Origin of the sequence: Sporosarcina luteola, from assembly GCF_023715585.1 — a bacterium.
Classification (GTDB): domain Bacteria; phylum Bacillota; class Bacilli; order Bacillales_A; family Planococcaceae; genus Sporosarcina; species Sporosarcina luteola_D.
In genome coordinates, this window is the sequence record NZ_JAMBOK010000001.1 from 1 (window position 1) to 57,671 (window position 57,671).

Below are 57,671 nucleotides of genomic sequence, written 5' to 3' on the forward strand. Positions count from 1 at the left end.
AAGATGAGATTTCCCATTACGCAAGTAAGTAAGATCCCTCAAAGAAGATGAGGTGGATAGGTCCGGGGTGGAAGCGTGGCGACACGTGCAGCTGACGGATACTAATCGATCGAGGACTTAACCTTAAAGTTATTTAAGTACGGTTGAACTTGAAGTTGGGCGAAAATGTCTGTTTTATCCGGTTTTGAACGAATAAGCATCGTTCAAATAAGTTTTTTAAAAAAAGACTTGTAAATCTCGTCAGAGTTGGTATAATCAATATTGTCTTCATTGAAAGGCGATAAAGTCTGGTGACGATGGCGAAGAGGTCACACCCGTTCCCATACCGAACACGGAAGTTAAGCTCTTCAGCGCCGATGGTAGTAGGGGGCTTCCCCCTGTGAGAGTAGGACGTCGCCAGGCCAACTAAATCATTACATAGTAAGCAGACAACGATACAAAATGTACAAGCTACATAACTGATCGAACAAAGCTGACATAGTAGTGAGAAGTTGATTGCAAACTTTACGGTTTTGAAGTAAGAGTTGCAACATGGAGGATTAGCTCAGCTGGGAGAGCACCTGCCTTACAAGCAGGGGGTCGGCGGTTCGAACCCGTCATCCTCCACCATATATTACAAAATAATCAATTGCCGGTGTAGCTCAGTTGGTAGAGCAACTGACTTGTAATCAGTAGGTCGTGGGTTCGACTCCTATCGCCGGCACCATCTTTTGAGCCATTAGCTCAGTCGGTAGAGCATCTGACTTTTAATCAGAGGGTCGCAGGTTCGAATCCTGCATGGCTCACCATTTCTTGACTTCTTGTCTTGAACTGAATATGCGGGTGTGGTGGAACTGGCAGACACGCTAGACTTAGGATCTAGTGCCGTAAGGCGTGGGGGTTCGACTCCCTTCACCCGCACTTTCAATGCGGAAGTAGTTCAGTGGTAGAATACGACCTTGCCAAGGTCGGGGTCGCGGGTTCGAATCCCGTCTTCCGCTCCAAATCATTTGCCGGGGTGGCGGAACTGGCAGACGCACAGGACTTAAAATCCTGCGGTAGGTGACTACCGTACCGGTTCGATTCCGGTTCTCGGCACCAAACAAATATTATATTTTGCGCCCGTAGCTCAATTGGATAGAGCATCTGACTACGGATCAGAAGGTTGTGGATTCGAATTCTTCCGGGCGCGCCATTATCTTAATGAATATCGGGAAGTAGCTCAGCTTGGTAGAGCACTTGGTTTGGGACCAAGGGGTCGCAGGTTCGAATCCTGTCTTCCCGACCACTTCTTATGGGGCCTTAGCTCAGCTGGGAGAGCGCCTGCCTTGCACGCAGGAGGTCAGCGGTTCGATCCCGCTAGGCTCCACCAAATTACTTTAATACTTTTCCTGGCGGCGTAGCTCAGCTGGCTAGAGCGTACGGTTCATACCCGTAAGGTCGGGGGTTCGATCCCCTCTGCCGCCATCCTAAAGGACCTTTAGCTCAGTTGGTTAGAGCAGACGGCTCATAACCGTCCGGTCGCAGGTTCGAGTCCTGCAAGGTCCACCACTATTTGAATAGTCATCACGGAGGAATACCCAAGCCTGGCTGAAGGGATCGGTCTTGAAAACCGACAGGGGTGTTAAAGCCCGCGGGGGTTCGAATCCCTCTTCCTCCGCCATATATCTTAAAAGCAGCAATAGTGGTTGCCTAGGACAACTGAATACGAGATGTAAATTATTATTATCGCGGGGTGGAGCAGTGGCAGCTCGTCGGGCTCATAACCCGAAGGTCGCAGGTTCAAATCCTGCCCCCGCAACCAAATGGTCCCGTGGTGTAGCGGTTAACATGCCTGCCTGTCACGCAGGAGATCGCCGGTTCGATCCCGGTCGGGACCGCCATTTTCTTTTATTACATATCAGTTACGATTTGATGATTGCAGATTTCTAAGTGACTCAGAAATTATTAGCTATCCAAGTCAAATGTGGCTCAGTAGCTCAGTCGGTAGAGCAAAGGACTGAAAATCCTTGTGTCGGCGGTTCGATTCCGTCCTGAGCCACCATTCTTTGCGGGTGTAGTTTAGTGGTAAAACCTCAGCCTTCCAAGCTGATGATGAGGGTTCGATTCCCTTCACCCGCTCCATGGGCCTATAGCTCAGCTGGTTAGAGCGCACGCCTGATAAGCGTGAGGTCGGTGGTTCGAGTCCACTTAGGCCCATCATATTCCGCAGTAGCTCAGTGGTAGAGCAATCGGCTGTTAACCGATCGGTCGTAGGTTCGAGTCCTACCTGCGGAGCCAATTTTATACGGGGAAGTACTCAAGTGGCTCAAGAGGCGCCCCTGCTAAGGGCGTAGATCGCGAAAGCGGTGCGAGGGTTCGAATCCCTCCTTCTCCGCCATATCTTAATGGCCCCTTGGTCAAGCGGTTAAGACACCGCCCTTTCACGGCGGTAACACGGGTTCGAATCCCGTAGGGGTCATACTAGTAAGCAAGTGTAGAAAGAGAGAAATTCTCTTATACACTTGCTTTTTATTTTGATTAGAAATACATGCATAGGCGAGAAGCGCATAAATGTTCAGAGGTGCGCATACATGCTGTCATAAATCATAAACGCTAAATATGACGCGTATCCGCAGTTACAGACGCATAAACTTCCGCATAACCTTCGTAAATGTACACTAGCATGATTTATGCGTGCTTCTCTGCAATTATGCGGCATTATCTAGGTTTTTGCGTATGTAATTCGATTTATGCGCAAGCTTACGACAGTATGCGCTATTCCAAGCGTTTATGCGTTAGTATTCGATTTTATGAGCATTTCCGAATGCATAGGCCGAGAAAACTCTAAAAAGGACTGTAGCAGGCAGTCGATGATCACCGACACCTGCTACAGTCCTTGTTTTCTTATTTATCGCCTGTGTAGCTGTCTCTAAGATGATAGGGGATGTCTCCGAGAGGTGATTCCAACCCTTCTTCATCTAATTCGCCCTCATATTCCTCTGATATCTCCGACCTTACAAATCCTCTTGTTTCGCCTGTGATATCTGTACTGATGAATTCCTCCACTTCTTCCACCGCGCCGTCCAATATTTCATCATCATAAAGAGTATTATAGTCATCATGATCTCCTATAAAATCGGAAGGTGTTTCTGAAGTTCCCGATTTAGCGATTTCTTGAAAGCTGTCTTCACTGTCTCTTTCATTGCTTTCCCTTCCAGTGCGGTCTCTTCTATCTGCAAAGGTGTTAGGATTGGCCATGATCAAAATATCCTCTTCCGATGGTCGATCGTTCGGAATATCCCTCTCAGGCGTATGATCTATACAGTAAGTCGTATAGGGAAGTGCCTCCAGCCGTTCAAAGGGTATTTCATTATTACAGACTTCGCAATATCCGTAAGTGCCATTGGTTAAAGCATTCAAAGCATTCTCCACTTTATCTGATTCGTCTCCTGCATGAACATGTAGGGCTAGGTCCTTTTCTCTTTCAAAAAGTTCAGTTCCCATGTCTCCCGGGTGATTATCATAAGTTGATAATTCCCCGACTTCCTCGCGAGCAGAATCTCTAATGTCGGTTGTACTCTCGGTTTTCTGCAATTGGGATTTCATTTCAAGCAAACTTTCTTTGAGTTCCGCTTTCTGTTCATTCGTTAACATGATCAGCACATCCTTTTATGTTAGTTGCATTAGTATGGTCAGAGCCCGATGACTTCATAGCAATGAAGCATTGTACCTTCTCAATTCCTTTTGAATCGATGAACTAAACATGGAAGACAAATACAGACAAAAAAAAGACTTGCCAAATAACTGTGCAAGTCCATCAAAGTACTTATAAATAATGTCCAATTAGAATGCCGATACCTAATAATAAACCGAATAATGTATTTGTGACGGCTGTGTCTTTCATTGCAGGCATGACCTGTAATGGCAGCAAGTGTGTGCGGAAGGTGGCAATCGCATGTATCGGTTTACGCACACTTAGAAATACGAGCAATGCCCACGGGGTTAGATATCCTAAAGCCATAAGTATGATTATCCAGCAATAAGAGACGATAAAGAAGGAAGCAAGGATGGTAATTGCATTAGATCTTCCAACTAGAATGGCTAACGTTTTCCTACCGCCTTCTTTATCACCTTCCAGGTCACGGATGTTATTTGCCATCATGATCGCAGCGACGAGGAGCATGCTTGGAATGGAAATGAGCACTGCGTCTGTTGTTACTGCGCCAGTTTGAATATAGAAGGCAATCAGAATCAGCAGCATTCCCATGACTACGCCTGAAACAAGCTCTCCAAAAGGTGTGTATGCGATCGGCAGCGGTCCCCCGGTATACAAATAACCGATCAGCATCGAGATGCCTCCGACCAGGGCTAGCATCCAGGAAGTCTCCATGCAAATATAAATCCCTATGAGTACTGAAACTGCATATAACGCAAGTGCAATAGTTAAGACCGTTCTTGGCTGTACGCCATTCCGAACGATTGTCCCACCGATTCCAACAGAGTTTTCATTGTCCAATCCACGTTTGAAATCGTAATATTCATTAAACATATTGGTAGCCATCTGAATGAAAAGGCTGGCAATCAGCATGGCGAAAAATAACGGGAAATGGAGTTTTCCGTGAGTTAAAGCAATCATTGTTCCTAGAAAAACCGGAGCGAAAGCCGCAGTCAGCGTATGGGGTCTCGTAAGCTGCCACCAGATTCGCCATCCGGAATCAGCTTTTATAGTATGTTGCAATGTATTCTCTCCTATCCTTATGATTCCGTTATCCATTGTACTCCAAAACGGCTAAAAGAGGTATCCTTGTTTGCATTATCTATGCGAGGATGCCGATATTCCGGTATAATGGAAGTAAGAAATTCATTCTTCGATAAAAATACTAAGTGTTTCATTTCAAGATAATGGTTTGAAGATAAAGGAGAGAATATGATGGGTCACAAGATGACGGATGTTCGTGAGATGCAAAAAGTGATGATATCCCCGAGTACTCGCTTCTTCACGGAAACTGTCGAAGTCGGAAGGATAGCACCTTTGTCTTTTTTTGAAGCAGGCGCATCGCAATACAATGACAGTCGGTTCTATTGGCAAAACGCCGATAAGACATTGACGATTGTAGGGATTGGACAAGCCTATACGTTAGCAACCGGGAGAACCGTCGGCCGATATAATGACATTTCAGAGAAATGGAAACAGCTTTGCTCCATTCTCATAAAAGAGGAAAAAGATATTGATCCAGTCCTCTTTGGAGGATTTTCATTTGATGAGGAAAACAGAAAGGAATCGGAGTGGGAAGAATTCCCGTCCGGTCATTTCGTTGTGCCTTCTTTCCAATTGAAAATTGAGGAAGGAAAGACTTTCGTTTCCATCAATATGATTACGAACCGTAAAGAAGCCGCATTGGACTTTGAGAGGCTCCGGGATGAGCGCGACAAGCTGATTCATATCGCTCAGGTGGAAGAGTTTGACTTTGCGAATCAAAATAAGGTCATCGAAATGACGGAGCGGGGCAAAGATCAGTATTTGAAAGCCGTAGAAAATGCCACCGAAGCAATACAGAAAGGCAAGGCGGACAAAGTTGTCATCGCCCGTGCGCTTGAACTTCAATTTGAGCAGGAAGTAAATAGCGTCAAAGCACTGCATGCAATTACGAATGAACAGCAGGAGAGCTATCATTTCGGCCTTCAGATAGGGAAGTCGCTGTTCTTTGGTGCGACGCCTGAACGTCTAATTGAAATTAAGAATGGGAAAGCCTACTCGGCATGTGTAGCCGGATCGATCCGTCGCGGAAAATCGGCACAGGAAGATCGGCAGCTCGGTGAAGCGCTCTTGAGTGACCGAAAGAACCGGGAAGAGCATCAGCATGTCGTGAGCATGATCTCGAATATCTTTAATAAGTATTGCAGTGAAGTGCTCATTCCGAAGACGCCGAAATTGATGAAGATCAGGGATATCCAACATCTGTATACATCTGTTGAGGGGTCTCTCGGAGAGGAGAACGATATCTTCTCATTCGTAGAAGCTCTGCATCCGACGCCGGCATTGGGAGGAGTCCCGACAAATGTCGCATTGGAAATCATTCGGCACGAGGAAGAAATGGATAGAGGGTATTACGCTGCTCCTATCGGTTGGATAGATGCCGCAGGAAACGGGGAATTTGCAGTTGCCATCCGTTCCGGTTTACTCAATTCGGATCGGGCATATTTGTATGCTGGAGGAGGAATCGTTGCGGATTCCGTTCCCGAACTGGAATATGACGAGACGTGGGTGAAATTCAGACCGGTATTGAGGGCGTTAGGGGGAAAGTTGAATGGATGAACGACGAGTGTTAACAGACCACGTTTTACGATTGACAGATACGTTATTGCAGGCAGGCGTTAGAGAGGCCGTTATCAGTCCGGGTTCCCGTTCAACGCCGCTCGCTTATGCTTTTGCTGCCTCAGAAAAAATGGAGACATATATGCAAGTGGATGAGAGGTCAGCAGCGTATTTCGCACTCGGCTTAGCCAAGGCAACCGGCAGACCGGTTGTCTTACTGTGCACTTCGGGAACGGCGGCGTCAAACTATCACCCTGCCATCACTGAGGCGTTCTACGCCCGCATCCCGCTGATTGTCCTGACGGCTGACCGGCCGCATGAACTGAGGGGCGTGGGAGCCCCTCAGGCAATCGATCAATTGAACATGTACGGCAAGCATGTGAAATTCAGTGTCGACCTGCCATTGGCGGAGGACAATAAAGAGTTGGATTGGTTTTTAGAAAGGCATGTCAATCGTGCCGTTTCCGTTGCGATGACAAAACCGATGGGGCCGATCCATTTGAACATTCCATTGCGGGAGCCGTTACTGATCGATTTCGACAGAAAACCGAAGGCATCGACTTTCGTTGAAAGGATCCATGGCGATATTAACCTCACAATTAGCCAGAAACAATCACTGGCCGCTCTTTTTTCAAAGACTGAAAAAGGGCTGATCATCGCTGGGGAGTTGCCTATCGGATTTGATAAGGATGCATTCTGGAATTTTGCACGGCGATTGCAGTGGCCTGTGTTATGTGATCCTTTATCCAATTTGAGATCTGAAGTGCCTGAAGACTGCAGGCCACTTTGTATCGTCCATTATGATGCCCTGCTGAAAAGTGAAGCATTCCAGTCGGAGGCAATGCCTGACACGGTCATCCGTTTCGGAGCACAGCCGGTTTCGAAGCCATTGTCTTTATTTCTGAAGAAACACCGGCCTGAAGTGTTCGCAGCTGTGGATGAATCACCGGAATTCCGAGATTCGCTAGGTGTAGTTACGCATCACCTGCAGTCATCACCGGAGGCGATTTATGACGTGCCAGGACAGCAGGAAACGACCGTCTACAGCGAGACGTGGGCTTCGGCTGATGAATTCGCCGAGACGGCTACGAGACGGTATGAAGGCACTGCAGGAGATGAAGGTGTCATTGTGAAAACATTATTAGACATGCTTCCGGATGGCAGTGATCTAATAAGCGGCAGCAGCATGCCAATCCGAGATGTAGATACATTTTTCTGTAAGACTGAGAAAGATATTACCGTTTTTTCCAACAGGGGAACAAACGGCATTGATGGCGTTGTCTCTACGGCGTTCGGCATTGAAGCGGCACGGAAACGACCTACGTATCTGCTAATTGGCGATTTGTCCTTTTTACACGATGTAAACGGATTGATCGTATCCAGGTTCCATAAGACGAATTTGACGATTGTCATCTTGAATAACGATGGTGGAGGTATTTTTTCTTATCTTCCCCAGGCAGGCGTAACCAACCATTTTGAAGAACTATTCGGGACACCTACAGGTTTGACATTCGAACATATCGGCGCCATGTATGACACGCAGTACGCTGCCGTAAACACAATTGATGAGTTCAAGGCGGAAATACAAAAAGAAAAGACGAAAGACGTACGCATCATTGAAGTGTTCACAAGCAGGCCGGTGAATGTAAAGGCGCATCGTGCTTATTGGGCTGACATCATTGAAGGGCTTGAAGGAAATGATTGACCTTCAAGTCCCCGTACGTGGACTTTCAATCCATGTCGAGATGGAAGGGGATCCTCATCTGCCCGCAATCGTCTTTCTACACGGTTTTACAGGAACTGCCTCCACTTGGAATGAAGTTCGGAGAGAATTCATAGGGAAGTATCGGACGATTGCCATAGATTTAACAGGGCACGGAAAAACTAGCATCCCGTACAAACCCGAGCGCTATTCAATGGAGGAGCAGATTGAAGATCTGGATGCTCTTTTTGGTTATTTGAGATTGAATTCCTTTTATTTGGCAGGTTACTCGATGGGCGGACGCATTTCACTCGCGTACACAATCAAGTATCCAGAACGTGTGAAGGCTTTGATACTCGAAAGCTCGTCTCCCGGCTTGTCGGAAGAACAAGTGAGAGCCGCACGGAAGGCGGCGGACAAGTTGCTGGCAAGTAAGATAATTGAGGAAGGCATCACTTCTTTTGTCGATAAATGGGAGAATATCCCCCTGTTTGCTTCGCAAAAAAGTCTTCCTGCAGAAAAAAGGAGGACGATCAGGGAGGAAAGACTACAGCAAAACGAAATCGGATTGGCCAACAGTCTGATAGGAATCGGAACGGGAAGCCAGGAATCCTATTGGAAGGCCCTTCATTCGATGCCAAATCCTGTTTTTCTTATAACAGGTCAATTGGATGCGAAATTTGTAGCAATTGCCCGGGAAATGAACGGACTTTCTCCTACATGGCGACATGCTGTCGTTCCAGGGGCGGGACATGCAATTCACGTGGAAAAACCGCAATTGTTTGCTACAATGGTTATGGAGTATTTGCAAGATCACTAATTGGAGGAGGAAGAAAATGACACGTCAATGGGAAACGATCCGTACATATGAAGATATCAAATATGAGAAGTACAACGGCATTGCAAAAGTGACGATCAACCGTCCGGAAGTACGCAATGCATTCCGTCCTAAAACTGTAATGGAGCTGATCGATGCATTTTCTCGTGCGCGGGATGATGAAAGCATCGGCGTCATCATCTTGACTGGAGAAGGCGAGAAGGCATTTTGCTCAGGAGGCGATCAATCTGTACGCGGTCATGGAGGGTATGTCGGGGATGACGAGATTCCTCGTTTGAATGTCCTTGACCTGCAAAGATTGATTCGTGTCATTCCGAAGCCGGTAGTCGCAATGGTTGCGGGATATGCAATCGGCGGTGGCCATGTATTGCATGTCGTATGTGACTTGACGATCGCAGCGGATAATGCACGGTTCGGACAAACTGGACCGAAAGTCGGTTCATTCGATGCTGGATATGGATCGGGTTATTTGGCTCGCATCATCGGTCATAAGAAAGCAAGGGAAATCTGGTATCTATGCCGCCAATATGATGCACAACAAGCATTGGATATGGGTCTTGTCAACACAGTTGTCCCTTATGAGCAATTGGAAGATGAAACGGTTCAATGGTGTGAAGAGATGCTCGCAATGAGCCCGACTGCGCTTCGTTTCATCAAAGCGGCGATGAATGCGGATACGGACGGACTAGCTGGTCTTCAACAACTGGCTGGAGACGCAACATTGCTTTACTATACAACGGAAGAAGCGAAAGAAGGACGCGACGCATTTAAAGAGAAGCGCAAGCCTGATTTCGGCCAATTCCCGCGTTTCCCTTAATCGTGTTAGCATTGTAAATCAAATCATCCAAGCTGCCTGTTCACATAGGCAGCTTTTCTATTCGAGAAGGAGGGTGAGCATATGATTCCAAATTGGTTATTGCAGAGGGCATATTTGACGCCCGATCGGATGGCCCTGTCCTTTGGGGACGAGCAATGGACATTCCGTCAATTACTGGAAAAGGCAGATATAATTGCCCAGAAATTACGTTGGAACGGTCTTAACGAAGGGGATCGGATTGCCTTATTGGGCCGCTCGACACCCGAGATGGTTTTTATTATCCATGGCTGTCTGTTGGCAGGGCTCGAAATCGTAATGTTGAATAGCAGGCTATCCTCCAAAGAGATTTCCTGGCAATTGAATGATAGCGGTGCATCGACTTTGTTAGCCGATGATGCATTTATTGAATTGATCAAGCAGGTCGGCACTCCGAAGCTTTTATTTTCTGCAATTGGAATAAGTGAGATGCAACCTGCCACGTATACGGAAATGTGGGAACCGTCAAGGACGATTACAATCATGTATACGTCAGGGACGACAGGCTTTCCGAAAGGTGTCCGACAGACGGCCGGCAACCATACATCAAGTGCGGTGTCCTCGGTATTGAATTTAGGATTGTCAGAGGATGATATCTGGCTTTGTACGATGCCGTTGTTCCATATTAGCGGTTTCTCCATACTAGCAAGGTCCGTCATTTATGGAATGGGCGTACGGTTGTATGAAAAATTCGATGCAGCATCAATTGTAAAGGAGATTGAAAAGGGGACTGTGACAAGAATCTCCGTTGTTGCGACAGGGCTGCACAGGATTCTGGATGAATTCGAGAAAAATGGGTCGGCTGCCCACTCTTCATTTCAGTCGATGCTAGCTGGCGGTGGCCCAGTGCCGGATGATTACTTGCGTCGAGCGGTTAACCATAGGCTGCCGGTCCTACAAACTTATGGAATGACGGAAACGAGTTCCCAAACCGCAACACTTACTTCCGAGGACGCCTTACGGAAATCCGGGTCTGCGGGCAAGCCTTTATTTTTCAATCGGATCATGATCAGAGATGCCCAACAACCTGGGGAGTTTGGCGAGGTGCTCGTTATGGGGCCTCACGTTACACCGGGATATATCGGGCATGCATCCGACAGGGAGCCATTGGAGGAAGGCTGGCTGCCGACAGGGGATATCGGGTATATCGACGAGGAAGGCTACTTATTCATTGTCGATAGACGATCCGATCTGATTATTTCCGGGGGCGAAAACATATATCCCGCTGAAATAGAAAATGTACTTATGTTGCATCCTGACGTAAAAGAAGCAGGTGTGTGCGGAGTAGATCATCCTGAATGGGGCAGCGTGCCAGTCGCGTTCATTGTAGGCGGCGACGAATATCTGACAGGGGAAGATTTAGAAAAGCATTGTAAAAAACAGCTGGCCGGTTATAAAATTCCAAACGCCTTCCATTTTGTAGAAGAGCTGCCGCGCAATGCCTCGAATAAGTTACTTCGCCGTGAACTGAAAGAATGGGCTTTACGCAAATGAAAAAGCAGTGTTGGATATCCACCTAGGGATTCTAACACTGCTTTTTGCATTAGTTGCTAAGCGCTTTTTCAAGCACGTTCAAATTGCGCTCCATTAGCGTAAAGTAGGTTTCATTTTTGTTAATATCCTCCTGCGTGAGGACGCCTAAATTATGGAGCATCAAAGATTCTGCGCCGATTTCTTTTCGGATGACTTCCGTCAACTTTGAGGAAACATTCTGTTCGAATAATATATAGTTTACATTTTTCTCTTTTGCCTCTTCAACAATAGTAGCAAGCTGCTTTTGGGATGGTTCGCTTTGGGAATTCAATCCGGCAATCGCCACTTGTTGTAAACCGTATTCATCTGCAATGTAGCCGAACGCTGCATGCGATACGAAGAAGGTCTTTGACTTGGCTTTGTTGGCCATTTCCTTGAAACGCTCATCCAATTCCATCAAGTCATCTTCCAAAAGATCGAAATTCTTTTCAAAAGCCTCTTGCTGATCGGGCATAGTTGAAATGAGCGCTTCTTTTATAGAGGCAGCGAGTTCGATGCTCAACTTTGGAGAAATCCATACATGGGGATCGAATTGGCCGTGGGCATGCTGGTCATGCCCTTCTTCGTCATGCTCATCATGTCCTTCTTCCTCATGTCCTGCTTCCAGGAGATCTTCCGGAATGGCTTCCGCAGTTGCTACGAATTCCACTTTTTCGTTCTTTAATGTCTTTTGGGCATTTTCCACGAATCCTTCAAGTCCAAGTCCTATATAAAAGAACAGGTCCGCATCGGATAGCGCGATCATGTCCTTCTGTGTCGGATCGAATGAATGCTCATCCGCTCCTGCTGGGTAGATGGACGTAACATTGACAAAATCTCCGCCGATCCTCTCCGTAAAGTATTGTAGAGGATAGACAGTCGTGAATACGGTTAACTTCCCATCATTGCCGTTGTCCATCTTGCCTTTATCCTTCTTGTTCCCACAGGCACCAATGAGCAATATCATTATAAGTGCTAGAAGAACGAGCGATTTCTTTTTCATAAGTAAATCCTCCGCCAACTTAATAGTAATGATTACGATTTAACTGCTTTCTTATAATACAAGATAGCAATAGTTTTCGCAACTTAAAAGTAAAAAAACCGGCCAAGGCCGGAAAAGTTATGTTTTATTGTCATTCTTTTCGGGAACCGGATCAAAACCGCCTTCATGGAAAGGGTGGCATTTCAGAATCCTTCTCACTGCTAACATCGATCCTTTTAATGCGCCGTGTTTCTGAATAGCCTCCACTCCATAATGTGAGCAGGTTGGATAAAACCGGCATGATGGCGGAGTGAGTGGAGAGATGATTCTTTGATAAATTTTAATTATACCGATCAAGATTGTTTTCAATGTTAGGCACCCAGCTTTCTTCTGTATGTTTATTTTATTTGTTTCAGTGGTAAATTAACAGAGAGAAGCATTATGAATAAGAAATTGAAGAGGGGTTTTTTTATGTCCAAGGAATTAATGGAAGAATTAAATGTACAAGTCTCCACATGGTCAGTCGTGTATGCGAAACTGCATAATTATCATTGGTACGTAAAAGGGAAGCAGTTTTTCACGCTCCATGCAAAATTTGAGGAGCTTTACAATGAGGCGACAGCACATATGGACGAAATCGCTGAAAGGATCTTGACGCTTGGCGGAAATCCTACAGCAACATTAAAAGAACATTTGGAGCAATCGGTCGTAAAAGAGGCGAAGGGTGATGAAACAGCCGAGGATATGGTGAAAACAATCGCCGACGACTTCGATAAAATCATGAAGTCCTTGAAAAAAGGTATGGAGGCTGCGGCAAAAGACGGCGATGATATGACCGAGGATATCTTGAATGCTACGTATCAAAGCATTGAAAAGCACCAATGGATGTTGAACGCATTTCTTGGTGAAGACAATAATTGATGATTTGGTCTTGAAAGCATGAAATAGAGTGTGGTTTTCCTATTAATCTAGGGAATCCGCACTTTATTTTTGTTGACTCCTCTTATTATGTGTAAAATGGGGTACGGGAAGTTATAGGAATCATATAGGAGGCGACATCATGTCACATATCCAATTCATAAGGAATTTAATTATTGAAACGCCATCAAAGCCTGGAAATTTTGCAAAGGTAGCTTTGGCGATCGGTGAATTGAAAGGTGATATTGGAGATATCCAAACAATTAAAGTCGGAACATTATCGACAATTAGGGATGTCTCCGTTCAGTGCACGAGCGAGGAGCAGTTGGAGCAGATTGTAGCAGCAATTAATGCGATTGGAGAAGGGATTCAAGTGCATGCTGTTACGGATGATGTTTTGCATGCGCATGAAGGCGGAAAAATTGCGATGAAGAGTCGGGTGGAAGTCCGATCCTTGGGAGATCTACGAAGGATTTACACGCCAGGAGTTGCGAACGTATGCAAAGTGATTCAAAACGATCCAGTACAAGCCGAATATTTCACCGGAATCTCTAACACGGTCGCAATTGTGACGGACGGGACGGCAATTTTAGGTCTAGGCAATATTGGACCTGTCGCAGGCATGCCTGTCATGGAAGGAAAGGCGGTCCTGTTTGACCAATTCGCGGGTATAAGCGGTATTCCGATTTTGCTCAACACGAGCGATCCTGATGAGGTGGTGGAAACCGTCAAGCATATTCACCAAAGCTTCGGAGGGATTCTATTAGAGGATATCGGCTCACCGCATTGTTTTGAAATCGAAGAGCGTCTAAAAGCGGAACTGGATATTCCGGTCATGCATGACGACCAACACGGCACAGCTGTCGTCACGCTCGCTTCAGCCCTCTCGGCATGCAGGCAATCGGGAGTGGAATTGTCTCAATCCGTCGTTGGGCAAATTGGTTTGGGTGCTGCTGGCCTTGCAATCAGTAGAATGTTCATGGCATATGGCGTGAAGGACATGCGCGGTGTGGACCCAAATCCAGAGGCGGTCGACAGATTGAAACAACATGGCGGAATCGCTTTGGAATCAGTCGAAGAGATCATGCAGACTTGCGATATTGTTATTGCTACAACTGGCGTGCAAGGATTGATCAAACCTGAAATGGTCCGCAAAGGACAAATCATTTTGGCACTGTCCAATCCCAATGCGGAAATTGATCCGGAAGCGGCATTAGAGGCAGGAGCTGCATTTGCTGCGGATGGCAGGCAAGTGAATAATATTCTAGGCTTCCCTGGAATTTTCAGAGGTGCTTTGAATGCGCATGCGAAAGAAATCACATATCCGATGCTCATTGCTGCTGCGCTCGCAATTCTGGACAGTACAAAACCGGGTGATCTCGTTCCGCATCCATTGGATCCAGCAGTGCATGAAAATGTTGCTAACGCCGTGGAGCGCGTTGCGAATGAGGCAAATTTAATTTAAAGTATTGCATTGTTTATCCAAAGTGACCCATACTACGACAAAAAAGGATGGGTCACATGGAAAACGACAAAGTTAGAATGTACGTATCGATTGCTAATCAACAAATCTATCCACATAAGCATGCCTCGCCTTGGGAATACGAGGTGGAGATGAGCCGGGAGTTTCTGCCGGTTTTCCAACAACTATTTAATCAGATGGACAGACTTGAATTCCGCAACTTCTTGCGATCCCATTTGCCCTATATCCCTTACCATTATGACAGGGACAATCATGATGTCGATCGCAGGACAATGATGCTTTATGCATTGATCCATGAATTCACGGATGATGAAACGAAGAAGTTCATTGAACAGCTGCCGTATTTTACAAAAGGCAGGCCATTGATCACTTCAGCTCCCGTTCAGCCATCCAATTGAGCGCGAAAGGACGTGAAGTCAAATAGCAACTACATTTCGGGATTTGCAAGGAGCACAAGTCGAGCTGACCTTCGGCGAAAATTGCTTAGGCATGGAAGCGAGACATGTGCTCGTTGTGCTGAAGCATGAGGGGAGATGGCTCGTTACTCGCCACTCCGTCCGCGGTATCGAATTTCCCGGTGGTAAAGCGGAAGACGGAGAAACGATTTCAGAAGCCGCAATTCGAGAAACGATTGAAGAAACAGGTGTAACCATTACAGAGCTCGTCAAGTTTGCTGAATACGTCGTCATGAGCAATGTAACTTTTTGCAAAGCGGTATTTACAGGAAAAGTGTCCAGCATTGATGAAAATCCACAGTTGTATGAAACGGAAGGCGCATTGTGGATGACCGATGATGAATTGGCAAGCTGCGAAGAGTTGAGTTTCCATATGAAAGATGCCGGAATGGCAAAAATACGAAAGTGGGTGGATGCATATGTTTCCTAACGGAGCAATTTTCCACCGGAGGGAGTATCCTTCACCAAATCCGAATATCCGTCTTGAAGAAATAACGTATTGGTCGGATGGGCTGAAGGTGAAGGGGCTGCTTGCTGAACCGAAAAGTGGAGGAAATTACGAAGGGATCATCTATTTGCGCGGGGGCATGCAACATGTGGGGATGGTCCGTCCAGCCCGGATTGCCCAGTTCGCTTCACAAGGTTTTGTCGTATTTGCTCCTTATTACCGTGGCAACAGGGGCGGAGAAGGGCGTGACGAGTTCGCAGGAGACGATCGGCAAGATGCGGTCTATGCAGTTGAAGTGTTGAAGCAAAGTTCGAAGCTGAACAAGGATAGGATTCATCTTTATGCATTCTCCCGTGGCGGCATCATGGCTCTTTGGACAGCAATTTTGCGAGAAGATATCACTTCTGTTGTGACATGGGCCGGTGTCTCGGATGTCATCTTTACATATAATGAACGCGAGGATATGCGCCGGATGATGAAGCGTGTCATCGGCGGCACTCCAAATAACATGCCTGAAGCATATCGTGAACGGACGGCTTTATTCAGGGTGGATGAAATCAATGCTCCAATTTTGATTATCCACGGCATGAAGGATGAAAATGTTTCGTTTGAGCAGGCGATATTGCTTGAAGATGCTTTACGCGAGAAGGATAAGGAGTACGAGACCTGGTATTTCCCCGACTATACCCATTACTTCCCGACCGCGCATAATGCGCAGATCGTACGGGATTTATGTGATTGGATGAGACGGCAAGGGAATGAATAAAGTAAATACAAAAAAACCGTTAATGGTTATTTCAGACTGTAGACAAACATCATGAATTTTGGTGTTTGCCTCCAGTCTCTTTTCTTTTAAAATAGAGATAAAGCTACAATGTTGATTTGCGCTACGAGCGGACGCTTTCCGCGGGCACGGCTTCAGCCAATCGAACAACGAAGGGTTCGATTTGCCTTAATTTCTGCGTTCTTTGCAGAAATTAAGGCAGCCTATGCTCGCAAAAGCCGTTCTACGTAACGGCTTTCGCTCAGTCCAGGGTCTTCAGCTCGCGCTGTTCCCGCAGGAGTCGCCGCTCTCCGCTCCAATCAACGGTGTTTTCTATTTACTCAATGAGGTCAAGATGACATTCATTCAATATACCTTCGGCATCCGATCCATGCGCCAGACAATCAAGGAAATTGAAACTAATGTGGCATATCGCTGGTTCTAGGCTTCGGCTTTCATACAGAGGTTCCTCACTTCTCCGTCCGGATCATATCTTCATTGATTCGACCCATGTGAAAGCGAGTGCGAATAAGTGAAAGTTTGAGAAGAAGGTTGTTTGTAAAAGAAGAGAATAAGGAGATCAAGGAGTCGACAACAGACCCGGAAAGTGGTTATTACGTTAAAGATGAACGGACAAAGCAGTTCGCTTATTCTTTTTCACGCTGCCACGGATGAAAAAGGATAGTTCTCGCAAACATCTTTACACCGGGGAATGTCCAGGACAGCAATTTGCTTGAACCATTAGTCCAGAGAATCATCGAACAAGTGTCGTTTCCGCTCACTCATGCTTACAAAACGCCAGCCTAGCTTTTATGGAGGCTGCCCCTGTCTTAAAGGATTTCCAGTTGATTGGAGTGCGGGCGGCGACTCCTGGGGGATCAGCGAAGCGTGAAGACCCCGCAGGAGCAAAGCGACGAGGAGGCTGAGGGCAAGCCCCCCGGAAAGCGTCGCCCGGAACGGAAAACAACGTCCGTAGTCTAACGTTTGTTAATTAGTGCGTCTAATAAGACAAAAGGGATTGAAATCAATTTGATTTCAATCCCTTTTAGAGGCAACCGTAATGGTTGTTAAGCTTTGCGTTTAACAGCATCATTTGGAACGAGGAAGATAATTGATAACAATGCGATCACTGCGAAAATGACGTTGGCAATGATACCTCCAGTTGCTGCTGCATGTACACCGCTGTTTTCTGAAATGACGGCATATACAGTAGCTGAAATCGCGACTCCAAAAGCTCCACCGAGGGAACTTGCCATTTTATAAATGCCGGAAGCGGCACCTATTTTTTCATCCGGTGCATTTGAGACGGCAGTGTCGGTGGAAGGGGTCGCATAAATTCCTAATCCAAATCCAAACACAGCGAAACCTAAAAATACGATGACAGTATAGGCGAGATCCGGTAAAAACGTGAGCCCCATCACGCCAACACCAATGAGTGTAAATATAGTACCCCAAACCATTGGTTTTTTTGCGCCGACTTTTTGAAGAATCTTTTCACCGACGCGAATCATGGAAAGTACGACTACCAAATAACCGATGGAAAGCATACCCGATTGGAAGGATGTAAATCCTCGTCCTTGCTGTACATACGTATTTGCAACGACAAGCGTTCCAGCCACAGCATTGAGCAAGAAGTTTGAAATAGTTGCCCCTGTATAAGGCATGTTTTTAAATAATTTAAAATCAATTAATGCGTTCTCCTTGCCATTCTCAACTTTAATGAAAGCAAAAGCGCCAATAATTGCAACGGCTATCAAAACAATCGTAATCCAGTTAGTCCAACCAAGTTCATCACCTTGTGTGATGAAAATATTCAAAGCTAACATTGTGATGATAAATACAATCAGGCCGCTAACATCAAACTTGGAGTTACCGGTTTGTTTTGCTTTACTTTCAGGAGTGTCTTTAAGTAACCACAAGGCAAGAATTGCAAAAATGATGGAGAAAATGAAAATCCATTTCCATCCCAAATATGTTGCAACTGCTCCGCCAAATAATGAACAGACGCCAGAACCACCCCAGGAACCAATTGACCAGTAACTTAGTGCCCGTTGACGTTCTGCCCCTTCAAAATAATCTTTCATCAAGGCAATCGTTGAAGGCATAATACACGCAGCCGATAAACCTTGAATGATTCGGCCAATAATGAGTAAGAATGCCCCATTTGCAAAAACTAGACAAAGGGAACCAATGATACTTAGAATAAGACCTACATTTGTTATTTTCTTCCGCCCGACTTTATCAGCAAGGCCACCTGCCGCCACAATGAAAATTCCAGAAAAAAGTGCAGTTAAACTAATTGCAATGTTTACAGTCCCGGAGGAAATACCTAAATCGTTCTGAACTGCAGGAACAACGTTCACCATTGATTGTGCAAATAACCAGAATGTCAATACACCAAATACGATTCCTATAATCAACTTATTTGTACCTTTATAAGCAGTTGTCATATTTTACTCTCCCTCTTTGAAATCACTCAATTTATTGTCTGCAGAATTAGTGTTTCTATGCAAAATTATATTTGAGCAAACTTTATGGGAGAAAATCAATTGCATGCCGAAAGATAAAACAATCCAGGTGCAAAAATCGCACCTGGATCGTTAATTTTTCTATATTAATTAGGCGATTGGTCCGCCTTTTTCAGTAATTTCTTCAGAAACATGACCGAATTTCTTAAAGTTGTCACGGAAAAGATCCGCCAATTCTTTTGCTTTTTGATCATAAGCTAGTGGATCGCTCCATGCATTGCGAGGGTTCAATACTTCAGTCGGTACACCGGCAATGGTTTTAGGCATTGCTAGACCGAAAATTGCATTCGTCTCGAATTCTGTATTTTTCAATTCGCCAGCAAGCGCTGCGCGGACCATCGTGCGTGTATGCTTCAATGCCATACGCTGTCCTACGCCGTAAACTCCGCCAGTCCAACCTGTGTTGACGAGGAATACTTGTGCATCATGTTCATCGATTTTCTTACCTAGCATTTCTGCGTAAACCGTCGCAGGCAATGGAAGGAAAGGAGCACCAAAGCATGTAGAGAATGTTGCTTCCGGTGACGTGACGCCGCGCTCAGTTCCTGCAAGTTTCGACGTGAAACCGCTCAGGAAGTGATACATCGCTTGTTCCTTCGTCAATTTAGAGATCGGAGGCAATACACCGAATGCATCTGCAGTCAAGAAGACAATCGTCTTAGGATGTCCCGCAACTGATGGCACTGCAATATTGTCGATATAATGGATCGGATACGCTGCACGCGTATTTTCAGTCAATGAATTATCGTCATAATCCGGCTGGCGCGTCGTTTCATTCAGGACGACGTTTTCTAAGACCGAACCGAAACGGATCGCTCCGTAAATTTCTGGTTCTTTTTCTTGTGAAAGGCTAATCGTTTTCGCATAGCAGCCGCCTTCGATATTGAACACGCCATTTTCGGACCAACCGTGCTCGTCATCACCGATCAGCTTGCGGTCAGCATCTGCGGAAAGCGTCGTTTTTCCTGTGCCGGAAAGGCCGAAGAACAAAGCGACATCTCCTTCTTTGCCAACGTTAGCTGAGCAGTGCATTGGAAGGATTCCTCGCTCAGGAAGCAAGTAGTTCATGACGGAGAAAATGGATTTTTTCATTTCTCCCGCATATTCCGTACCGCCAATCAACACAATGCGCTTCTCAAGTGATACAATGATGAAGGTTTCGGATTTTGTTCCGTCCACTGTAGGATCCGCCTTGAACGTCGGAGCAGCAATAACTGTGAATTGTGCTTCATGCGTTTTCAATTCTTCTGCGGTAGGGCGGATGAAGAGATTATGGACAAACAGGTTTTGCCATGCGAATTCATTGATGACTTGGATGGATAGCTGAGAGTTCTTATCAGCTCCTGCAAAGCCTTTGAATACGAAAAGCTCTTCCTTCGCTTTTAAGTGGGTAAGAACTTTCTTATATAATGAATCAAAGATTTCAGATGAAATCGGGCGGTTCACTTTGCCCCAGTCGATTTTCTCTTTTGAAGAATCTTCTTCGACAATGTATTTGTCCTGAGGAGAACGACCAGTATACTTTCCTGTCTCGGCAGTAAGTGCGCCGTCTGCGGAAAGTTTCGCTTCTCCACGGGAAGTAGCTTTTTCAATAAGTTCCGCCACTGAAGGCTGTATGTTTACGTTGTTGCCTGAAAGTAACTCGTGTAATCCGTTTTCAATTTTAGCTGAAATCATTTTTGGTACCGTCCTTTGCATGTAATCCCATTAGATGGGTATCATCACATTTCGTAAATAGTATAACACATTTAGAATAATAATCTATACTAATGAAAAACTCAAGTACATATGTCTAAAAATGTTTGACAAAGTGCAGACTTTTTCGTAGGATTGTTTATTGAACGGATACTCTTATCCCGAGCTGGCGGAGGGACAGGCCCTATGAAGCCCGGCAACCTGCGTGGACCATTAATGGCCGCGAGAAGGTGCCAAACCTGGAGCAAGGTTAAATTCCTTGGACGATAAGAGTGAAAGGTGCTGCTTTTGAAATTATGCCTTTCCTCATGTGTATTTACGTGAGAGAAGGGTTTTTTTATTGATTCTAACAGGCCCTTAATCCTTGTGTATGTTGACGTCGACTCTCTAGGCGCTGAACTTACTGGGACAATTAGAGTACCGTATCAATATTTGCAAGACGTTAAGGAGGAAACCACAATGACAAATCGCCGATTATTCACTTCTGAATCGGTAACAGAAGGACATCCGGACAAAATGTGCGATCAGATTTCTGACGCTATTTTGGACGCTATTTTAGAGGAAGACCCGAATGCGCGTGTAGCGTGTGAAACGACAATCACGACAGGACTCGTACTCGTCATCGGGGAAATCACGACAACAACGTATGTAGACATCCCGAAGGTTGTACGGGACACGGTGAAAGAAATCGGCTATACGCGAGCGAAATTCGGATTCGACTGGGAGACGTCATCTGTATTGACATCCATTGATGAACAGTCATCGGATATCGCTGCGAGCGTCGACCAGGCACTTGAAGCACGCGAAGGAACAATGAGTGATGAAGAGCTTGAAGCTATCGGAGCGGGTGACCAAGGACTGATGTTCGGGTATGCTTGCAATGAAACGCCTGAGCTGATGCCGATGCCGATCAGTTTATCCCACAAGCTTTCACGCAGGCTTGCTGAAGTCAGGAAAGACGACACACTCGACTATTTGCGTCCTGACGGGAAAACGCAAGTGACGGTGGAATACGATGAGGATAATAAACCGGTGCGGATTGACACAATCGTTATTTCCACTCAACACCACCCTGATATCACTTTGGAGCAAATTCAAAATGACATAAAGGAACATGTTATCTATCCAGTCGTCCCTTCCGAGCTATTGGATGGAGAGACAAAATACTTCATCAACCCATCTGGCCGTTTTGTTATTGGCGGACCACAAGGGGATGCCGGCTTGACGGGTAGAAAGATCATCGTTGACACATACGGAGGCTATGCGCGTCACGGCGGCGGTGCATTTTCAGGTAAAGATGCGACAAAAGTCGACCGTTCTGCATCCTATGCTGCACGTTATGTAGCGAAGAACATCGTTGCTGCAGGTCTCGCAGATCGTTGTGAAGTCCAACTCGCCTATGCAATCGGTGTTGCAAAACCGGTTTCGATTTCAATCGATACATTTGGAACAGGCAAAGTAGAGGAAAACAAGCTTGTGGAAATCGTGCGCGAGCTGTTCGATCTACGCCCGGCAGGCATTATTAAAATGCTCGACCTACGCCGTCCAATTTACAAACAGACTGCAGCTTACGGCCATTTCGGACGTACTGACGTTGAACTCCCTTGGGAGCAGACGGACAAAGCGGCTGAATTGATTGAGAAAGCTGGAATGACTGTTTGATAATGTGAAATCAGGAAGCGTGGAAACCCCCACGCTTCCTTTTTAGTTGTGGAATGAGAAGTTTTTTGGCGAGAACGAGAACTCTTTCGAGAAGAACGAAAAGTTGCCGGGGAAAAACGAGAACTAGAGTATAGTGGATACAGAAGGGAACCTAACCAGTTTCATAGCGTTTATTATATAACTAGAATTAAGGGGCAGGGGATTCCAAAATGGCGTTTAGCTTATTATTTGTGGCTCTCATAGGTATAGTGGCATTTGTTGCGTTGGTGAGTATTATCATCTTAGTGGTGTCTAAAAATAAATAAAGGTGCCGCTCGACATCGAGCAGCACCCGCCCTATTTAATCCAGCTTCGTATGGCGACCTTACACTGTGCTCGCAATGCTTTGCTTGTGCTCGCAAAAGCTTCGCAAGTGCTCGCAACGCTTCGCTTGTGCTCGCAAAAGCCGTTCTCCGTAACGGCTTTCGCAGGCTAACCGCCACTTCGCTTTTTACTTTTGCATATCCTTGTAAATCCGTCCTTTTTCAATATAGCTGTTCAAGACCCGTTCCATATCAGCCCGGTCCTCTTCATTCAATTCGCGAACCACTTTTGCGGGTGAACCGAGAGCGAGGCAGCCCGGCGGAATTTTCTTGCCTGGCGGGACGAGGCTGCCCGCACCGATGAATGCTCCCTCACCGATTTCCGCTCCATCCAATATGATGGAGCCCATTCCGATAAGCGCGCCTTTACGGACGACACAACTATGTAAGAGTGCCTTATGGCCAACTGTCACATCGTCCTCAATTACTAACGTCTTTCCAGGGCTTTGATGCAGACAGCTTAAATCTTGGATGCTGACCCGTTCACCGATGATCGTCGGGGCGACATCTCCTCTAATGACGGTATTGAACCAGATGGAACTGTCTGCCCCGATTGTTACATCACCGGTTATCGTCACATAATCCGCAACATAGACAGATGGATCGATTTGCGGTGTCTTTCCATTGTATGAGTAAATCATGAAACGTCTCCTCTTTCCTTAAAATCATGTATAATTTATCGTAACATAAAACTTTCATTTACATAACGGGGAGGTGAGTGCCATGTGGAAATGGGAAGCGGAAGGACAGCCGAAAGCGGTTGTTGTAATTGTCCATAACGCGTACGAACATCATCGCCGGTATGCATGGCTTATTCAAAAGCTGCGAAACGGCGGTTTCCATGTCGTCACAAGTGACTTGCCAGGGCATGGTTCTGAAAGCGGAAGAAGAACCCATGATGAACCGTTTGAGTCTTATGTGGATCATGTGAAGAAAATGCTCGACATTGCGCTAGAGGATAATCTGCCGTTATTCGTGCTTGGACACGGACTTGGCGCGACGATTGTCATGCATATTCTGCAACGTGAAAAGCTTGAGTGCGCAGGCTTTGTGTTCAGTTCTCCTTGGCTCTCCTTGAAGCATCAGCCATCCAAGTTTTCAGGAGTGCTGACGAAGCTTTCAAGTTCCATGAAATTGAATCATGACATTACAATAGAATTATTGACGCAGAACAATGATATGTACATAGAGTTCCAGAACGATCAGGACTATAGCTCCGCAATCGTCGCGTCTTGGTATCGTGAGCTGCATGCTATGATGAAATCGATCATATATCATGAAGAAAGTATTTTCGATACACCTGTCCTGATTCACACGGGAGAACAAGATAAAATTACTGACACCTCGTTTGCAAAAAGATGGCTTTTGAACCAGCAGCTCTCGGAATTCCAATATAAGGAATGGAAAAGGCTGTACCATGATCTTTATCAAGAGCCCGAGCGTGAGGAAGTCTATTTGTACATTGAATCGTTTATGAACAATGTACTTCGTTCACTCGGCTATATTGTATAAATCTGAAACCATAAAGGGGAAGTGGTTAGTTTGACAATTATCGGGTTTGTAAGACATGGCGTAACTGCATGGAATAAGGAAGGAAGAGTGCAAGGCAATTCGGATGTACCTCTGGACGAAGAAGGAATCGAAATGGCGAAGCGTGTGGCCGACAGATTGTCGAATGAGCGATGGGATGTCATCTACACAAGCCATCTGATCAGGGCAAAGAAGACGGCAGAAATTATTGCGGAAAAAATGCCGGATGTCGAGCTTGTGGAAGATGCCAGACTACGGGAATTCAGCGGCGGGCTTATTGAAGGGACGACCGAGGAGGAGCGCCTCGAGAAGTGGGGTAAGGACTGGAATGAACAGGACATGGGATTTGAACCGCATGAATCCATCATTTCCCGCGGGTTGGAATCCCTTATGGACATCAAAAACAAGCATGCCGGCAAAAGGGTATTGGTCGTCAGCCATGGCGGATTGATCAAGAGGCTATTAGATGAGCTAATCACGGATACAAAATATGAAACACATCTGGACAACACCTCACTTACCATCGTCAAACTACAAGATGATAAAAATCTATGTGAGCTATTCAACTGCACCGCGCATTTGAAAAACAAAGTTGAGTCTTGATCACCGTTGATCGGGTTCTTTGAGAATAAACCATTCATACCTTCACTGGTCTAGACTATATACTATATAAATAGTGAAATCGGGGGCTTTCAAATGAAAAAAGAAACCACAACTGAAATTTTGTCTTGGATAAAAGCCATTGTAGTCGCTTGCGTACTCGTATTCGCAATCAGGCACTTCCTATTTTCACCGGTCATTGTATCCGGTCAATCGATGGAGCCGACATTTGAATCGGAAAACCGAGTCATCATTTCAAAAATCCACAAGCTTGATCATTTCGATTTGGTCGTCTTCCATGCACCGGGTTCGCAAGAGGATTATATTAAACGAGTGATCGGCTTGCCGGGTGACACGGTTGTCATGAAGGACGACAAGCTCTTCATCAACGGAAAAGAGTATGAAGAAAATTACATTCAAGAGAATAAGGAAAGACTTTTCGAGGATCAAAAATTGACGGAGGACTTTGAAGTGACTGTTCCGGACGGACAGCTTTTCGTGTTGGGCGATAATCGGAGGAACAGCACCGATAGCCGCATAATTGGCTGCATCGATCAGGATTCCGTAGTTGGCAAGGTCGGTTTCAGATTTTACCCACTCAACTCAATTGGCATCCCTAAGTAAAAGATGAGTAACACTTCCGCTTTCGGGTATTCCTATAAAGACTACCTAAAAAGGAGCGATGAAGATGTCTAAAGAAAACATGAACAAAAAAACCGGAAACAAAGACCATACGAATAGGTCCCAAATGGCAGGAACTGAGTATACCGATGAACAACGGCATACAAACGAAGTCGCCTCCACAGCCTATCAAGGCAGCAAGAAGGAAAAAGTGGATATTCAAAACGATAAACTCGAATCAGGCGGCTTTTAGTCCACAACCTCTGCGGAAAATGCAGAGGTTGTTTCTTTTTCATCTACAAAAAAATGCTCGTATGGTAAATTAAGAACATCGTAAGCAAAAGGAGCACCCACGCAATGACTGATTTTTTTACAAGGAAAAAGAATGAACTTCAAATAGAATTAAACGATGTACAGAAAAAAGCCGTGATGCAAACGGAAGGTCCACTGCTTTTATTGGCATGTCCAGGATCAGGAAAAACAACAACAATGATCATGCGGATCGGCTATTTGATCGAGGAGAAGAATGTTAACCCGAATCGCATCAAAGCGATCACATTCAGCCGGGCATCGGCACGTGACATGACAGAGCGTTTCAAACGGTTTTTCCCGCAGTATCCTCCAGTCGATTTCTCGACCATTCATAGCCTCGCATTTACAATCACCCGCACATACTTGCAAAAGACGGGCGCCGCATTCGAATTGATTGAGGGCGGCGGGAAAGAGAAACAGGCGCTTACAAAAACGGCTTTGCTGAAACGCCTCTACAAAGAAGCGCTGCGGGAAGACGGCACGGAAGAAGAATTGGCCTCGTTATCGACATTCATCAGTTATTTGAAAAACAGGATGATCCCTTTCAACGAGTGGGAGCAAGTAGAGGCACCGTTTGAGAAGGCGGGCACCATCGCATTGAGCTATGAACAATTCAAATCGAAGAAGGAAGGGCACCTCCTCCTCGATTTTGATGATATGTTGTCCATTGCAGAACAGGCGTTGCGTATGGATGAACAACTTGCGCGGCAGTTCCGCTCCCGGTATGACTATATTTTGACAGATGAAAGCCAGGACACATCGCTCGTTCAACATCGGATAGTCGAACATCTCGTTGCACACCATGGCAACCTCTGCGTCGTAGCGGACGACGATCAATCCATCTACACATGGCGCGGAGCGGACCCTGCTTATTTACTGAACTTCAAACTAGTATACCCGGATGCAAAATTACTCAGGATGGAACAGAATTACCGCTCCTCCAAAGAGATAGTTGATATAGCCGCCCAATTCATCACTCGTAATAAGCATAGATACATAAAAGAGATGCGGACGGAAAATAAAGAGTCGGGACCGATTGTCATAAAACAATTCGAAGACGCGAAACGGCTTCTGGAATATGTCACATATGAATTGTTGGATGAGCAGAATCTAGAGGAAGTGGCTATTTTATTCAGGAACAATTCTTCTTCCACTATGTATGTCAACGAACTGCATAGAAGGGGGATCCCTTTCTATATGAAAGATGCGGATGACCGATTCTTTTCCCATTGGGTTGTAGAAGATATTTTAAATTTCATGCGCCTCAGCTTTAATATGGAACGAAAGGATATCTTCGCAAAAATCGCCATGAAAATGAATTTATTCATTTCACGTGACATGCTGGCGAAGTTCATGAATCAAACGACATCTGGCAATGTTTTTGAGGCGTTCGTTCAAACAGTCCAATTGAAAGGCAGTCAAATCGAAAAATTGGATACTTGCATTGATGTCTATAAACGGATTCCTGATATGCGTCCAGTCCAAATCATCCGGATGATCCGCTATGAGCTCGAATATGAGGAAGCTTTGAAGAGCCGGGCAGCAAAATTCGGGTACCGGATCGATCATCTTCTTGGCATCCTTGATACACTCGAAGGCATCGCCTCTCAAGTGCGAACGATGGTCGAATTTGCGAATCGTTTGAAGGATTTGGAACAAGCTGTCCAACAGGCAAAATTCAATCCCCCTGAAAATGCCTTGACGTTGTCCACATTTCATAGCGCCAAAGGATTGGAATTCAAGCGCGTGTTTATGATCGATTTATTGAAAGGCATCATTCCTTCCGAAGAGGATGAATTGGACCCACAGATGCTGGAAGAGGCAAGACGATTATTTTATGTCGGGATGACACGTGCAAAGGAACGGTTGGAATTGCTTTCCTACAGGGAGGCGAACGGGAAATCGAAAGAGGATTCAAGATTTATGAATGAAGTGCGGGGAATCTTGATGAAACCCAAAGAACGGAAATCGGAGAAATTAAAAAAAGCCGATTTGTCCACGCTGCCAGATCCGGATGGAATTTATGATAGAACTGTATTATCTGTAGGTATGCACGTCATGCACCGCGTGTTTGGAAGAGGAGTCATTAAAGGAATCGGCGAGGAAAATATCCGAATTCAATTCGGAGAGACTGAAAAGCAGCTATTGCTTGAGACTATTTTATCTCGCCGTTTATTGAAAGAGGTTGAGTTATGAAACAAGCCCTTTTTGTCGGTATTGCAGGAGCAATCGGAGCGATTTGCCGAATAGGGATCGGACGCCTGCTCGAAGGGTCATCGGAGTTTCCAATTGGAACATTGACTGCCAATCTGCTAGGGACATTCATTCTTTGTCTTCTCAGTGCGGGCGTCATTCACCGGCTGACTGCTGATCAGCAACTTCAGACTGCGATAACGACTGGATTTTTAGGTTCCTTTACAACATTTTCCACGTTCAGCATGGAAACGGTAAGCCTCATTCAAAATGGTCAAATGATGCACGCTGCCTTGTATTTCGCCGTTAGTGTTATAGGGGGCCTTACTGTAGGGCTATACGGAATTCGGATAGGCAGCAGGATGGTGAGTGTATGACAGTTGTTGAAGCGATAGTCATCGGTGCGGGAGGTTTTATCGGAGCAGTACTTAGATTTTTCATTGCTGCAATGTTGAATAAAGAAGAAGGGATACCGAGAGGAACATTGGTCGTCAATATGACAGGCTCTTTGCTGATCGGTCTTATTTTCGGCTTTGAATTGCCAACGCTTTGGACAGTCTTTCTTGTATCTGGCTTGGCCGGTGCCCTTACGACTTTCTCAACGCTAATGAAAGAATTGATTCAGTTATGGAGGAGCGGCCAACGAAAGGAAACGGTTCTCTATAGTATTTGGACATTCGGGTGTGGAGCTCTTTTAGCATTTTTAGGTTTTGTCATCGGCCAATTTTGCTAATTTGCTGTTTGTTTGGAGAATCTCTTGACGGGAATAGAGTAGGAGACTACTGAAACCGAATGGAGGAAATGAAATGGATAGAAACCATTCTGTAGATGCCAACAGCAAAGATAAACAATTGGAACAATATCGATCACACGACAAAGGGAAGAAAATGACAACGAATCAAGGGTTGAGAATTTCAGAGGATGAGCACTCATTAAAAGCCGGATACCGTGGTCCGACCCTTATGGAAGACTTCCATTTCCGTGAGAAGATGACTCACTTCGACCATGAGCGAATTCCTGAGCGGGTCGTCCATGCAAGAGGGTATGCAGCCCATGGGGAGTTCGAATTATATGAGTCGATGAAAAAATATACGAAAGCAGCTTTCTTACAAGAACCAGGTTCGAAGACTCCCGTGTTTACACGGTTTTCGACTGTTGCAGGAAGCCGCGGATCCGGTGAGACGGTGCGGGACGTCCGTGGGTTCGCCGTAAAGTTTTATACGGAGGAAGGGAATTATGACCTCGTCGGCAATAATATCCCGGTGTTTTTCATCCAGGACGCCATCAAATTCCCGGATTTAATCCACGCTGTCAAACCTGAGCCGCATAATGAAATGCCGCAAGCCGCTTCCGCGCACGACACATTCTGGGATTTTGTGGCAAACAATCAGGAATCTGCACATATGATCATGTGGCATATGTCCGACCGGACGATTCCGAGAAGCTTCCGGATGATGGAAGGATTTGGTGTTCATACGTTCCGCTTCGTCAATGATGAAGGAATTGCGCATTTCGTTAAATTCCACTGGAAGCCGAAACTCGGGGTGCATTCATTGGTTTGGGATGAAGCCCAGAAGATTAACGGAAAAGATCCTGACTTCCATCGGAGAGACTTATGGGAAGCGATTGAAAGAGGCGATTTCGTCGAGTTTGAATTAGGTGTTCAGCTTATCGAAGAGAAAGACGAATTCATGTTCGACTTCGATATTTTGGATCCGACGAAAATATGGCCGGAAGAAAAAGTGCCCGTCAAAATCATCGGTAAGATGACATTGAACCGGAATGTGGATAATGTGTTCGCGGAAACCGAGCAAGTTGCATTCCATCCGGGCAATGTTGTACCGGGCATCGATTTCACGAACGATCCATTATTGCAAGGACGATTGTTCTCGTATACAGATACACAGCTGATTAGATTGGGCGGACCGAATTTCCACGAACTCCCGATCAATCGTCCGGTCTGTCCATTCCATAATAACCAACGTGATGGATACGGCAGGCAGACAATCAATGTCGGCCAAGTGAGCTACCATAAAAATTCCTTGGCGGGCAATACCCCTTCAGTATCTTCGGAAGAGGAAGGCGGCTATGCCCACTATCAAGAAAAAGTCGAAGGCCGAAAAATCCAAGCGCGCAGTGAATCATTCGCGGACCATTTTTCACAGGCGAAACTTTTCTGGAACAGTATGTCGATTACTGAGAAAAAACATATTGTGGATGCCTTCAGCTTCGAAGTCGGAAAAGTGAAGAGCATGAGTATCAGACAGCAAGTCGTCGATATGTTCGCCAATGTGGATAGAGGATTGGCAACCGCAGTCGCTGAAGCTGTCGGAGTTGAATTTCCGAAAGATGTCGAAGAATCGACTGTCACGGAATCATCTCCTGCATTAAGCCAATTGACGACTGCTAAGCTTCCAGATACACGCAGAGTGGCTGTACTGATCGGCAGCGGGTTCGATGGAGAAGAAGTAGAGTCCGTTGTATCATCTTGCTATGAAGCGGGAATGACCGTTGACCTAGTCGGGGAAAAATTCGGAGTCCTATACGGTGAAGATGAGTTGGCGGTCGAAATTGATGAAACATTTTTGACTGTACATCCAACATTATACGATGCATTATATATCGTGGGTGGCGAAGCAGATAATATGAAGAAATTCACAATGGATATTTCTGATTTCATCAATGAAGCCTATAAGCATTACAAGACAATCGGCATTGCTTCCACAGGAAAAGTATTTTTCGAGGCGTCAAATGCGGAAATGGGGCCGGGCATCATTATGAATGAAGAAACCGGGGCATTTGGGGATGAATTTGTCAATGCCGTCGCTGCACATCGTCATTGGAACCGTAAAGTATACGGCTGGGAAGAATAGGATTGTTGAGTTGCCATACCTGTCTATCCAACGGGTATGGCAACTTTTTTGATGATAATCCGTAAATCAGACTGATGGACTGTTGACTTATCCGGCAAGCCTGGTAATATACTAACATAATCATTCATTTGAACCGAATAATAACGGAGAGTCGACATAGTAATCCTGTTGTGGGCAGTAAAGAGAGACTGAATGGGTAGTGCAAATTCAGGCAGCAGCAGGCATGAAGTACATCGATAGTTTTTCTCCGATTGAAATGAAGTGGACGGCGGGTTTTCCTGTCGTCAAACAGGGTGGTATCGCGGAGAACTCCTTCGTCCCTTATCCAAGGGATGGAAGGGGTTTTTTTCGTCTAGACTTCGGGTGGCAACTGCTCGGGACATAAGTCAGCTCTGCTGCACGGCAAAAGGCGCCGTTTCGCGGATCCGCCTTATGCCTGTCGCAGTTAACCGCCACCCTCCGCTTTTGTAGTGTTTATGCTAAATAGTAGGAGGAGTTCAATATGTTTCATATAAAAGCGATCCATTCGCCAAAGATCTGGGAATCGGTCCTGCTTGTTTTCGGCATCGTGGCGATGATCTTTGTTAGTATAGTTAAACTCGATTCTGTACCTCATTTGCCAATCCTATTTTCAATTTTATTATTGATCGGATACGGCCTTTTAAAAGGGATTCCTTTCCGCAAACTTGAGAAGGGATTAGTGGAAGGAGCTGGATCTGGCCTGGGTGCAGTCTTCCTCTTTTTCTTCATCGGAATTCTCATAAGCAGCTGGATGATGAGCGGGACGATTCCATCGTTGATTTACGCAGGGTTCCATTTAATAACCCCTACATTCTTTTTTGCAATCGTCTTCGCAGTCACAGCCATCGTCGGCATATCGGTCGGAAGCTCCCTGACAACAGTGGCGACGGTAGGCGTTGCGTTCATCGGAATGGCAAGTGTCCTTGAACTGTCACTCCCGATTGCGGCTGGAGCTATCGTTTCAGGTGCTTTCTTTGGGGATAAAATGTCGCCGTTGTCGGACACGACGAACCTCGCGTCATCAATCGTAGGAGTCGACCTGTTTGAGCATATCCGTAACATGGGGTGGACGACGGTGCCGGCATTTATCTTGTCATTTGTCTTGTTTGGAGTGATATCACCGGATGTGAAGACAGGGGAGTTCGATAAGATTGCACTGTTCCAGGAAACGTTGCTCGAGACAGGGATGATCCATTGGTATACAGTCATTCCGTTAGTTGTTTTATTTATCTTGACGATTTTAAAGGTTCCTGCCTTCCTTACATTGGCAATCAGTTCCGCAGTGGCGGTTTTACTTTCATTTCTCCATCAAAGCATTGGATTTTCCCAAGTCCTTGGAATCCTGTTTAGCGGATACGTCTCCACGACCGGCGTAGGGGACGTCGATGCCTTACTGACGCGAGGCGGCATGGAGAGCATGATGTTCACAGTCGCTCTCGTATTGCTCGCGTTAAGCATGGGAGGCTTGCTGTTCACGTTAGGGATTGTCCAAAGTTTGTTGGCGCAGGTTGAAATGCTGTTGAAGAAAGTGTCTTCAGTCATCTTGGCATCCGCAATGACAGCGATTGGCATTAATGTATTGATCGGCGAACAGTATTTATCTATTTTATTGACAGGGCAGGCGTTCCGAACCCAATACGAGAAGGTCGGCCTTGCGAATAAAAACTTGAGTCGTGTCATGGAAGATGCGGGGACAGTTGTCAATCCGCTCGTTCCGTGGAGCGTATGCGGCATCTTCATAACAAAAGTGTTAGGCGTTTCGACAGTCGACTATTTCCCTTTCGCATTCTTCTGCCTGTTATCGCCGATATTAACGATTCTCTTCGGGTATATGGGGAAGACGTTGACACGCACAACATGAGAAAAAGAAACACCGAGGGCATAACCCTCGGTGTTTTGTCATTTATTCAGCTGAAATTCCTCGGTGTAATTCGTAGCATTTCGAAGCGCTTGTTCCTCCGCCGGAATCCGGACAGACATCATCCATAAATTGAGTAGCGAGAAGACGACCGCGGTAATAAATGCATTGAATAATAACGGCAATACTAGCAGCTCCGTGGCGACGATGATGTAATTCGGATGACGGAGCCATTTGTACGGTCCTTTCCGCACAACCTTCGCATTCGGAAGGACAATGATTTTTGTGTTCCAGTACTTCCCTAATGAAGCGAGGCACCAAATCCTCAATAGTTGCGCCGTCAGAAATACGGTCAACCATATCGGCCATGTTGAGGAAATCTGCCGTTGGAAGTAAAAAACCTCCGATATGAGTGCGATAAAAAAGAATGCGTGCATGGCTACCATAAATGGATAATGGGATGCGCCCGCTTCAAAGGCCCCGTGTTCTTTCATCCATTTTTCGTTTCGCCTCGCAATGAATAATTCAATGATCCTCTGCAAAATAATAATAGATAGGACAATACCGATAATCATTCGCGACACCTCATTCCCATTTCAACAGTAGCAATTCACCGCAAAATCCTGGACCAAGCGCAGCCATCAATCCATAATCGCCTGCAGTCGGTTCGGATTCCATGAATTGCTTGAGTACGTAGAGGACAGTAGGGGAGGACATATTGCCGTGATTTCTTAGCACATCTCTCGAAATATCGGTCATTGAACTATCGAAACCTAATGAATCCTCATAAGCTGTCAATACTTTTTTGCCGCCTGGATGCGCGATGAAATGGGTGATATTATTTTTGTTAAGGTTATGTGAACCAAGAAATTCATGTACGAACGGCCCAAGCCAATTGGTAATGATGGATGGAATGCTTTTTGAGAAGATGACATATAAGCCATTGTTTTTTACATCCCACCCCATGACATCTTCGGAATCGGGCATCCATTTCGAGGTGGTGCCGATGATGGAGGGCACCGGAATGTTCGTAGCAATTTCGGATTGATCCCCCGAAATGAGTGCACAGGCGACGCCGTCTGAGAACAAGGACACCCCGACGAGATTGCTCTTCGAATAGTCGTCCTTTTGGAACGTCAAACTGCAGAGCTCGATGGACAGGACCAATACGTTCGCTTTCGGGAAGGCTGTGCAATATTCGAACGCGCGGCTCACACCTGCCGCCCCGCCAGCACAGCCTAATCCCCAAATCGGAATCCGCTTTACATCGTCGCGGAAAGGCAGCCTGTTCATAATGCGGGCATCTATGCTCGGCGTAGCGATGCCTGAACTTGAAATAAAGAAAATCGCATCAATTTCCGATGGATCGACTGCTTGAGCCAATGTAGCGGATTGCTTAAGGCATGCTTGTACAGCCTTCACACCGAAATCGATTGCGTTGCGGATATATAAATCATTCCGCTCTTCAAAATTATGCGGCTGTCCATACCACTCAAGTGGCATGCAAACATCCCGTTTCTCAATATCTCCGTTTTGAAAAACTTTCAACAGCCGTTCAATATCTTTGAATTCTCGGCTGAAAAGGGAGCGTGTCAATTGGACAGCTTCCTCCTGCTTCACCTCATGAGGAGGCAGGACAGTACTGACAGACAGAATTTTTGGCATGAATAGACCTCCGATAATCTTTATCAATCTGTTACCTAGAAAGTTAGTTACTAAACATTGTAAACTGTTGATGGTTGGAAAATAGAATGGCATTTACTGTAGTTTATGAAGTTGGGGAAACGAATATGAAAGCCCGGCTGATATGCGGGCTTCAATCGGTTGGAGAAAGTAGTAGTTTGCACAAACTGCGGAAGTTCAATTTGAATTTTTCATTGCTTTCTTTCGATCGCTTCTTAGGGCCGCGTAGTCGTCCTCCCGCCATCCTGATTTTCTGTGCAGCATGTCGTGCGTATAATAGCTGATCGATATTTTCATTTGTATACAATCTGCCATTCTGATCAATCGGATGACCTTGCTTCGCCAACACCATGGCGGCTAATCCATAATCCTGGGTAACGACAATATCCCCTTTTTGAACTTTATTGACTAGAACGAAGTCGACAGCGTCCGCCCCTTTGGAAACGATAATCGTCTCCGCCCCTTCACGATGCATTTCATGCGCTGTATCACAGATGAGCGTGCAGGGCAAATTGAATTGCTTTGCAATGGAGATTGTTTCATTGATTACTGGACAGCCATCTGCATCCACAAAAATCATCATGATTGTCATGACCTCTTTTCGATTGTTATGTAAGCGTTTTTTATAATCATACTATATATGAATAGATGCCTCACTATATCATATTCATTCGTTTTCTTTTCATTCAAAAAGGGTATGTAAATGCTTCCGCCCGCCAATTAGCGCGGACGAAATTTAAAAAGTGTCGGTGAAGCATAGATAACTATTATGAAAGACGATAATGTGATGTATTCCATAAACAGTTGAAGAGAGGGCGAAGGGTCGCCCTCTCTTTTTATGCTTTCGATTAGGTTTCGGTTGGATTCGAATCGTTATCTATTGAATATGGAAAGTTATCTATTGAATAACCTGAGTTATCTATTGGATGGAGAAGGTTATCTATTGAATCGCCGGAGTTATCTATCGAATCTGTTCATTTATCACCAAAAAGGGACTAAGGAATCATCTAACAGTTATTCTTCCGTTATCCGATTTCAGCCGGATCTGGTGCAATTCCTCGCCGAAACGGCTGCGTGAATTCCGCTCGCCGTAAATATCGATGCGTCCGTGCCCAGTTTTGGCTAGGATGGTCGCATTCGTCGCCTTGTGCAACGTCGTAATTTCAATGCTTCCATTATCGGTCTGGAAATCGATGCTGCGGTCCAAATTATCACCTGCAAGAACGATGCGGCCATTGTCCGTAATTGCTGTCAGCTCCCCGTCAACTTGGTCGAACTCGATGCGTCCATTATCCGATTCTGCGTAAATCGATTCTGCTTCGACATGTCTCATCGTTACCCGGCCGTTATCGGTTTTTGCCTTCAGGCGGTCCGACTGTACTTTCGAAATTTCAATACGGCCGTTATCCGTCTCCGCTTCGAGGGAAGTCGCTGCAAGTTCCGACAATTCAATTCGCCCGTTATCAGTGCGGCACTCAATCTGTTTCCCAATCAGTTTCTCGGCATGGATTCGTCCGTTATCCGATTTCATGGAAATGGATTGATACAATTTCTTTGGAATGAACACCTTCAATGCCACACCCTTCGTATTGAAATTGAATAAGAATAACCAGTGCGTTTTGTTCTTTAATTTAATCCTTAGTGTATCTCCGAGAACTTCTGCGGTCAGTTCCAGTTTCTCTTTCGTCCCCGTCAGCTCGATTCTCGTTTCGGCCGTATCGGAAGGGAGGACGGTAAGCGAGCCATGCTGGACTTCAATATCCACCTTTGTAAAACTGTCATCCTGGATCGTGATCACTTCACTCGTCGGCCTGTCACCGAGGTCAGCTGTTTCTGCAAATGGGTAGGCTTCTAACAGCTCAGCTGCGATCTTTGCAGGCGAGCCAAGGGAAGCTGCAATTTCCTCTTCTGATTTTCCATCATTTCGGCCATTCAAGAAGTATTCACGAATATCCTGGAGAATATCGTTTCTTTCATCTACAGGCAAACGTTTCAAAGCTTGTTCCAGCTCACTTATAAATCGATTTTCAGTCATGGCGAACGCCCTCCTCAATCAATGTATTAACCCCTTCAGTAAAACTGCGCCATTCATTCAATTGCTCGTGAAGATAGTTCCGTCCTGCATCCGTCAATTTGTAATACTTGCGGGGTGGCCCTTCCGTCGATTCCTGAAGGTACGTCGTGAAATAGCCTTCTTTCGTCAGGCGCCGCAGCAAAGGATAGACTGACCCTTCGGAAATCGAAATCTGGTCTGAAATCTTCTGGACCAGTTCATAGCCGTATCGATCCTGTTTATCCAAAAGAACGAGGACACATAAATTCAACACGCCTTTTTTGAATTGGATATTCATGAATCATTCTCCTTTCCGGTATTGTTCATTGAACAATACTGACTTATCAAATATACCGATTGGGTACAATATAGCACACGGTATTATTCATTGCAAGGTACTGTGAAAAATAATTTATCCGAAACTTTTTCATTGACCACACGTATATGAGGTATGAAGTAGGAGGGACCCAACATGTTCGGAAGAAAAAAGTCGAAAACAGAAGAAGCAAGCACAACGTATTTCAACGTCGGCATCATTTCGGTCAATGAACTAGACGATGACCAGTATGAAACGTGGACAGACGCATTGATGGATGCAGCTGAGAATGTAGGATCTACGACTTCTTTATTGCAGGCCGATTGGAATGAAGAGCAAGTAAAGATCCTTACTAATCGATTTCCGGAAGTGGAAACGAACAAAACATTTTTTATGATAAATGAAATCATCCATGAAGATATTAAAAATGAAATTAAACTGCTGGAGCAAAAACATAAATGGAAGAAGTTCTTTAATACGATTCCGCTGACGGATTATATTGAGGCGGAGGATCGTGTAGTGTTGGACGCAAGCAAAACGCTATTTTGTACAAATGATGTGCAGGAAGCTGCGAGATTTCTACAAAATCAGGCTGGACAGGTAGTCAATTAAGGAGGAAACGTAATGGAAGGAAGTTATTTCGTTGGATGGGGAACGCTAGCATTGATTAACGCAGGAATTGCACAAGGAAAAAATAGGAGCGGACTGAATTGGTTTTTCCTATCACTGCTATTAGGTCCTTTCGCAACATTTTGCCTCGTCATTGCTGATAAACGATAACTTTTTCAAAAATGCAGACCTATGGTAAACTATTTCTGTAATCGAAATAAATAGTTGTAGGGGGAATTGGTAATGACAGAAGTGAAGATTATCTTTGCAAAAGACGATCTGGTTAGCGGGAACGAAGCACGGCAGAATTTTGTTGCGCAGCAGAAGGCTGGCCATTGTTCGGTCTTAATTGAAGACACGCATTACGTCGTCATCAAGGAAGTCGAAAAGGCAAATTTGGAAAAGGTCCGGGCGACGGCAGGAAACATTGCTCGTGATTTGGCAGCGCAAAAGGTGGAAAAGGCGACTATGCAGCAAGGTGTCCTAGGGAATGTGTTTGCCGGTTTGCCGAAAGAGGATGTGTATACCGCCTTCGCAGAAGGTTGGGATCTAGGTTCCTATCAATTCCTATCTTATAAATCAGAGGCGGAACGTTTCAATACTGAATTGCGAGTAGATGAAAGCGATATGCAAGCAGCCATTCAAACGGGAAAAATCCGTGCTGCTGCAACAGCCTTCTCACGTGACTTGATGAATGAATTGTCGGACGTCCTGAACCCTGAATCGTATCCTGAAGTATTGAAGCAAAAGTTCGAAGGGAAAGATGTTGATGTAACCGTCCACGGCAAAGAGCAGCTGGAAGAGATGGAAATGAACGGTCTACTGACGGTTTGCCGGGGAAGCAAATACAAGCCATCCTTCGTGGAAATCCGTTATGAAGGGGATGCCTCTAAACCACTTGTCGCGCTCGTCGGAAAAGGCGTTACATTCGATACGGGGGGCATCAGCCTGAAAAGCGGCAAAGATTTAAGTGATATGCGTATGGATATGGGCGGTTCCGCAGCAGTTGCGGGAGCCATGCAGCTGCTCGTCGAATCTCAGGCAAAAGTGAATGTCATCGCGTTAATTCCGATGGTAGAAAACACGCCGGATGCAAATTCCGTATTCCCGGGTGAAGTCATCCGTTATAAAAACGGAAAAACAGTTCAAGTGGGCAACACGGATGCAGAAGGACGCCTCATCTTGGCGGACGCACTTATCCGCGCTGGTGAACTGAATGCTGAATATATCGTTGATATTGCAACATTGACAGGTGCCATCGTCAATGCGCTAGGCTCGGAAATCGGCGGCGTCTTCGGCGATGAGGAATTGTCTTTCATTTTGAAAAAAGTAGGCGATCAAAACGGTGACTTCGTCTGGCCAATGCCATTGGTCGAAGCATACGACAAGTCGCTGGCAAGTGATTACGCAGATATGAACAATATCAGTTCATTGAACTTTGCAGGCTCCATCACAGCAGGCCTATTCCTACGCCGCTTCGTGCCGGAAAACAGCAAATGGCTCCACGTCGACATGGCCGGCATGATGAGCAAGTCAAGCGCATCAGGCTATTATGCAAAATCAGCGACGGGCTATGGTGCAAGGCTGTTGGCTGACTACACAGTAGAAGTTTCAAAATAATAAAGAACGAAGAGGATATATGTTCAAATTGAACATATATCCTCTTTTTGAATTGTAAATTTAGTCTATTATGTATAAAATGTATGGAAATATCTGATTTTTAGAAAGGTGAACTTTCAAATGACTTATAACGGAGAGTCGACACAATTAATTAAGATACTTAATGAATTGTATCCAGTAGAGTTACTAACAGTTCAATCGGTAACAAATGAGATGTATCGATGTACTGCCAAGAACGACGTTTATTTCGCCAGAGTCACCAATTATAAGTCTTACGATGAACAGCTTGAAAAAGTTACGTATACAAACTATCTGAATAAAGAAGGGTTGGCAGTATCGCCGGCAATTTCTTCACTGAACCGGAATGTAGTAGAAAAAATAATACTTGGCAACAAAGAAATGTTGACTGTTTTATACAAAGCAGCGCCTGGAATCCAATTACCAAGAGAACAGTGGAATGCAGATGTATTAAAAGAACTAGGCCGGCAAATCGGTAGACTGCATCGTTTTTCGAAGAAATTCGAAGAAATCCATCCGGTAAAGTATATCAACGATTGGAATGACAACGAGGAATACGCTTTTCTCAAATATATCCCTGAAGAAGAAAGTGCAATTAGAGAGATTGCGCAAGACGTTTTATCAGCGATTCAAGGGTTGCCAAAAAATCGCTCGAACTACGGGTTGTTGCACGGAGATTTGTGGTTGGAAAACGTATTGGTTGATGAGGATTCAAAATTGTCCCTGGTTGATTTTCAGGACTGTGAAAAAAACTTTTACATTTATGATTTAGCGGTTCCAATCTACAGCGCAATCGAGTATTCGTTTGTGGGAGGCGGCAATATTGTCGATTATGGACGTAATATCACAAAAGCAATTATTGATGGATACCAAGAGCAACATGACCTTCCTGCTGAAATATTAAAACTCCTTCCTTTGTTTATTAAATTAAAGGAAGTATTCGAATACAGTTTAATGCATATGTACTGGAATAAAGAAAAGTTGACGGAAGAGCAGATTAGAATCATGAACAATTATAGGACGAGGATTGAACGAAATCATTCGATTATAGACATGTAGTATTTGAACGCATTCTGGTTGGGGCGCAAAAGAAAAGTATGTTAAAGGGGAGCTCTTATGATCTATGTAGTAAGACATGGCCAAACAGATTGGAATAAAGACCGAAAACTGCAAGGGAGAATGGGATTACCGCTAAACGAGACTGGAGTAGAACAAGCTGAAGTATTAAAAGATAAAATCCGAAAAATAAAGTTTGATCTTGTATTTTCATCTCCGCAAGAAAGGGCTGTGCAAACAGCCGAGATTATAACGGGGGTACGAGCTGTTGTTGACGACAGATTAGATGTATTTGACCTAGGTGAAGCTGACGGTTTACCGATTAGTGAAGTCAAGATGGTTGGATCATTACCGGATACTTCTATTTATAAAGAGATTGAAGAGCCAACTGAATTTGTAAGCAGAGTGTGTGATTTTATGAAAGAACTCGAATAGCAATACGGAGATACTGACCTAAATATTCTCATTACCGGCCACAGATGTACCACTGGTTGTATTGGCGCTTATTTCAAAGGGATTCCTACTAATGGAAATGTGCTTAGATATTCCTCGGACACGGGAGATTATAAGACATATAATTTTTAAGAGTTTTTCTCACATAACATAGAAGGGGGCAATGACTTTGGGACAAAACACAACAAATGATTACACACCACCTAAACATTTTATTTCTGCTGCCACGATTGTACTCAATGATCAAAATGAAATCCTATTAATTAAAGGTCCCCAGAGAGGTTGGGAAATGCCAGGTGGAATTGTTGAGGAAGGCGAGTCTTTGAAAGATGCTGCAATTAGAGAAACGAAAGAGGAGTCAGGTATTGATATTGAAATTCTTGAATTCTGCGGTATATTTCAGAATGTAAACAAGTCAATTTGTAATACACTGTTCTTGGCAAAGCCGATAGGAGGCAAATTAACAACTTCCCCAGAGAGTTTAGAAGTAGGGTTCTTTCCAATCGAACAGGGCCTTGAGATGGTAACTGTGGGGAACTTCAGGCAACGAATAGAGTACTGTCTTGATAAAAGTATTCATCCATTTTATGTGGAATTTTAAATTTGCTAAAATATCGTTACTGGAAGGCGCTATACATGGGTTTTATCAAAACGAATTAGAGATATTAAATTGAACTGGTGGAATCAGCTAGATCTGTCTATTACTTTTGTATGGAGTGTGACCTTATGCAAGAACTACAATCGAGACTAGAAATTTATATTAATAAATATCTAGACTGGTGGGATTTTTACGGTGTTATCCAAGTGACCAATAAAGGGGAAGTACTATTTAAAAATGCATATGGCTTTGCAAATATCGAGTTTGACATAAAAAATGATATAAACTCGCGCTTCTCCATCGCCTCTATGTCAAAACAGTTTACGGCCTTTGCAATTATGCTTCTCTATGATGAAAAAATGCTGGATATCGATAAACCTGCAAACTACTACCTACCTGATGATATGCAGATTGACGAGTCAATTACTGTTCATCATTTGTTGACGCACACCTCAGGATTACATAATTTCACGAACTTTGAAGATGATTTTTTTGGCGGTTATAACAGAATGAATTACTCATTAGACTATTTTTTTCGGAATTATATTAATAAAAAACCTACAACTCCGGCAGGTACAGCATTTGATTATAATAACTCCAACTATAATTTGCTTGCATGGATCATTGAAAATGTTTCAGGAGAATCATACGTTGAATTTCTAAGAAACCACCTATTTCTGCCTTTACAAATGATGAATAGTGATGTTGATGATGGCTGTAAACCTATTAAAAACCGATCATCAAATTACGTAAAAGATTTTAATAAAACCGTAAAATGCCCGTATTTTAACGAGAAATTCAGTATCGGTGCAGGTGCTATCGTTTCAAACTGTGAGGATTTGTATAAGTGGTATACATGTTTGCGAGATTGGAAACTACTTTCCGAGGAAGCGTATACAAGATTCTTTAGCGTGAACCAAAATAATTACTGTTATGGCCTGGAGCATCACTATGTTTACGGGACGGACAGGTATTCTCATGGAGGGGATCACCTGGGAATTAGTACATATATGCAGAGTTATTTCGATGAAGATATTTGCATCATCATTCTTTCCAATAATGAAGCGATAAATCAGTACAGATTGGGAAATGCAATTTCAGATATTATCCATCATGTTGACATAGCTGCCCCGACTAAGCACCAAGAGATTCAAATCAAAGAAAGTCAGCTTGAAACGTATTGTGGAACATACCTGAAGGATAAGATCGAAGTACAATTGATTGATGGCAAATTATACTTTACAAGATTTACCGGAAATTTTCACATTGAAATCTACCCAGTGGGTGAAGGGAGATTTGTTCGAAGATATTATGATCAAATCGCCCCCTATAGAATTGTGGAAAATGAAAACGGTGAGATGTCGTTTTTCGGATATGTTAAAGAATCCTTATGAAGATGGGTTTTGGCATACTGAAATTAGGAGTTTGAGAGGAGGAATGAATTTGAAAATCAGGTTGACGGAGTACGATGAAAATTGGATTCAATTGTTCAATGATGAAGTCCTATTCTTGAGAGGGATATTCGGTGAGGAAATAATCAAATTTGAACATTTTGGCAGTACCGCTGTTCCAGGTATGAAGGCAAAGCCAGTCATTGATATGATGTGTCTCGTGAAAGACATTAAGAAAATCGATACGTTCAATGAGCAGATGCATTCGCTGGGATATGACGTTGCTGGTGAATGGGGGATTGAAGGCAGAAGGTTGTTTCGCAAAGGAGGAGAAAACAGAACCCATCACATTCATGTTTATCAGCAGGATAACTTCCAAATACAACGACATCTGATTTTGCGAGATTATTTAAGAGCTTACCCTGATGTAGCAGCACGATATACATCCTTAAAAGAAGAGTTAGCTCAACGATATGATGATACAACTGTATACAGCAAAGCTAAAAAGCCTTTTGTAGAGGAATTGGAACAGAGTGCGTTGAATTGGTTTAAAAGTCAAGGATTATAACGATCTCGGTGATATAAAGTCAATGGAGGAGATTTTTATGAATTATAACCTAAGAAGTGAAAGGGTCATTCTAAGGGAAATGGAAGAAAACGATTGGATAGATGTTCACAAATATGCATCGCAAGAAAAGGTTTGTCAATATCAGCCTTGGGGACCCAACTCAGAGCAAGAATCCAACGATTTCGTGAAGCAAGTTCTCAAAGATGCAGGGAAGGATCCGAGAATCCGATTTGTCTTTGCAGTAATTGTTAAGGAAAGCGGCAAAATGGTTGGTGCAGGAGAGATAAATATTAGAGACTTTAGCAATAGAGTCGGCGAAATAGCATACATAATGAATCCTCAATACTGGGGGAAGGGATTTGCGACAGAAGTAGCGAAACTATTAATTGCACATGGTTTTAGTGATTTTCATCTCCATCGTATTTTTGCAACTTGTGACCCGAGAAATATTGGTTCATTAAAAGTCTTAGAAAAGGTGGGAATGATAAAGGAAGGTAGACTGCGCGAGGATTTATTAATAAAAGACGGTTGGCGTGATTCGTTATTATACAGCATATTAGAGCAAGAGTGGGTTTGATTTTTGTGAATTCAAGTTACAAGAGAAAAAGAAAGCTTATATTACAAAGGAGATTTATGATGAAAAACTTCGATTATGAAATAGTAGAGATACCGGCGTATCGAGGAATCGGATTAAAGTGGGAGGGCCCATACACAGAGGTTAATACTTTAAAAGAACTTATTGCTACCATGAGCATTCGAGTAGGGGAGTTAGACTATGCGGTTAATCCAAAAGTCCAATTAGGACTGTCATATCACCTAAGACCTGATGGGTTTGTACATTATTCTATATATGAAGTTAGTGAAGAACAACCGCTCCTCAATGGCATGGTCGAATTAAATGTACCAGCGATGACTTACTTAAGTACACATCATAAAAAAGATCAAGACATCGGCCAAACTTATGACAATATCTTTCAGTGTCTGAAGGAAAGTGACTATGAGCCATTTAGGGAGCCTGATGTGGAATATTTCGATCGTTTACCGATAAAACACGAAAGATATCCGCATGATCGCGATGTTAACAATCCACATTTTGATATTTTAATCCCTATTAGCAAGAGGACATAAATTCATTAATCTGTTGTTCAATAATTGGGTGCTTTGACAGGATGGAAATCAAACCTTTCTGGAACAAAAATCCATATTATGAAGTAAACAAAAAATCCGCTTTGAAGTTCAGAGGAAAGTGTATCCGATATTAAAAGGATGATTATAATTAACCAAAATCTAGTCGTAAATAATAAAAAAATAGAAGTTCTACATAAAGGAAGCCGCGGTATACCAATCGTTATATTGACTGGGATGGGTTGTTCCTTTGATGATTGGCATGAAATTACGGAGGAACTGAGTAATAAGAATAAAGTAATTATGTTTCATAGGCCAGGTCTTGGAATGAGCGATATTGGAAATCAAAGCAGAACGACACAAGCTGTCGCTGACGAGTTAAAGCAAGTGCTTCTTCAATTGAAGATCCGCGAGCCAATCGTTTTGGTTGGCCATTCTTATGGCGGATTATGCGCGCAGCACTTTGTAAAATTATATCCTAACCACATACTAGGGGTAGTATTAGTAGATTCTACTTCTGTTGATTTTAGCGTTCTCGATAAATTAAATTTGCCTGTTTTAGAGAAGGAATCTACTGATGAAGCGTGGATTGAAAAATGTAACATTTATTCTTCAATGAACAGAGAAGAGCTGAGCAAAATAATAAGTCCTTCGCTAACTACGAAACAAAGACAATTCCCACTGAAAATACAGGAGAGATTGTTAGAATTTCAATTGAATCCAACATTGTACAAGGCGATGTGTTGTGAGTTGAAACACTGGAAAAAAGATGCGGAAATTATAAAGGGATTAGGTGATTTTCCCGACGTATCACTATTAGTTATCGGCAGGGATAAAGAATACTGTATTAAGCTAGGCGTTGAGGAAGGACTTCCGGAATCGGAATTGCGGGTATTTGAAGAGAAATGGCAAGAACTTATTATTGACCAGGCTGATTTAACCGAGAAAAGCAATCTGGTTTTTGCCGGGCAATCAGGTCACTTAATATATTTGGATAGACCTGATGTTTTGATACAGTGCATCACTGATCCAAGTTTTTTGGAAAAGTGAAAACAGTGGTGATTAAATAAAGAGGTTACGTCATAGGGAAAAAATGACGTAACCTCTGGAAATCAGGCAAACCTCTTCACTCGTCCCACCCCTTTGTTTCTCTGAACACTCCTCATTCATTCACAAACAACAATTTGCCGCTCGAACGTCCCTTTTTTCGCTACACAGCGATCAACAATCGTAAAGCCTGCTTCAATAATCATATGATCCATCGGCTCAATCGTGACAACGACGAGTCTCGAAGTGATTCGTCTAGCGTCATTTAAAATATCCTGTTGTCCTTCAGCGGTGATGTGAGTGAAGAGATTGTAGGGCATGTCAATAATCGCAGCATCATATGTATCCGTCACTTTTGAAATAGGACCGATGACAACTTCCCCCTCTAACCCGAAGTGGGCAAGGTTCTTCCTGGAGCCGAGACAGACGAGAGGGTTAATGTCCCTGCCGACAATATCAATGCCCATGGAGCGCGCTTCGACCAAGACCGTGCCGATTCCGCAGCAAGGATCGATTGCCCGAATCCCTTCCGGATGCGGCACAGCGATGTTTGCGACTGCCCGGGCAACGCGTGTACTCAGCGCAGTGGAATACATATGGGGCTTCTGCATATGAAACCGCCAGATCGGCTCACTTTCGACTAAAATGCCGAAATGCCAAACTTCATCCAGCAAGACGATTCCGAAATTGACATTCGGCTCCAGTAAATCGGCTTCCCCTTGGATCACTTCACCAATCTTCCGCTCAATGCTGCGCCTTTCCGGATGATGGAGCTTTACAGTTGTATCAAGGGCGATTGAGTTTATGCAAGTCACTTTGAATGTCTTATGGGTGACAAATTCAGATGCCTGCTCAATGATATCGTCCAAGTCGTTACCGGAAAATAGAACCTCCAGACGCTCCTTCATGAAAGGGCTCCTGCTCGGTTCTATCTTTACGCTGCTCTTGATGACGTTCGATGGACTGTCAAAGCCGAAAAAGGCTCTCATTTCCAATCGGCAAAGATCATGTTCGTCTGTTTGCCTTACATATGTGTAGATGAATTTCTTGTTATCCGCTTCAAATGCATGTTTCAATTTGCCGCCTCAATTGCTTCAAGCAAATTGAAGATGAATCGATAGGCGAGGTCCATTGCATCTTTTATTGCCATATCCTTTTGAAAGCCTTCCAGTTGGTCGAGCGGTATGTTGACATCCCATAGTCCGTCCTGGTCAGAAAACATGGCACTATAGGTTTTCAAGCCGACATTCGCAGCCAAATAATCCTTCAGGAAAGTGCCCCATTTCTTCTGTACTTTCAAACCGAAGAGGACAGTGATCGTTTCGAAAACATCATCCATTTCAATAGCGATTCCATCGACGCCGATTGTATCAAGTCCATTTGATTCGACGTACAAAAATTCATCGGAGTTCTTTGTGAAGTAAGAGACTGGTTCATTCATGAATGATTCCGATTCAACTTTGATCACTTCTTCTGTCTCTTTCAAGCATCTTTCGATGACTGGAAAGCTCCAATCTTTACTTTTAATTTCCTTATTCTCTTCAATCAATCCTTGTTTTACTGCATACTTTTTTTCAATAAGGAACAATGATTCATTATCAGCGACGTATCGCGTAATTTTATCTTTTAACATCAATGACACTCCTTTTCACTCACCAGTATACATCACTTCATAGCTCTTATGCCGGGTTATTCATCCGGATACCAAGGATTCAAATGGATGAGCACTTCATCCACATCCTCGTGTTCATTGATGATTAAATTCCGAATTGCACTCGAAATATCATGGCCTTCCTGAATCGTCATCGTTCCGGAAATGCCAATCCGTAAATCGACAAGCACATAATGTCCGTGCTCGCGTGCACGCAGCCTGTCGATCCTCTTCACTTCAGGGACTGTACGAATCAACGCTGCAAATTCCCGGAGCCGCTCTTCGGACACGTTCCTTTCCATCAGAATATCCATTGAATCTTTCCCAATCTCATAAGCAAGTCTGAGGACGAGCACAGAGACGATTACCCCTGCGAAAGGGTCTCCGTATAACAGGAAAGGGATCTGATAGGCGTCGCCGATCAATGCCAGACCGATACCGACAACAGCTGCGAGCGATGCATAGACATCTGCCAAATGGTCATACGCCGTTGCAATTAATCCTTTACTGTTCACTTTTTTGCCGATGCGCATCGTGTAGAGATAGAGTGCCTGCTTCCAGACGAGGGATATGATGGCTGTAAGTAAAGCGATGCCACTTGCTTTCGCCGGCTCCTCAAAGAAAGCTTTGACAGCTTCATATCCAATATAAACGGCTGCAATCCCTAAAATAATCGCAACAATGCCAGACCCGATGACCTCAGCTTTCCCATGTCCGTAAGGATGGTCGTCGTCAGCTGGCCGTTGTGAATAGCGCATGGATGTCAAGGCCGCGGCTGATGCGACGACATCTCCAGCGTTATGGAAGCCATCCGCCAGCAAGACGGGACTGTTGAACAGCACCCCAACAAGGATTTTCAGGACGGTTAAAACGATATTGCTCATCAAGCTGATCCAAATCGCAAAAACGGAAGCGATGGAATGGTTTTGATTAGTTGTCATTTATCTGGCCTCCAAGCATATTTTCCCTGGGGAAACAAAAACCCTTGACATATTGTTGTCAAGGGTCGGGCAAAATATAATCTATTGTTGCTGTATCTATAAGTACCATGGTCATCACTCTTTTTTTCGTCAGTGAACCAAGCATAGCATTAACCAGTAATACGGGCAAGGAATGGTACATAGGTTGGTCGACCTGAATCGGATTTCATTGCAATTGCTAGATTTATTTATTATAATACAATAAAATGAATAAAAATACATACGAGAGGTTGATACGTTATGAAACTTTGGGGAGGCCGTTTCACAAGCCGTGCTGATGAAATTATGGAGCAGTTCAATACTTTATTACCGGTAGACTATCGATTATATAAAGAAGATATTACAGGGAGCCTTGCGCATGTTACGATGCTCGTCCATACAGATCTGCTGACACCTGAAGAAGGGGATTTGCTCGTTCAAGGCTTGGAATCCATCTTGCATGATATCGACAATGGCGAACTTGTCATCGAAGGCGATTACGAAGACATCCATTCATTTGTGGAGATGCATTTGACGGAACGAATCGGGGAAACGGGGAAGAAGCTCCATACTGCACGCAGTCGAAACGACCAAGTGGCGGTCGATATGCGCCTGTATGCTAAGAATAAAGCGGTCGAAGTGATGGACGGCTTGCAGACTCTGATCGATTCCTTGCATGTAAAAGCTGCAGCGAATAACGTCATCATGCCTGGATATACACATTTGCAGCGAGCTCAAGTCGTCACATTCGGCCATCATTTGGGAGCCTATGAGCAAATGTTCAAGCGGGATAAAAAACGTGTCGGCAATGCACTTGAGCTGCTCGATGAAAACCCGCTAGGCTGCGGAGCGCTTGCCGGGACGACCCATAATATCGACAGAAACGTGACGACAACACTATTAGGCTTTTCGAAGCCGGTCGATAATTTTCTCGATGGTGTGAGCGACCGGGATTATATGCTGGAACTCATGTCGGATTTCTCCATTATCATGATGCACTTGAGCCGTTTAAGCGAAGAGTTGATTTTATGGAGCAGCCAGGAATTTAAATTTATCTCGATGGCAGATGCGTACTCCACGGGCAGCAGCATCATGCCCCAGAAGAAAAACCCGGACGCAGCGGAACTCATTCGAGGCAAAACCGGAAGAGTATACGGCTCCTTGTTCGCCTTATTGACGACATTGAAAGGTTTGCCTCTGACATACAATAAGGACATGCAGGAGGATAAAGAGCAGTTTTTTGACGCGCTCGACACCGTCCTTGATTGTATGGAAATCATGTCTAAGATGATCGACACATTGACAGTGAATGCAGACAATATGAAAGCGGCCATCAAAGCGGGAACCAGTAATACGGGCAAGGAATGGTACATAGGTTGGTCGACCTGAATCGGATTTCATTGCAATTGCTAGATTTATTTATTATAATACAATAAAATGAATAAAAATACATACGAGAGGTTGATACGTTATGAAACTTTGGGGAGGCCGTTTCACAAGCCGTGCTGATGAAATTATGGAGCAGTTCAATACTTCATTACCGGTAGACTATCGATTATATAAAGAAGATATTACAGGGAGCCTTGCGCATGTTACGATGCTCGTCCATACAGATCTGCTGACACCTGAAGAAGGGGATTTGCTCGTTCAAGGCTTGGAATCCATCTTGCATGATATCGACAATGGCGAACTTGTCATCGAAGGCGATTACGAAGACATCCATTCATTTGTGGAGATGCATTTGACGGAACGAATCGGGGAAACGGGGAAGAAGCTCCATACTGCACGCAGTCGAAACGACCAAGTGGCGGTCGATATGCGCCTGTATGCTAAGAATAAAGCGGTCGAAGTGATGGACGGCTTGCAGACTCTGATCGATTCCTTGCATGTAAAAGCTGCAGCGAATAACGTCATCATGCCTGGATATACACATTTGCAGCGAGCTCAAGTCGTCACATTCGGCCATCATTTGGGAGCCTATGAGCAAATGTTCAAGCGGGATAAAAAACGTGTCGGCAATGCACTTGAGCTGCTCGATGAAAACCCGCTAGGCTGCGGAGCGCTTGCCGGGACGACCCATAATATCGACAGAAACGTGACGACAACACTATTAGGCTTTTCGAAGCCGGTCGATAATTTTCTCGATGGTGTGAGCGACCGGGATTATATGCTGGAACTCATGTCGGATTTCTCCATTATCATGATGCACTTGAGCCGTTTAAGCGAAGAGTTGATTTTATGGAGTAGCCAGGAATTTAAATTTATCTCGATGGCAGATGCGTACTCCACGGGCAGCAGCATCATGCCCCAGAAGAAAAACCCGGACGCAGCGGAACTCATTCGAGGCAAAACCGGAAGAGTATACGGCTCCTTGTTCGCCTTATTGACGACATTGAAAGGTTTGCCTCTGACATACAATAAGGACATGCAGGAGGATAAAGAGCAGTTTTTTGACGCGCTCGACACCGTCCTTGATTGTATGGAAATCATGTCTAAGATGATCGACACATTGACAGTGAATGCAGACAATATGAAAGCGGCCATCAAAGCGGGCTTTCTGAATGCAACGGAAGTGGCAGATTACTTGGTAGCGAAAGGAACACCTTTCCGCGACGCCCATGAAATCGTTGGGAAGATCATCATTTATTGCGAAGCGGAGAAGAAAGCGATCGAGGATTTGACTGTGCAGGAGCTTGCTGAGTTCAGTGGGAAAATCGAAGATGACATTTACGACTATATTGACTATGAAAACATTTTGACGAAAGGGAATAAGGGGTTAATGAGGGAAGTGGGGGAGTAATCTAATCTGTCGAAAGGCCAAGCGCCCATAATAGTCGGTTTCGCGCTCATAAAAACCGATTTGCGCTCAAAAATCTTGCTATGCGCTCATAAATTCCAATAAGCGCTCATAAATGCAAATTCGCGCTCATAATCAGCCGTCCTGCGCTCAACAACAGCTATTTTGCGCTCATAACAACAGAAAGCCAGAGGGGAATTCCTCTGGCTTTTCTCATTACGTCTGGATTCTATAATGAATCGTTAAAAACGGTATCGAAAAAATCCACATTTCATGCTTTGCGGTCAGCGAGCCTTCTGCCGTTTCACTCACAACAAAATTTTCCTCAAACGGAAGTCTAAAATACTTTCCGAATTTCGATGTTAAATAGATTCCTGCGTCTGAATCTGGACAAGTTTTCTTGCTCGTCAACTGCAAGTCATCTCCATGCTCAATCAGCTCCAAGACGCCAGTCATCGTAGAAAAAGGCAACGGCAATGCGATGTTCATGAACACATTGCCTTTATCCGATTGATGATGGGAATAAAGGGCGGTGAATGCATATTGTTCATCCACTTTCCGCAGCCAAGCGCGGACATCTTCCCGTCCATCCAAGCCGTCATGTAACGTTAGAATATCGCCCGTCATTTCAACCTCATTCCGATGGAGCGGCAAATTGATCTGCTCCGTTTTCCTGCTGATGAATGAATAAAGATAGGCAAATGGTTTAAACCAGGCATGCCAATGAACGGTAGCAAATAACCGGTAGTCAATCGTATTTTCATAAAAATCGATAATACGAGGCGAAACCTTGGTTATTCCATATAGTTTCATATCATCGACAAGTCCACGATGTTTTCCAGGAGTCCCAAGCTGTTCAGCACGCTTTTTTCCTCTAACCAGGCTAATTGGGAAGCTCGGTTCTTTAGTAGCAGAAATCGGAACGGACAACGACCACCCGACAATGCCGAATAGCGCAAAGACAATGCAATTCAAGACGCCATGAAAACGAAGCATGAAATCGATTGTAATGGAAGTGAGACCGAAACCATTTCCTAGCACGTAAAGGAGCGAGAATAAAATCGTCAGACCAAGTGATGTGAATGAAGAGACGACTAACCATTTTTGCACCCGGTTCGGAAAGCGAATGCGCCATGCGATGCCAATCATTCCTACTAATCCAACGATATAAAGAAGAACAGAAAACAACTCGATCCACCGAGAAAAGGTTATGCCGATTGCAACGACCATCGGTGCAGCCAATAATAGTCCTGTGTAAAACGAATAGGACCGCGGTTTATACAACCTCCCTAGAAGTCCAATGAAAATAGGCAACAGAAATGCCGAGTAGTGGAAATGAATGCCTGTTAGCCATGTCAATAACGGAGTGAAGCCCGTATCGATTTCCGCAACGTAAGCAAAATACCATCCGCCGCCAAGTGCTAGGTATATCATGCCCAGATCGATTGAGAACTCCTCGAGATTTGTGAATCCACGATGTGAAAAGCGATACAATCCATAAATTGCGATGCAGACAGTGAACGCCAAATAGATGAATGCAGGGATGGCGGACCAATCAGGCTTCAGTATTTGAATACATGCAATTGATACATAGGCAGGGAGTGCAAAATAATAATAGCGCTTCGAAAACCAATCTCCGCGATTCATCACAAAACGAAGAGCTATTGGTACATAAGCGATTTGTGCAATCGTCAGCAGTAAATAGGGCCACTGGTCTTTGCTGAAAACAGCGATGATCATAAACAAAAGCAAGTGAATAAGTACGAAGTTACGCATCCTGCACAAACTCCCCTTCATAGGAAAAGACATGGCCAATCAACGGATTCCGTACGATTACGTTTATACGATAAATCGCATCCGCTTCATCGTAACGTTCTGTCACCGTCGCTAAACCATGGAAGAGTTTAGGTAGCTGCAATTCTACTTTACCGAGGACGAGACGTTGATTCAATGAATGGATTGTCAGTGAACCATCATCCGAAACGTCGAAAGCCAAATCGGAATAGATTAGTGAAGGCTCACCAAGATAATCTTTGATGACAATGCGTTTTTCGTCCAAGCTCATCAACGCATTGAAATAGCGCTTTGTCGAACCGAAATGAAAGATGCGCTCCCAATGGATTTGACTTTCGCCATTGGAGCCAAGATAGGCTGTATTTTTGATCGAAAAAGGAATGTTTTTTCCTCGTTCTGGGAAAAGCAGTTTCCATTTGACACCGATCTTAAAAAGGGGATATAACCACTTAGGGCCTCCTTTAATTTCCTTCATAGTACCCGTCGCTTCAAAAACACTGCCATCTGCAAGGTCATAACGTTTTTGCAGCATCGGATGCAAACGTTTGAAATTTTCTCCGAGAACCGTTCTATAAATCGACACTTGTACATTCACCTTTTCCTTTTACAACTTTTTGCTGTTGGGACGTCTTCACTCGTACAATAACCGATAAGAGATAGAACAAATAATGACAGATTGAATGTCACTGGGTTGAAAGGGTGGAAGGCCGCTTCAGGGGCCGCAATGATCGCAGCGATAGTGAGCAACGGAAATACTGCTAGCTGCAAGGCGAATAAATGCTTTTTTCTCTTATAGACAAGCCAGAGAACTCCGAACAGCACTTCGGCAATTCCGATAACGATCATAACTGCAGTTAGCTTTGAATCCTCCAATGGTAGAGCACCTGCCAACATCCGTCTCTCCTCAGGATGGCTTCCGATAATTTTTGGAATAAGTCCATGATAGATCCATATGAAAGAAAACAGGATGGCAAGCCCATATGTCGAGAAAAAGCGGAAGTATTGGGAACGGGGAGATTCCCCTTTCTCAAGCCATCTTTTCAACACATCGAAACTGAGGGCGGTGCCCCATCCGATGATCGGGCGGAAGATGAATGCATCAAACACATTGCCGAATGAACCGAAATTCGAATTATAATCATATTGCGTCAAAAACTTCGTCTCTTTTTGCCGGGGCTCATATTTCCAGTAGCCTTTTCCTTCCTTAATTGGCGACAACCATTGATCAGTCCCGAAATGAAGGGAGGAAGACCGTGTGCCATCTTCTTTATTGAATGTTCCTGTACTTTTCCCCCAGCCTTCAACGGTGAAAAGGGAAGTGACGCTCCGTTTATACGTGAACATTTGCGGCTCATCATCTTTTTTCGGCAAATAGGTGATGGAGGAGAACCGCAAATCCCATTGCGAATGCAAGTCCGGATCTTGTGAAGCATTCCACACATTGTCAATACTCGAGTCTATATTAATTTCAACGTAAATAGGCTTCTTTTTCATCAGTTTCACCTCATAGCCATGACGATTTTGGAAAAGAAATGTTGCCGAACCGTCGTGGGAATAGTTATCGATCAATTTCACAAATTTATCGTTCATTTCACGATAGTTATCGATCAATCTGACGTAGTTATCGATCAGTTTCCAACAGTTATCGGTCACATTCCTAAACTTATCGTCATTTCGGGACTAATGACTCATCGTTTTCCTGCATCGCCCGAAATGAAAGCAAAAAAAAGGAGCCGCTAAGCTCCTTTTTTCATCCCATTATATTGTAGCCGCCATCGACGTAAATGATCTCGCCAGTTACACCGCTTGAAAGATCGCTTAACATTGCAATCGACATCTTCGCGACTTCTTCATTTGTAATATTTCGTCTTAACGGAGCTTTTTCTTCGATTTGCCCCAAAATCGTGTTGAAGGAAGGAACGCCTTTCGCGGAAAGGGTACGGACAGCGCCTGCTGAAATCGCGTTTACGCGGATTGCTTCTTTTCCTAAATCATTAGCCAAATATTTGACGGATGCTTCAAGCGCAGCCTTTGCAACACCCATGACATTGTATCCGTCGAGCACCCGTTCAGCACCTAAATAGCTCATCGTGATGATCGAGCCGCCTTCTGTCATGAAGCGACGCGCTTCTCTAGCAGTTGCAACGAGGGAATATGCGCTCGAATCTTGAGCGAATGCATAACCGCTCCGTGTTGTTTCTACAAAATCATTGCGTAGATCTTCTGCATGCGCAAATGCGATCGAGTGGACGATTCCGTGGATTGTACCGAGCGTTTCGCCGATCAATGTAAATGCATGTTGAATGCTTTCATCTTCATTCACATCACATTGGACGATCATTTTCGGTTCCAGTCCATTGCTTTCTAATGCTTTCTCGAGCTTGGCAAGGGATCGTTCTTTACGGTACGTGAAAATAACATTCGCCCCGACTTCAAAAAGGGATTTCGCTACCCCCCACGCGATGCTTCGCTCGTTTGCAACACCCATAACGACAATATTCTTTCCTTTAAGCTTCAATAAATCTTCCATAGTGGCCTCCTCAATCGGTAGAAAACTATTACCTAATATTAGTACCTGATAATAACACTAGTATAGCATATTCTCCTTTAATTCAAAACTCCAATCACGAATCGGTGAATAATAAATCACAACATAATTTATAATAATACAGTTGACTTTATATTTATGCATACGTATACTATTCCTAACGATAAAAGGGGTGGGGGACATGAAGATAGGAATCATTGGAGCTACCGGGTATGGCGGGCTTGAATTGATTCGATTGCTGCACAATCATCCGGAAGTGGAAAAAATCGATTTATTCACATCATCAGATGAGGGGACATCGTTTTCCGCCAAATTTCCACATGTTACAAACCTGTATGATCAGCCTCTTCTGAAAATCGATCTTGCACAGTTGAAGAGTTATGATGTGCTGTTTGCGAGTACCCCGGCGGGAGTGACGAGCCATTTACTGCCACCGCTCATCGGCAGTGGACCAAAACTGATCGATTTGTCCGGAGACTTCCGTTTAAAAGATACAGCGGAGTATGAGCAATGGTATAAAAAGACTCCTGCACCGGCTGAAGCGATCGAGCTAAGCGCCTACGGATTGACGGAATGGAATTACGAAACGATTAAAAACGCGCAGCTCATCGCGAACCCAGGCTGCTATCCGACGGCGGTGCTTCTTTCTTTATTGCCATTACTAAAAGAGAGACTGATAGATCCCTCGGCACTTATCATCGATGCGAAAAGCGGAGTATCGGGAGCCGGAAATACACCTGGGCAGATGACGCATTTCAGTGAGACAAATGAAAACTTATCGATCTATAAAATACACGAGCATCAGCATATCCCCGAAATCGAACAAGGGATTGCCCAGTTCAGCAATATAAAAGTTCCAGTGACGTTCACAACTCACCTCGTTCCGATGACGAGGGGGATAATGACTACTAGCTATGCACCAGTGAATGCCGGCGTCACGGAAGACCAGCTTGTCAACTGTTTGAGAGAAACCTATGAGGGCCGGCCTTTTGTGAGGATTATGAATGACTCGAAGAAATTTTGCACGAAGCAAGTGGCTGGTTCCAACTTCTGTGATATTCACGTGAAAGTGGATCCGAGGACGAACCGGGCTACGATCGTTTCCGTAATCGATAACTTGGTGAAGGGGGCTGCCGGGCAGGCGGTCCAAAATATGAATGTGCAATTCGGATTGGATGAAACGACAGGATTGACGCAAGTTCCATTATTCATTTAAAGAGGAGGAGTTGGTATGGTGGTAGCTGTTCAACAATTGAAACCCGTATCAGGCAAAAATATAGCAACACCTAAAGGGTTCAAAGCGGTCGGCATCCATTGCGGACTGAAGCACAAGAAATATGATTTGGCGGTATTGCTCAGCGACGTCCCAGCGAGTGTGGCAGGTGTTTTTACAACGAACGCCATCCAGGCAGCCCCTCTTGTAGTGACGAAGGAAGTTGTGCACCAAAATGGGAAGATGCAGGCGGTCATCGTCAATTCAGGCAATGCGAATGCATGCACCGGGAAACAGGGCATGATCGATGCGCTCCTGATGCAGGAGAAGACGGCCGAGCAATTCGGCATCACTCCGGACTTGGTAGGAGTGGCGTCGACAGGCGTTATTGGCGAGAAATTGAATATGCAGCCTTTGCTGAAAGGAATCGAACAACTGAATCCGACGAACACGCTAGAAGGGTCCATTCAGTTTTCTCAAGCAATCTTGACGACGGATACGGTCACGAAGAACACTGCCTACCGAACTGAAGTGGATGGCAAGGAAGTCATCGTCGCGGGAACGGCGAAAGGTTCAGGGATGATTGAACCGAATATGGCAACGATGCTCGGCTTCATTACGACGGATGCGAAAATCGACTCTGTCCATTTACAGGAAGCGTTGAAGTCCGTGACGGATGTGACATTCAACTCGATTACGGTCGATGGGGATACATCCACGAACGACATGGTCCTCGTACTGGCGAACGGTATGGCGGACAATCAACCATTATCTCCTGCGCATCCCGACTGGGACTCCTTCATCCAGACGTTGCATGCGGTTGCACAAGACCTCGCAAAAATGATTGCAAAGGATGGAGAAGGGGCGACAAAGCTCATCGAAGTGGAAGTGGATGGAGCTGTCACAGACGCAGAAGCGAGGAAAATCGCAAAGACAGTCGTCGGGTCTCCACTTGTCAAAACGGCTGTATTCGGTTGTGATGCGAACTGGGGGAGGGTCATTGCAGCGGTCGGGTATAGCGGCGCGTCCGTCGATCCTCTAGGAATTACAATAAAGATCGGTGACACACCAGTCGTCAAGGACGGCGAGCCGGTCATCTTCTCGGAAGAGCAGCTGCTGCTATATTTAAAACAGCCCGAAGTGAAGATCTACGTCGGTTTGAATAAAGGAAATGGCCACGGCATAGCATGGGGGTGCGATTTGACATATGACTACGTCCAAATCAATGCTTCTTACCGATCGTAAACGGATTGTCATTAAGCTCGGGGGCAGTATGCTCGAGGGGTTGCAAAACGGTTTTTTTAAGAAATTCCATGAGATGAAAAGTGAAGGCTATGAAATTGTCATCGTCCATGGGGGCGGGCCTTCCATCAATACAGCATTACGGAAGAATGCAATTGCGTCGAATATCGACAATGGCATTCGGGTCACGTGCGATCAATCCATAGCCATCGTGAGGGATGTCTTGATCGGTGAAGTGAATCCCTCACTCGTCCATCAGTTAAATCGTGAAGGCATCGATGCAATCGGACTGAGTGGATTTGACGGAAAACTATTGATATGTACATTGCTCGATAAAGAACGATATGGCTTTGTCGGTGACATACAGGATGTGAATGATCGTCTGCTTAAAAAATTACTAGCCGCAGGAATTGTCCCGGTCGTATCTTGTATCGGTGCAACAGA

General features: G+C 44.6%; 55 protein-coding genes, 20 tRNA genes, 2 rRNA genes, 1 pseudogene and 1 riboswitch (1 of these 79 running past the window's edge). Of the genes and pseudogenes, 59 read left to right on the forward strand and 19 right to left on the reverse strand.

All coding sequences use genetic code 11. The features are described from left to right. The 22 genes from M3193_RS00005 to M3193_RS00110 form a co-directional block, all read left to right on the forward strand. A 23S ribosomal RNA gene (locus M3193_RS00005) occupies nt 1–125 on the forward strand; the annotation flags it as partial. Nucleotides 126–286: 161 nt separating this feature from the next. Next, nucleotides 287–402, forward strand: a 5S ribosomal RNA gene (rrf, locus tag M3193_RS00010). Nucleotides 403–533: 131 nt separating this feature from the next. Beyond that, nucleotides 534–609: transfer RNA gene (locus tag M3193_RS00015), tRNA-Val, on the forward strand. Between the two features lie 21 nt (nt 610–630). Beyond that, a tRNA-Thr gene (locus M3193_RS00020) sits at nt 631–706 on the forward strand. A 6-nt stretch (nt 707–712) separates the two neighbouring features. Then, nucleotides 713–788 (forward strand) — tRNA-Lys (locus M3193_RS00025). Between the two features lie 30 nt (nt 789–818). Further along, a tRNA-Leu gene (locus tag M3193_RS00030) sits at nt 819–900 on the forward strand. An 8-nt stretch (nt 901–908) separates the two neighbouring features. Further along, a tRNA-Gly gene (locus M3193_RS00035) sits at nt 909–983 on the forward strand. An 8-nt stretch (nt 984–991) separates the two neighbouring features. After that, a tRNA-Leu gene (locus M3193_RS00040) sits at nt 992–1,080 on the forward strand. 17 nt (nt 1,081–1,097) lie between these two features. After that, nucleotides 1,098–1,174 (forward strand) — tRNA-Arg (locus M3193_RS00045). Nucleotides 1,175–1,190: 16 nt separating this feature from the next. After that, nucleotides 1,191–1,267 (forward strand) — tRNA-Pro (locus M3193_RS00050). An 8-nt stretch (nt 1,268–1,275) separates the two neighbouring features. Next, nucleotides 1,276–1,351 (forward strand) — tRNA-Ala (locus M3193_RS00055). A 21-nt stretch (nt 1,352–1,372) separates the two neighbouring features. Beyond that, nucleotides 1,373–1,446: transfer RNA gene (locus M3193_RS00060), tRNA-Met, on the forward strand. Nucleotides 1,447–1,453: 7 nt separating this feature from the next. Further along, nucleotides 1,454–1,530 (forward strand) — tRNA-Ile (locus M3193_RS00065). Nucleotides 1,531–1,549: 19 nt separating this feature from the next. Continuing rightward, nucleotides 1,550–1,642, forward strand: a tRNA-Ser gene (locus M3193_RS00070). A gap of 66 nt (nt 1,643–1,708) precedes the next feature. Beyond that, nucleotides 1,709–1,783 (forward strand) — tRNA-Met (locus tag M3193_RS00075). A 3-nt stretch (nt 1,784–1,786) separates the two neighbouring features. Beyond that, nucleotides 1,787–1,862 (forward strand) — tRNA-Asp (locus M3193_RS00080). A gap of 85 nt (nt 1,863–1,947) precedes the next feature. Further along, nucleotides 1,948–2,023, forward strand: a tRNA-Phe gene (locus M3193_RS00085). Between the two features lie 6 nt (nt 2,024–2,029). Next, nucleotides 2,030–2,103 (forward strand) — tRNA-Gly (locus M3193_RS00090). Nucleotide 2,104: 1 nt separating this feature from the next. Continuing rightward, nucleotides 2,105–2,178, forward strand: a tRNA-Ile gene (locus M3193_RS00095). Nucleotides 2,179–2,184: 6 nt separating this feature from the next. Further along, a tRNA-Asn gene (locus M3193_RS00100) sits at nt 2,185–2,259 on the forward strand. Nucleotides 2,260–2,268: 9 nt separating this feature from the next. Then, nucleotides 2,269–2,359 (forward strand) — tRNA-Ser (locus M3193_RS00105). Nucleotides 2,360–2,368: 9 nt separating this feature from the next. Further along, nucleotides 2,369–2,440 (forward strand) — tRNA-Glu (locus M3193_RS00110). A gap of 425 nt (nt 2,441–2,865) precedes the next feature. Here M3193_RS00110 and M3193_RS00115 read toward each other — a convergent pair. Further along, the gene (locus M3193_RS00115) at nt 2,866–3,615 is read right to left on the reverse strand and encodes a TraR/DksA C4-type zinc finger protein (RefSeq protein ID WP_251623551.1); all 750 of its coding nucleotides are present in this window, start codon (nt 3,613–3,615) and stop codon (nt 2,866–2,868) included. A gap of 172 nt (nt 3,616–3,787) precedes the next feature. Continuing rightward, entirely contained in the window at nt 3,788–4,735 is a 948-nt protein-coding gene (locus M3193_RS00120; protein ID WP_435372004.1) for a 1,4-dihydroxy-2-naphthoate polyprenyltransferase, read from the reverse strand. 156 nt (nt 4,736–4,891) lie between these two features. Here M3193_RS00120 and M3193_RS00125 point away from each other — a divergent pair, with 156 nt between their 5' ends. From M3193_RS00125 to M3193_RS00145, 5 genes are all read left to right on the forward strand, one after another. Further along, nucleotides 4,892–6,277, forward strand: a complete 1,386-nt coding sequence (locus tag M3193_RS00125; RefSeq protein WP_251623554.1) for an isochorismate synthase — start codon at nt 4,892–4,894, stop codon at nt 6,275–6,277. Continuing rightward, nucleotides 6,270–7,982: a 2-succinyl-5-enolpyruvyl-6-hydroxy-3-cyclohexene-1-carboxylic-acid synthase gene (menD, locus tag M3193_RS00130; protein ID WP_251623556.1), complete on the forward strand. Its 1,713-nt coding sequence runs from the start codon at nt 6,270–6,272 to the stop codon at nt 7,980–7,982. The genes M3193_RS00125 and menD overlap by 8 nt, the downstream gene beginning before the upstream one ends. Next, complete coding sequence (gene menH, locus M3193_RS00135; protein WP_251623558.1) at nt 7,975–8,799, forward strand: 2-succinyl-6-hydroxy-2,4-cyclohexadiene-1-carboxylate synthase; 825 nt, start codon at nt 7,975–7,977, stop codon at nt 8,797–8,799. The genes menD and menH overlap by 8 nt, the downstream gene beginning before the upstream one ends. A gap of 16 nt (nt 8,800–8,815) precedes the next feature. Next, on the forward strand, nt 8,816–9,634 hold the full coding sequence (gene menB / locus M3193_RS00140; RefSeq protein WP_251623560.1) for a 1,4-dihydroxy-2-naphthoyl-CoA synthase: 819 nt from the start codon (nt 8,816–8,818) through the stop codon (nt 9,632–9,634). Nucleotides 9,635–9,715: 81 nt separating this feature from the next. Then, nucleotides 9,716–11,164: an o-succinylbenzoate--CoA ligase gene (locus M3193_RS00145; protein ID WP_251623562.1), complete on the forward strand. Its 1,449-nt coding sequence runs from the start codon at nt 9,716–9,718 to the stop codon at nt 11,162–11,164. 49 nt (nt 11,165–11,213) lie between these two features. Here the strand turns inward: M3193_RS00145 and M3193_RS00150 are convergent, their stop codons facing one another. Then, entirely contained in the window at nt 11,214–12,185 is a 972-nt protein-coding gene (locus tag M3193_RS00150; protein ID WP_251623564.1) for a metal ABC transporter solute-binding protein, Zn/Mn family, read from the reverse strand. Between the two features lie 117 nt (nt 12,186–12,302). Further along, nucleotides 12,303–12,533, reverse strand: a complete 231-nt coding sequence (gene yidD, locus M3193_RS00155; RefSeq protein WP_251623566.1) for a membrane protein insertion efficiency factor YidD — start codon at nt 12,531–12,533, stop codon at nt 12,303–12,305. A 102-nt stretch (nt 12,534–12,635) separates the two neighbouring features. Between yidD and M3193_RS00160 the strand changes: the two genes are divergently transcribed. The 6 genes and pseudogenes from M3193_RS00160 to M3193_RS00185 form a co-directional block, all read left to right on the forward strand. Next, nucleotides 12,636–13,085 carry a Dps family protein gene (locus M3193_RS00160; protein ID WP_251623568.1) on the forward strand — a complete coding sequence of 150 codons (450 nt, stop codon included), beginning with the start codon at nt 12,636–12,638 and terminating at the stop codon, nt 13,083–13,085. A 139-nt stretch (nt 13,086–13,224) separates the two neighbouring features. Beyond that, a complete protein-coding gene (locus tag M3193_RS00165; RefSeq protein ID WP_251623570.1) occupies nt 13,225–14,547 on the forward strand; it encodes an NAD-dependent malic enzyme in 1,323 nt (440 codons plus the stop codon). A gap of 56 nt (nt 14,548–14,603) precedes the next feature. Beyond that, nucleotides 14,604–14,963, forward strand: coding sequence for a transposase (locus M3193_RS00170; RefSeq protein ID WP_251623571.1), 360 nt, complete (start codon nt 14,604–14,606; stop codon nt 14,961–14,963). Nucleotides 14,964–15,006: 43 nt separating this feature from the next. After that, nucleotides 15,007–15,450, forward strand: coding sequence for an NUDIX hydrolase (locus M3193_RS00175; RefSeq protein WP_251623573.1), 444 nt, complete (start codon nt 15,007–15,009; stop codon nt 15,448–15,450). Beyond that, nucleotides 15,440–16,234: an alpha/beta hydrolase family protein gene (locus tag M3193_RS00180; protein ID WP_251623574.1), complete on the forward strand. Its 795-nt coding sequence runs from the start codon at nt 15,440–15,442 to the stop codon at nt 16,232–16,234. The genes M3193_RS00175 and M3193_RS00180 overlap by 11 nt, the downstream gene beginning before the upstream one ends. A 349-nt stretch (nt 16,235–16,583) precedes the next feature. After that, nucleotides 16,584–17,035, forward strand: a pseudogene (locus tag M3193_RS00185) (transposase); the annotation flags it as partial. Nucleotides 17,036–17,298: 263 nt separating this feature from the next. Here M3193_RS00185 and M3193_RS00190 read toward each other — a convergent pair. After that, nucleotides 17,299–18,681: an MFS transporter gene (locus tag M3193_RS00190; RefSeq protein WP_251623575.1), complete on the reverse strand. Its 1,383-nt coding sequence runs from the start codon at nt 18,679–18,681 to the stop codon at nt 17,299–17,301. A 168-nt stretch (nt 18,682–18,849) separates the two neighbouring features. Beyond that, on the reverse strand, nt 18,850–20,436 hold the full coding sequence (gene pckA / locus M3193_RS00195) for a phosphoenolpyruvate carboxykinase (ATP) (protein WP_251623576.1): 1,587 nt from the start codon (nt 20,434–20,436) through the stop codon (nt 18,850–18,852). Between the two features lie 171 nt (nt 20,437–20,607). Then, nucleotides 20,608–20,727: riboswitch (SAM riboswitch) on the forward strand. Between the two features lie 186 nt (nt 20,728–20,913). Here pckA and metK point away from each other — a divergent pair. Further along, on the forward strand, nt 20,914–22,116 hold the full coding sequence (gene metK, locus M3193_RS00200) for a methionine adenosyltransferase (protein ID WP_251623577.1): 1,203 nt from the start codon (nt 20,914–20,916) through the stop codon (nt 22,114–22,116). Nucleotides 22,117–22,606: 490 nt separating this feature from the next. On the opposite strand, the gene M3193_RS00205 is transcribed toward metK, so the two are convergent. Then, nucleotides 22,607–23,119, reverse strand: a complete 513-nt coding sequence (locus M3193_RS00205) for a gamma carbonic anhydrase (RefSeq protein WP_251623578.1) — start codon at nt 23,117–23,119, stop codon at nt 22,607–22,609. A gap of 82 nt (nt 23,120–23,201) precedes the next feature. On the opposite strand from M3193_RS00205, the gene M3193_RS00210 reads away from it, so the two are divergent. The 9 genes from M3193_RS00210 (at nt 23,202) to nhaC (ending at nt 32,489) form a co-directional block, all read left to right on the forward strand. Next, nucleotides 23,202–23,990, forward strand: a complete 789-nt coding sequence (locus M3193_RS00210) for an alpha/beta hydrolase (RefSeq protein ID WP_251623579.1) — start codon at nt 23,202–23,204, stop codon at nt 23,988–23,990. 21 nt (nt 23,991–24,011) lie between these two features. After that, nucleotides 24,012–24,611: a histidine phosphatase family protein gene (locus M3193_RS00215; protein ID WP_353056350.1), complete on the forward strand. Its 600-nt coding sequence runs from the start codon at nt 24,012–24,014 to the stop codon at nt 24,609–24,611. A gap of 93 nt (nt 24,612–24,704) precedes the next feature. Next, nucleotides 24,705–25,232 (forward strand): signal peptidase I, encoded by a 528-nt coding sequence (gene lepB, locus M3193_RS00220; protein WP_251623583.1) that lies wholly within the window; start codon nt 24,705–24,707, stop codon nt 25,230–25,232. Nucleotides 25,233–25,296: 64 nt separating this feature from the next. Next, nucleotides 25,297–25,482, forward strand: coding sequence for a hypothetical protein (locus M3193_RS00225; protein ID WP_251623585.1), 186 nt, complete (start codon nt 25,297–25,299; stop codon nt 25,480–25,482). A gap of 104 nt (nt 25,483–25,586) precedes the next feature. Next, nucleotides 25,587–27,737, forward strand: a complete 2,151-nt coding sequence (locus M3193_RS00230) for an ATP-dependent helicase (protein WP_251623587.1) — start codon at nt 25,587–25,589, stop codon at nt 27,735–27,737. Next, nucleotides 27,734–28,111: a fluoride efflux transporter CrcB gene (crcB, locus tag M3193_RS00235; protein ID WP_251623589.1), complete on the forward strand. Its 378-nt coding sequence runs from the start codon at nt 27,734–27,736 to the stop codon at nt 28,109–28,111. The genes M3193_RS00230 and crcB overlap by 4 nt, the downstream gene beginning before the upstream one ends. Then, entirely contained in the window at nt 28,108–28,467 is a 360-nt protein-coding gene (locus tag M3193_RS00240; protein ID WP_251623591.1) for a fluoride efflux transporter FluC, read from the forward strand. Before crcB ends, M3193_RS00240 begins: the two co-directional genes overlap by 4 nt. 73 nt (nt 28,468–28,540) lie before the next feature. Continuing rightward, complete coding sequence (locus tag M3193_RS00245) at nt 28,541–30,607, forward strand: catalase (protein WP_251623593.1); 2,067 nt, start codon at nt 28,541–28,543, stop codon at nt 30,605–30,607. Nucleotides 30,608–31,109: 502 nt separating this feature from the next. Then, the gene (gene nhaC, locus M3193_RS00250; protein WP_251623595.1) at nt 31,110–32,489 is read left to right on the forward strand and encodes a Na+/H+ antiporter NhaC; all 1,380 of its coding nucleotides are present in this window, start codon (nt 31,110–31,112) and stop codon (nt 32,487–32,489) included. A 38-nt stretch (nt 32,490–32,527) separates the two neighbouring features. Here the strand turns inward: nhaC and M3193_RS00255 are convergent, their stop codons facing one another. From M3193_RS00255 to M3193_RS00275, 5 genes are all read right to left on the reverse strand, one after another. Then, nucleotides 32,528–33,061, reverse strand: a complete 534-nt coding sequence (locus M3193_RS00255; protein WP_251623598.1) for an isoprenylcysteine carboxyl methyltransferase family protein — start codon at nt 33,059–33,061, stop codon at nt 32,528–32,530. Between the two features lie 10 nt (nt 33,062–33,071). Continuing rightward, nucleotides 33,072–34,151, reverse strand: a complete 1,080-nt coding sequence (locus M3193_RS00260; protein WP_251623600.1) for a type III polyketide synthase — start codon at nt 34,149–34,151, stop codon at nt 33,072–33,074. A 151-nt stretch (nt 34,152–34,302) separates the two neighbouring features. Next, on the reverse strand, nt 34,303–34,755 hold the full coding sequence (locus M3193_RS00265; RefSeq protein WP_251627099.1) for a YaiI/YqxD family protein: 453 nt from the start codon (nt 34,753–34,755) through the stop codon (nt 34,303–34,305). A gap of 417 nt (nt 34,756–35,172) precedes the next feature. Continuing rightward, nucleotides 35,173–36,204 carry a DUF4097 family beta strand repeat-containing protein gene (locus M3193_RS00270; protein WP_251623602.1) on the reverse strand — a complete coding sequence of 344 codons (1,032 nt, stop codon included), beginning with the start codon at nt 36,202–36,204 and terminating at the stop codon, nt 35,173–35,175. Then, entirely contained in the window at nt 36,197–36,520 is a 324-nt protein-coding gene (locus M3193_RS00275) for a PadR family transcriptional regulator (RefSeq protein WP_251623604.1), read from the reverse strand. The genes M3193_RS00270 and M3193_RS00275 overlap by 8 nt, the downstream gene beginning before the upstream one ends. A gap of 174 nt (nt 36,521–36,694) precedes the next feature. Between M3193_RS00275 and M3193_RS00280 the strand changes: the two genes are divergently transcribed. The 11 genes from M3193_RS00280 to M3193_RS00330 all read left to right on the forward strand — a co-directional run bounded on the left by M3193_RS00280 (nt 36,695) and on the right by M3193_RS00330 (nt 45,026). Then, the gene (locus tag M3193_RS00280) at nt 36,695–37,150 is read left to right on the forward strand and encodes a hypothetical protein (RefSeq protein ID WP_251623607.1); all 456 of its coding nucleotides are present in this window, start codon (nt 36,695–36,697) and stop codon (nt 37,148–37,150) included. A 12-nt stretch (nt 37,151–37,162) separates the two neighbouring features. Further along, the gene (locus tag M3193_RS00285; RefSeq protein ID WP_251623609.1) at nt 37,163–37,318 is read left to right on the forward strand and encodes a hypothetical protein; all 156 of its coding nucleotides are present in this window, start codon (nt 37,163–37,165) and stop codon (nt 37,316–37,318) included. Between the two features lie 72 nt (nt 37,319–37,390). Next, nucleotides 37,391–38,767, forward strand: coding sequence for a leucyl aminopeptidase family protein (locus M3193_RS00290; protein WP_251623611.1), 1,377 nt, complete (start codon nt 37,391–37,393; stop codon nt 38,765–38,767). Nucleotides 38,768–38,887: 120 nt separating this feature from the next. Beyond that, nucleotides 38,888–39,844 carry a phosphotransferase enzyme family protein gene (locus tag M3193_RS00295; RefSeq protein ID WP_251623612.1) on the forward strand — a complete coding sequence of 319 codons (957 nt, stop codon included), beginning with the start codon at nt 38,888–38,890 and terminating at the stop codon, nt 39,842–39,844. Nucleotides 39,845–39,901: 57 nt separating this feature from the next. Beyond that, on the forward strand, nt 39,902–40,276 hold the full coding sequence (locus M3193_RS00300; protein ID WP_353056351.1) for a histidine phosphatase family protein: 375 nt from the start codon (nt 39,902–39,904) through the stop codon (nt 40,274–40,276). Between the two features lie 181 nt (nt 40,277–40,457). Then, entirely contained in the window at nt 40,458–40,895 is a 438-nt protein-coding gene (locus M3193_RS00305; RefSeq protein WP_435372005.1) for an NUDIX hydrolase, read from the forward strand. Nucleotides 40,896–41,020: 125 nt separating this feature from the next. Further along, nucleotides 41,021–42,286, forward strand: a complete 1,266-nt coding sequence (locus tag M3193_RS00310; protein ID WP_251623614.1) for a serine hydrolase domain-containing protein — start codon at nt 41,021–41,023, stop codon at nt 42,284–42,286. A gap of 49 nt (nt 42,287–42,335) precedes the next feature. Continuing rightward, a complete protein-coding gene (locus tag M3193_RS00315; RefSeq protein WP_251623615.1) occupies nt 42,336–42,851 on the forward strand; it encodes a GrpB family protein in 516 nt (171 codons plus the stop codon). 37 nt (nt 42,852–42,888) lie between these two features. After that, nucleotides 42,889–43,428, forward strand: a complete 540-nt coding sequence (locus M3193_RS00320; RefSeq protein ID WP_251623616.1) for a GNAT family N-acetyltransferase — start codon at nt 42,889–42,891, stop codon at nt 43,426–43,428. 59 nt (nt 43,429–43,487) lie between these two features. Continuing rightward, entirely contained in the window at nt 43,488–43,979 is a 492-nt protein-coding gene (locus tag M3193_RS00325; RefSeq protein WP_251623617.1) for a GyrI-like domain-containing protein, read from the forward strand. Nucleotides 43,980–44,117: 138 nt separating this feature from the next. Then, nucleotides 44,118–45,026, forward strand: a complete 909-nt coding sequence (locus M3193_RS00330; RefSeq protein ID WP_251623618.1) for an alpha/beta fold hydrolase — start codon at nt 44,118–44,120, stop codon at nt 45,024–45,026. Between the two features lie 116 nt (nt 45,027–45,142). Here M3193_RS00330 and M3193_RS00335 read toward each other — a convergent pair whose 3' ends face one another. The 3 genes from M3193_RS00335 to M3193_RS00345 are packed head-to-tail and all read right to left on the reverse strand — an operon-like array spanning nt 45,143 to nt 47,615. Continuing rightward, nucleotides 45,143–46,099, reverse strand: a complete 957-nt coding sequence (locus M3193_RS00335) for a TRM11 family SAM-dependent methyltransferase (protein ID WP_251623619.1) — start codon at nt 46,097–46,099, stop codon at nt 45,143–45,145. Further along, nucleotides 46,096–46,656, reverse strand: coding sequence for a branched-chain amino acid aminotransferase (locus M3193_RS00340; RefSeq protein WP_251623621.1), 561 nt, complete (start codon nt 46,654–46,656; stop codon nt 46,096–46,098). Before M3193_RS00340 ends, M3193_RS00335 begins: the two co-directional genes overlap by 4 nt. Before the next feature lie 56 nt (nt 46,657–46,712). Next, on the reverse strand, nt 46,713–47,615 hold the full coding sequence (locus tag M3193_RS00345; protein ID WP_251623622.1) for a cation diffusion facilitator family transporter: 903 nt from the start codon (nt 47,613–47,615) through the stop codon (nt 46,713–46,715). Nucleotides 47,616–47,894: 279 nt separating this feature from the next. Here M3193_RS00345 and argH (M3193_RS00350) point away from each other — a divergent pair, with 279 nt between their 5' ends. Then, nucleotides 47,895–49,022 (forward strand): argininosuccinate lyase, encoded by a 1,128-nt coding sequence (argH, locus tag M3193_RS00350; protein ID WP_251623623.1) that lies wholly within the window; start codon nt 47,895–47,897, stop codon nt 49,020–49,022. Between the two features lie 82 nt (nt 49,023–49,104). Further along, a complete protein-coding gene (gene argH, locus M3193_RS00355; protein WP_251623624.1) occupies nt 49,105–50,433 on the forward strand; it encodes an argininosuccinate lyase in 1,329 nt (442 codons plus the stop codon). 213 nt (nt 50,434–50,646) lie between these two features. Here argH (M3193_RS00355) and M3193_RS00360 read toward each other — a convergent pair whose 3' ends face one another. The 4 genes from M3193_RS00360 to M3193_RS00375 form a co-directional block, all read right to left on the reverse strand. Continuing rightward, the gene (locus M3193_RS00360) at nt 50,647–52,206 is read right to left on the reverse strand and encodes a YndJ family protein (RefSeq protein ID WP_251623625.1); all 1,560 of its coding nucleotides are present in this window, start codon (nt 52,204–52,206) and stop codon (nt 50,647–50,649) included. Next, nucleotides 52,199–52,807 (reverse strand): DUF4166 domain-containing protein, encoded by a 609-nt coding sequence (locus M3193_RS00365; RefSeq protein ID WP_251623626.1) that lies wholly within the window; start codon nt 52,805–52,807, stop codon nt 52,199–52,201. The genes M3193_RS00360 and M3193_RS00365 overlap by 8 nt, the downstream gene beginning before the upstream one ends. Nucleotides 52,808–52,815: 8 nt before the next feature. After that, nucleotides 52,816–53,877 carry a DoxX-like family protein gene (locus M3193_RS00370; RefSeq protein WP_353056352.1) on the reverse strand — a complete coding sequence of 354 codons (1,062 nt, stop codon included), beginning with the start codon at nt 53,875–53,877 and terminating at the stop codon, nt 52,816–52,818. A gap of 97 nt (nt 53,878–53,974) precedes the next feature. After that, a complete protein-coding gene (locus tag M3193_RS00375; RefSeq protein WP_251623627.1) occupies nt 53,975–54,754 on the reverse strand; it encodes an enoyl-ACP reductase FabI in 780 nt (259 codons plus the stop codon). A 199-nt stretch (nt 54,755–54,953) separates the two neighbouring features. On the opposite strand from M3193_RS00375, the gene argC reads away from it, so the two are divergent. The 3 genes in view from argC to argB are tightly spaced (at most 15 nt apart) and all read left to right on the forward strand, a layout consistent with a single transcriptional unit that may run on beyond the window. After that, a complete protein-coding gene (gene argC, locus M3193_RS00380) occupies nt 54,954–55,988 on the forward strand; it encodes an N-acetyl-gamma-glutamyl-phosphate reductase (protein WP_251623628.1) in 1,035 nt (344 codons plus the stop codon). A 15-nt stretch (nt 55,989–56,003) separates the two neighbouring features. Then, nucleotides 56,004–57,230, forward strand: coding sequence for a bifunctional ornithine acetyltransferase/N-acetylglutamate synthase (argJ, locus tag M3193_RS00385; RefSeq protein WP_251623629.1), 1,227 nt, complete (start codon nt 56,004–56,006; stop codon nt 57,228–57,230). Continuing rightward, nucleotides 57,193–57,671 carry the 5' portion of an acetylglutamate kinase gene (gene argB, locus M3193_RS00390; RefSeq protein ID WP_251623631.1) on the forward strand. Its footprint extends 301 nt past the window's final position, so only the first 479 of its 780 coding nucleotides appear in the window; the start codon lies at nt 57,193–57,195; the stop codon falls past the right edge of the window. Before argJ ends, argB begins: the two co-directional genes overlap by 38 nt.

Coding starts and splice junctions, on each gene's coding strand:
- M3193_RS00115 (WP_251623551.1), bottom strand. CDS start 3,615: ATGTTAACGAATGAACAGAAAGCGGAACTCAAAGAAAGTTTGCTTGAA.
- M3193_RS00120 (WP_435372004.1), bottom strand. CDS start 4,735: ATGGATAACGGAATCATAAGGATAGGAGAGAATACATTGCAACATACT.
- M3193_RS00125 (WP_251623554.1), top strand. CDS start 4,892: ATGGGTCACAAGATGACGGATGTTCGTGAGATGCAAAAAGTGATGATA.
- menD (WP_251623556.1), top strand. CDS start 6,270: ATGGATGAACGACGAGTGTTAACAGACCACGTTTTACGATTGACAGAT.
- menH (WP_251623558.1), top strand. CDS start 7,975: ATGATTGACCTTCAAGTCCCCGTACGTGGACTTTCAATCCATGTCGAG.
- menB (WP_251623560.1), top strand. CDS start 8,816: ATGACACGTCAATGGGAAACGATCCGTACATATGAAGATATCAAATAT.
- M3193_RS00145 (WP_251623562.1), top strand. CDS start 9,716: ATGATTCCAAATTGGTTATTGCAGAGGGCATATTTGACGCCCGATCGG.
- M3193_RS00150 (WP_251623564.1), bottom strand. CDS start 12,185: ATGAAAAAGAAATCGCTCGTTCTTCTAGCACTTATAATGATATTGCTC.
- M3193_RS00160 (WP_251623568.1), top strand. CDS start 12,636: ATGTCCAAGGAATTAATGGAAGAATTAAATGTACAAGTCTCCACATGG.
- M3193_RS00165 (WP_251623570.1), top strand. CDS start 13,225: ATGTCACATATCCAATTCATAAGGAATTTAATTATTGAAACGCCATCA.
- M3193_RS00170 (WP_251623571.1), top strand. CDS start 14,604: ATGGAAAACGACAAAGTTAGAATGTACGTATCGATTGCTAATCAACAA.
- M3193_RS00180 (WP_251623574.1), top strand. CDS start 15,440: ATGTTTCCTAACGGAGCAATTTTCCACCGGAGGGAGTATCCTTCACCA.
- M3193_RS00190 (WP_251623575.1), bottom strand. CDS start 18,681: ATGACAACTGCTTATAAAGGTACAAATAAGTTGATTATAGGAATCGTA.
- pckA (WP_251623576.1), bottom strand. CDS start 20,436: ATGATTTCAGCTAAAATTGAAAACGGATTACACGAGTTACTTTCAGGC.
- metK (WP_251623577.1), top strand. CDS start 20,914: ATGACAAATCGCCGATTATTCACTTCTGAATCGGTAACAGAAGGACAT.
- M3193_RS00205 (WP_251623578.1), bottom strand. CDS start 23,119: ATGATTTACTCATACAATGGAAAGACACCGCAAATCGATCCATCTGTC.
- M3193_RS00210 (WP_251623579.1), top strand. CDS start 23,202: ATGTGGAAATGGGAAGCGGAAGGACAGCCGAAAGCGGTTGTTGTAATT.
- lepB (WP_251623583.1), top strand. CDS start 24,705: ATGAAAAAAGAAACCACAACTGAAATTTTGTCTTGGATAAAAGCCATT.
- M3193_RS00225 (WP_251623585.1), top strand. CDS start 25,297: ATGTCTAAAGAAAACATGAACAAAAAAACCGGAAACAAAGACCATACG.
- M3193_RS00230 (WP_251623587.1), top strand. CDS start 25,587: ATGACTGATTTTTTTACAAGGAAAAAGAATGAACTTCAAATAGAATTA.
- crcB (WP_251623589.1), top strand. CDS start 27,734: ATGAAACAAGCCCTTTTTGTCGGTATTGCAGGAGCAATCGGAGCGATT.
- M3193_RS00240 (WP_251623591.1), top strand. CDS start 28,108: ATGACAGTTGTTGAAGCGATAGTCATCGGTGCGGGAGGTTTTATCGGA.
- M3193_RS00245 (WP_251623593.1), top strand. CDS start 28,541: ATGGATAGAAACCATTCTGTAGATGCCAACAGCAAAGATAAACAATTG.
- nhaC (WP_251623595.1), top strand. CDS start 31,110: ATGTTTCATATAAAAGCGATCCATTCGCCAAAGATCTGGGAATCGGTC.
- M3193_RS00255 (WP_251623598.1), bottom strand. CDS start 33,061: ATGATTATCGGTATTGTCCTATCTATTATTATTTTGCAGAGGATCATT.
- M3193_RS00260 (WP_251623600.1), bottom strand. CDS start 34,151: ATGCCAAAAATTCTGTCTGTCAGTACTGTCCTGCCTCCTCATGAGGTG.
- M3193_RS00270 (WP_251623602.1), bottom strand. CDS start 36,204: ATGACTGAAAATCGATTTATAAGTGAGCTGGAACAAGCTTTGAAACGT.
- M3193_RS00275 (WP_251623604.1), bottom strand. CDS start 36,520: ATGAATATCCAATTCAAAAAAGGCGTGTTGAATTTATGTGTCCTCGTT.
- M3193_RS00280 (WP_251623607.1), top strand. CDS start 36,695: ATGTTCGGAAGAAAAAAGTCGAAAACAGAAGAAGCAAGCACAACGTAT.
- M3193_RS00285 (WP_251623609.1), top strand. CDS start 37,163: ATGGAAGGAAGTTATTTCGTTGGATGGGGAACGCTAGCATTGATTAAC.
- M3193_RS00290 (WP_251623611.1), top strand. CDS start 37,391: ATGACAGAAGTGAAGATTATCTTTGCAAAAGACGATCTGGTTAGCGGG.
- M3193_RS00295 (WP_251623612.1), top strand. CDS start 38,888: ATGACTTATAACGGAGAGTCGACACAATTAATTAAGATACTTAATGAA.
- M3193_RS00300 (WP_353056351.1), top strand. CDS start 39,902: ATGATCTATGTAGTAAGACATGGCCAAACAGATTGGAATAAAGACCGA.
- M3193_RS00305 (WP_435372005.1), top strand. CDS start 40,458: ATGACTTTGGGACAAAACACAACAAATGATTACACACCACCTAAACAT.
- M3193_RS00310 (WP_251623614.1), top strand. CDS start 41,021: ATGCAAGAACTACAATCGAGACTAGAAATTTATATTAATAAATATCTA.
- M3193_RS00320 (WP_251623616.1), top strand. CDS start 42,889: ATGAATTATAACCTAAGAAGTGAAAGGGTCATTCTAAGGGAAATGGAA.
- M3193_RS00325 (WP_251623617.1), top strand. CDS start 43,488: ATGAAAAACTTCGATTATGAAATAGTAGAGATACCGGCGTATCGAGGA.
- M3193_RS00330 (WP_251623618.1), top strand. CDS start 44,118: ATGATTATAATTAACCAAAATCTAGTCGTAAATAATAAAAAAATAGAA.
- M3193_RS00340 (WP_251623621.1), bottom strand. CDS start 46,656: ATGTTAAAAGATAAAATTACGCGATACGTCGCTGATAATGAATCATTG.
- M3193_RS00345 (WP_251623622.1), bottom strand. CDS start 47,615: ATGACAACTAATCAAAACCATTCCATCGCTTCCGTTTTTGCGATTTGG.
- argH (WP_251623623.1), top strand. CDS start 47,895: ATGAAACTTTGGGGAGGCCGTTTCACAAGCCGTGCTGATGAAATTATG.
- argH (WP_251623624.1), top strand. CDS start 49,105: ATGAAACTTTGGGGAGGCCGTTTCACAAGCCGTGCTGATGAAATTATG.
- M3193_RS00360 (WP_251623625.1), bottom strand. CDS start 52,206: ATGCGTAACTTCGTACTTATTCACTTGCTTTTGTTTATGATCATCGCT.
- M3193_RS00375 (WP_251623627.1), bottom strand. CDS start 54,754: ATGGAAGATTTATTGAAGCTTAAAGGAAAGAATATTGTCGTTATGGGT.
- argC (WP_251623628.1), top strand. CDS start 54,954: ATGAAGATAGGAATCATTGGAGCTACCGGGTATGGCGGGCTTGAATTG.
- argJ (WP_251623629.1), top strand. CDS start 56,004: ATGGTGGTAGCTGTTCAACAATTGAAACCCGTATCAGGCAAAAATATA.